This is a genomic window from Mycoplasmopsis sturni DSM 22021, assembly GCF_000701485.1.
GTDB lineage: Bacteria > Bacillota_I > Bacilli_A > Mycoplasmatales > Metamycoplasmataceae > Mycoplasmopsis > Mycoplasmopsis sturni.
In genome coordinates, this window is sequence record NZ_KL370785.1 from 1 (window position 1) to 57,671 (window position 57,671).

11 protein-coding genes (1 of these 11 running past the window's edge) are annotated in these 57,671 nt (G+C 27.2%); 6 read left to right on the forward strand and 5 right to left on the reverse strand.

Annotated elements, in window-relative coordinates:
- Positions 1-118 precede the first annotated feature (118 nt).
- From Q349_RS01840 to Q349_RS01850, 3 genes are read left to right on the forward strand one after another with little or no spacing between them, the layout of a single operon-like run.
- Positions 119-1,939, forward strand: coding sequence for a restriction endonuclease subunit S (locus Q349_RS01840; RefSeq protein ID WP_281171156.1), 1,821 nt, complete (start codon positions 119-121; stop codon positions 1,937-1,939).
- 15 nt (positions 1,940-1,954) lie between these two features.
- Positions 1,955-5,116: a type I restriction endonuclease subunit R gene (locus tag Q349_RS01845; protein ID WP_036464462.1), complete on the forward strand. Its 3,162-nt coding sequence runs from the start codon at positions 1,955-1,957 to the stop codon at positions 5,114-5,116.
- Complete coding sequence (locus Q349_RS01850) at positions 5,116-5,823, forward strand: M48 family metallopeptidase (RefSeq protein WP_036464465.1); 708 nt, start codon at positions 5,116-5,118, stop codon at positions 5,821-5,823. Before Q349_RS01845 ends, Q349_RS01850 begins: the two co-directional genes overlap by 1 nt.
- Here Q349_RS01850 and Q349_RS01855 read toward each other — a convergent pair.
- Complete coding sequence (locus Q349_RS01855; RefSeq protein ID WP_051616750.1) at positions 5,820-6,434, reverse strand: restriction endonuclease subunit S; 615 nt, start codon at positions 6,432-6,434, stop codon at positions 5,820-5,822. The genes Q349_RS01850 and Q349_RS01855 overlap by 4 nt on opposite strands.
- A gap of 130 nt (positions 6,435-6,564) precedes the next feature.
- On the opposite strand from Q349_RS01855, the gene Q349_RS01860 reads away from it, so the two are divergent.
- Both Q349_RS01860 and Q349_RS01865 read left to right on the forward strand, forming a co-directional pair.
- Positions 6,565-7,401, forward strand: a complete 837-nt coding sequence (locus Q349_RS01860) for a site-specific integrase (RefSeq protein WP_084270840.1) — start codon at positions 6,565-6,567, stop codon at positions 7,399-7,401.
- A gap of 665 nt (positions 7,402-8,066) precedes the next feature.
- Positions 8,067-10,217 (forward strand): hypothetical protein, encoded by a 2,151-nt coding sequence (locus Q349_RS01865; protein ID WP_036464471.1) that lies wholly within the window; start codon positions 8,067-8,069, stop codon positions 10,215-10,217.
- Positions 10,218-11,227: 1,010 nt separating this feature from the next.
- Here Q349_RS01865 and Q349_RS01870 read toward each other — a convergent pair.
- Both Q349_RS01870 and Q349_RS01875 read right to left on the reverse strand, forming a co-directional pair.
- A complete protein-coding gene (locus Q349_RS01870; protein WP_036464473.1) occupies positions 11,228-12,313 on the reverse strand; it encodes a hypothetical protein in 1,086 nt (361 codons plus the stop codon).
- Between the two features lie 572 nt (positions 12,314-12,885).
- The gene (locus tag Q349_RS01875; protein ID WP_036464475.1) at positions 12,886-35,841 is read right to left on the reverse strand and encodes a lipoprotein 17-related variable surface protein; all 22,956 of its coding nucleotides are present in this window, start codon (positions 35,839-35,841) and stop codon (positions 12,886-12,888) included.
- Between the two features lie 650 nt (positions 35,842-36,491).
- Here Q349_RS01875 and Q349_RS01880 point away from each other — a divergent pair.
- Positions 36,492-37,778 (forward strand): MnuA family membrane nuclease, encoded by a 1,287-nt coding sequence (locus tag Q349_RS01880; RefSeq protein ID WP_036464476.1) that lies wholly within the window; start codon positions 36,492-36,494, stop codon positions 37,776-37,778.
- A gap of 206 nt (positions 37,779-37,984) precedes the next feature.
- Here Q349_RS01880 and Q349_RS01885 read toward each other — a convergent pair whose 3' ends face one another.
- Positions 37,985-46,972, reverse strand: coding sequence for a hypothetical protein (locus tag Q349_RS01885; RefSeq protein WP_036464479.1), 8,988 nt, complete (start codon positions 46,970-46,972; stop codon positions 37,985-37,987).
- Between the two features lie 162 nt (positions 46,973-47,134).
- Positions 47,135-57,671: the 3' portion of a hypothetical protein gene (locus tag Q349_RS01890; RefSeq protein WP_036464482.1), read on the reverse strand. 2,342 nt of this gene lie beyond the right edge of the window; the window shows 10,537 of its 12,879 coding nt (coding positions 2,343-12,879); the start codon falls outside the window, past its right edge — the gene reads right to left on this strand; the stop codon is at positions 47,135-47,137.

Sequence of the window (57,671 nt, forward strand, 5' to 3'; positions counted from 1 at the left end):
GATTTTTATAAGTTTTTATTTCGCTTGTTTTGTTTATAGGTAGAACAAAACCTCGCGTAACTTTAAAAATATCACCTATTTTACACTGTTCCCAAACGTTATTAATCTTAGTCCAAATATATATTTTAGAGAAAAACGATATTCTTGGGAACAGTGTAAACTAGAACAACTTGGAGTTTTTACATCAAATGGTGTTGATAAATTAAGTAAAGAGAATGAAATTCCTGTAAATCTTCTTAACTATATGGATGTTTATAATAGATTAAAAATAACTACAAACAATTGTACGGAATTAATGCAAGTAACGGCTAGGCCAGAACAAATTAAAAACAATAATGTTTTAGCTGGGGATATATATTTTACACCTACATCTGAAACCGCCGAAGATATAGGACATGTCTTAGTAATAGAAGAAAACCTACCAAATACAGTATATTCATATCATTTAATAAGATATAGACCAAAATATAATGTATTTTATTTAACTTATCCTAATTATGGTTTTGATACAGTATATCTACGTAAACAAATGGCATTAAAAGCTAAAGGGGTGCAGCGTTTTGTAATTTCAAAACCTGACTTTGAAACGTTAGAAGTTTTATATCCTTCATATGCAGAACAAGAAAAAATTGCTAAACTTTTAGGTAACCTTGACTCCCTCATCACCCTTCATCAGCAAAATTCGTTTCAAGCTTTGAATTATTTAATTAAAGACGTTTACAAAAACAATTTCTTATTTTCAGTGTTAGTAACGAAGCTTTACAAACATAAAAAAATTGTTCTTGAAAAAGTCTTCCTGCATCATAATAAAATTGACTTTAAAATTACATTGAAAGAATTTATTGAATCTTGGGAACAGCGTAAATTATTAAATATTGCATCATATAGAAATGGGAAAGCTCATGAAGATAATATTTCTTTTAATGGAGAATATATAGTTGTTAATTCCAAATTTATTTCCACAGAAGGCGGTGTAATTAAAAAAACTAGTAAACAAAAAGAACCTCTATATAAAGGGGATATATGTTTTGTTTTAAGTGATGTTCCTAATGGAAGAGCCATTGCAAAAACTTATTTAATTGAAAAAACGGGACTATATAGCTTAAATCAACGAATTGCGGCCATTACCCCAATAACAAATATTGATAATAAGTTTTTAAGTTTACGAATGAATAGAAATCAATATTTTTTAGATTTTGATGACGGAGTAAAACAAACAAATTTATCAGTAAATGATGTATTAGGCTTTGAATCTTATTATCCCAAATTGGAAGAACAAATAAAAATTAGTCATTTAATTAGTGATTTTGACTCCCTCATCACCCTTCATCAGCGTAAGTATGAAAAATTAATTAATATGAAAAGGTCGCTTTTAGAAAAAATGTTTCCTGTTGATGGTGAAGTTACGCCCAAAATTAGATTTAAAGGATTCGTGGAAGCTTGGGAACAGTGTAAAATAGAAGATCTTTTTAATTATTATCCCTCACCTTTACACAAAAATAGCGTTCTTTCAGAAGGAAAATATAAGGTTTCGGACACAAACCAATTAATAGGTTATACTAATAAATATTTTGTTCCAGAAAAATATATTTCTATAGTTAAAGATGGTTCTGCTGGAAAGATTAAATTAATGGATGAAAACACTTTTGTAACAAGCACTTCCGCCATTTTAGCAAACAAAAATAAGCATAATAATATTATGTATTTATATAATATTTTAGAATGTACAAAGTTAGAAAATTTACTTGTTGGTAGCGTTATAAAACATTTATATTTTTCCGATTACAAAGATATAGAAGTTAAAATAGCCAAAACTAGTGAACAATTTAAAATTGGTAAATTATTTAATAACCTTGAGTCCCTCATCGCCCTTCATCAGCGTAAGTGCGAAAAGCTTAAAAATATCAAAAAATCTCTATTAGAAAAGATGTTTATATAAAAAAGGAGTTTATTTATGGACAAAAATATCTGAGAAACAGAAAAAGAAACTCAAAATAAGGTTATAAATTTTTTTAAAGATACTAAATGATTAGATTATGAATATATAGGTAATCTTTCTAAAAACAAAAATAATAAAAACATAATAGAAGATAAATTGATATATTTTTTAACCAAAAAAATGAAATATAGTCAAGAAATTGCTCAAAAAGCAGTCCGTAAATTAAATAAAACTCTAACTGGGTCTGAAGATTTATATAAAAAAAATGAAAATATTTATTCGTTGCTAAAATATGGTATAAAAGTTACAGAAAATACAAACAATACACCAAAAACTGTTTATTTAATTGACTTTGAAAATCCAATGAATAATGATTATTATATTGCCGAAGAAGTAACCATTGTTGAAACGAGTGAAAAAAGACCGGATTTAGTTATTTATTTAAATGGTATAGCAGTAGCAGTTATAGAACTTAAAAAAGGTTCAATTTCTGTTGCTGAAGGTATTAGACAAAATATAACAAATCAAGAAAAAATGTTTATTCCAGAATTCTTTGCTACTATTCAATTTTGTATAGCAGGAAACGAAAGTGAAGGATTAAAATACGGAACAATTCAAACTCCAGAAAAAGAATATCTAGTATGACAAAATGACAAATTTATCGGTAATGAAGACGAAATTAATGAAGTAGATTTAAAAATTAATAATGATATTTCCTCTGGAGAAATTGAAAGTAAACTATTAAAAGATATTTATTCCATTTTTTATAAAAAAAGATTTTTAAATTTAATTGAAAATTTTGTAATTTTTGATAGAGGTTCTAAAAAAATTTGTAGATACAACCAATATTTTGCTGTTATGCGAGCCCAAAAAAGACTTGCCAAAAAAGAAAACGGCATCATTTGACATACTCAAGGTTCTGGTAAATCTCTAACCATGGTATGACTTTCTAAATGGATTATCTCAAATTTAGGTAAATCTAGAGTTTTAATAATAACCGACAGAGAAGAGTTAGATGAGCAAATAGAAAAATTATATAATGGCGTAAAAGAAAAGATCGTTAGAACAAAGAGCGGAGAACATTTATTTAATATACTTAATTCATATGAAGACAGAATAATTTGCTCTTTAATTCATAAATTTCGTAGACATGATAAAGAAGAAACCGAAGATGATGTTGAAGAATATATTAAAGAATTAAAAAAATCATTGCCGGAAAATTTTGAACCAAAAGATGATATTTATGTCTTTGTTGACGAATGTCATAGAACACAATCAGGTAAATTACATAAAGCGATGAAAACAATTTTGCCTAAAGCAATTTTTATTGGTTTTACTGGTACCCCAATTCTTAAACAGGATAAAAAAAATACCATGGAAATATTTGGTAATTTTATTCATTCTTATATATATAAAGAAGCCGTAAGAGATGGTGTAGTTCTTGATTTAAAATATGAAGCAAGAGACATTCCTCAAGATTTATCTAGAAAAGAAAAAATTGATCAATGATTTGAATCTAAAACATCTGGACTTATCGATATTGGTAAAGCAAAATTGAAAAAGAAATGAGCTAATATGCAAGCAATATATAGCTCTAAATCAAGATTAGAAAAAATAGTAATGGATATAATATTCGATTTTGAGACTAAAAATAGATTAAAAAGCGGAAAAGGGAATGCTATACTTGTTGCGGATAGTATTTACTCGGCATGTAAGTATTATGAAATTTTTACAAATAATAATTTTACAAAATGTGCGATTATATCTTCGTATCTTCCAAACAAAAACAAATTAAGGACAGAATTTGTAGATGATGAAAGTGATACTGAAGAAATTAAAAAATATAAAACTTATATGAAAATGATTGGCATTAATCCTGATTCTAATTTTAAAGATGATCAAATCACTACAAAAATAGAAGCTTTTGAAAAAGAAGCAAAACAAAAATTTATAAAAGAGCCTTCAAATATGAAGTTGTTGATTGTTGTTGATAAGCTTTTAACAGGATTTGATGCTCCACCTTGCACCTATCTTTATATTGATAAAACAATGCATGATCATAGTTTATTTCAAGCTGTGTGTAGAGTTAATAGATTAGATGGTCAAAGCAAAGACTTTGGTTATATAGTAGATTACAAACAATTGTTCGGATCATTAAATAAAGCAATGCAAACATATAACTCCGAAAACCCTTTTGCTGGATATGACAAAGAGGATGTTGTAGATCTTTTAAAAAATAATAAGGAAGAATCTGAAAAATATTTCTATGAAACATTAGACTCAATCGAAAGTTTATGTGAAGGAGTTAAAGAACCTAAAAATCCAATTAATTATCAACACTATTTTTGTGGTCAAAATGTAAACGAAGTAATCGAAGATAAAGAAAAAGCTTTAATCAGAAAAAAATTATACTCATTAACAGATAAATTGATTAGAGCTTATTCTAATTTTAAACCATTTCAAAATGATTTAAAATATAGCGAAGAACAAAAAAATATTATTCACAAAAAAGTTTTATTCTACACAGAATTAAAATCAATTATTCTCCGGGCAAGTGGTGATTTTACTGATTTAAAAGTATATGAACCTGATATGAGACTTTTAATAGATCATTACATTGTTGCCTGAGATAGTACATTGTCTTTTGCATTAGAAGATTTTACTTTATTGGATTTTATAAAATCTACAAAATCTAGCTTTTTAGAAAACAAAAAAAGAACTAATTTCGAATCAGAACAACAGGCTGCAGAAACTATCGAAAACAATATCGCAAAAAAAATAGTCGAAAAAAACCCGAATAATCCAAAGTATTATCAAAAAATGTCATCTATTTTAGAAGAACTAATTGAAGATAGAAAAAAAGGAGTCATTTTATATAAAGAACTTCTTGAAAAATACGAGAAATTAGCAAATAGCATAGAAACACCTAAAGATAATCTTGAATACCCAGAATCTATTAAAAATAGCCCTGCAAAGATAGCGTTTTATAATAATTTTGGGGAAGATGAAAAATTAGCTAACGATCTTCATCATGCTGTTTTACAAAACAAGATGGATTCTTTTAGAGGCAATAAACCTAAGGAACAAATAATAAAACAGGCCCTTTTTGAAATATTAAAAGATAAAGAAAAAGTTGACGAAGCGTTTGAAATAGTTTTAAAACAGAATGAGTATTAATGAAAATTAATGGTTTAAAAATAAAAGTTATAAGAAAAAAGATAAAAAATGTTCATTTGTATGTAAAACCTCCTTTTGGAAATATAGTAGTAACTTGCCCAATAAATTATCCTGATGAAAGTATAAAATTATTTATTTTGACGAAGCTTCCTTGAATTAGAAGACAAGTAGAATCATTTAAAAATCAACCTAGACAATCTAAAAGAGAATTCGTTTCAGGTGAGACAGTATATCTATTAGGAAAAAAATATTTCTTACAAGTAGATTATGATAACAAAAAATATAGCATAAACATAATAGGACATAAAATTAACTTTATAGTAAGAAATGGAAGTACATCCAAACAAAGAGAAGTTATTTTTAACAATTGATACAGGAAAATATTAAAAGAACAACTAGATATTCTTATTCCGAAAATTGAAGAAAAAACAGGTTTAAAATGCAGTAAATATACAATTACTAATATGCAAACCAAATGAGGATCATGTAATATCAAAACACAAAGAATTAATTTAAATCTTCAATTAGCTAAAGTCCCGATTTTAGGTATTGAATATGTAGTTTTACACGAACTCGCACACACAATTGAAAAAACACACAACCATAAATTTAAATCAATTCTAGATAAATTTATGCCAACATGAAGAGAAATTAAGAAATTATTAAATTCTCAAAATATAAGTCATTACTATAAGACTAAAGTTTAATTGTCAATTAAGATTATCTCTATTAAATATACAAAAATAAAAAGAAACTTATCCTTAGTACATCTTTGTTCTAAGGATTTTTTTCACTTACGCTGATGAAGGGTGATGAGGGAGTCTAAATAATTGAATAAATATCCAATATTTCTTTTTTCAATATCATTTTTTGGAATAAATAAATCTAATTTTTTAATTTTTTCTGCATTTAAATTAGATTGAGTGCCGGTTGAAATAAGTGGAGCCCATTCATTATTAAATTCCATTTTTTTAAAATATTGGTAAAGATAGTCTCTAACGCTAATGTTTTTGATCACCATATTATAAAAAGCTTGTGATGTAGCTGTATTTTCCTTTAAAATCGCCACTTTACCTACAGAAGCATACATAGCAAGAGATATCGATTCTTTGGGTACGATTCATGCCGATGATGATAATAAAGCTTCTTCGGTTATGTGCTTTTCTGTTTCAAAAATATAACCATCAGAATTGGATATATCTGTAATGCTTAAAAAATTTATTTTGCCTTCATAGAATTTTTTATTTGATGTTGAAGGTGTTCCTCCGGATCCTCCTTTTTCTATTAAGTGATCAATTTTACACTGTTCCCAAGCCATAGAAATCTTCAGTAAATCCAGCAAATCTTATCGATGGTTTTGTTTGGTTTTTTGACATATTATTTCACCCCAGACTTATTATGAAAAATGAATTAGCATTTATAAAGAAGGAGCAATACGCAAAGTGACCATGGATAAATACAGATTAACACTTCAATGGATCAAAAAACTTGCCCCTAAACTTAAAATAGCTGATTTAGATAGAATAACTTATCAAAAACTTCTTAATGACTATGCTGAAACACACGAAAGACAAACAACTATGGACTTTCATCATCAAATGAAAGCAGCCATTTTAGATGCAGTAGATGAAGGATATATATCAAGAGATCCTAGCCGTAAAGTAATTATTAAAGGTAAGGCTCCAAGACCTAAAAAAATAAAATATCTTAATCAATATGAATTACACGCTTTAATATCGGACTTAAAACTGGATCAAGGTATTAATTTTGACTGACTCATTTTACTCATTGCTAAAACCGGTATGAGATTTTCAGAAGCAATAGCATTAACTCCAAATGATTTTGATTTTGTAAAGCAAACTCTTTCAATTAATAAAACTTGGAATTATAAAGGAAAAGGCGGATTTCAACCAACAAAAAATAAATCATCAATAAGAAAGATCCAAATTGACTGAATGATTGTTTCGCAAATTTCTGCACTTATAAAAGATCTCCCTAAAGATCAACCGCTTTTTATAAAACAAAACAAACCAATTTATAATGCTACTGTTAATGATATTCTCGAAAGACATTGCAAAAGAGCTAAAGTACCTATTCTTACAATTCATGGATTAAGACATACTCATGCATCAATATTACTATTTGCAGGTGTTTCTATTGCTAGTGTAGCTAAACGTTTAGGTCATTCTAATATGAATACCACAGAAAAAACTTATCTTCACATTATTCAAGAACTAGAAAATAAAGACGTTGATCTTGTGATGAGATCATTAGCAGGACTTTAAAATAAAATATCACTTACGCTGATTTATGCCACTAGGATATACCTAGTGGCATTTTGTATTCTAATTTCGTGTTGTACAAATATAAACAAAAAGAAACTTCAATGCAGCAAAATATTAAATGAATAACTACCTTAGTACTGGATGCAATAATAAACCTATAAATATTTTAAAAAACTAAAATCGTCCTTTTAACTAAAAGTTTCTATGATTTAGGTTTTAACTATATTAACTTACTAATGAATATAGTAAATTAAAAAACAACAAAAAAATAGAAAGATATCAAAAAAATAAACAATCTTTTTAATTTTTATTTATTACAAAAAACACACCAAAATATCATGTGTTTTTTGTTAATTTATTTTTTATATCTTCTTCCTTTGAAAAATAATCCAAAGAAATGCTTATAAATAAATTTGCATTTAATAAATATTTATTTTTACTTGACTATAAACAATTTTTGAATTTAGAAACCGTAATAAAAAATTATAAAATAAGCATATGAAAATTTTTCATATATAAAATTTTTGTTTTCTGCCTGTTTTCTGGATGTTTTGGTTAAATTGCTCTTATTTTTTTACATTTTTTTACATTAAAAATTAATATAAATTGATAAAAATATATAATTTTATGCATATTTAAATTTTAATTATAAAGGATTATTCAAAATGAAAAAGAAATTAATTATATTATCAATTGTATCAGCTGGAGTAGTTGCAATTGGAGGAATTGGAATAGGTGTTTATTTTGCTACAAAAAGAGCACCCAATAATAGTGATGCACCTAATAATAGTGATAACGAAAATAAAACAGCTACAACTACTGAAACAAATCCTACCAAAACAAATAAACAACCACAACAAAAACCAAAAGAAAACCCAACCGATTCATCAAACACTAATGAAAAAAATAACGATTTATCTAAATATGATGTAGAAGTAACAAGTTTAGACAATAAAATAGAAAAATACAAAGATAACTTAACCAAAAAAGCTGAACCAAAAATTAAATTACTAAAATCATTTAACCAAGCTTTAAAAAATATTTCAATAGGTAATATCGGGTATAGTTTTACAGTTTCCCAAAATTTTTCAAAAGTATACACTAAAGATAGCATTTGACAAAAACGCAAAGAAATTTTTGATTATTATCAAAAATTTCTTGATAAACAACTTGATAAAATTGATAATTCAATTAGACTATTAGAAGAAAAAATTCAAAACTGAGAAAATATTAAAAAAGAAAAAAGTAATGAAAATTTTGAAAAATTAATTAAAGTTAAAAAAGAAATAAACGATTTATTTGATAAATCTATAATAAATTCAAATATTGACAACAAAATAGATAATTTAATTACAAATATTTATAACTTAACCTTTATGCCTTCAAAAGAAATTACAGAAGCTTTTGAAAATTCTTTTCATGATAAAGAAAAAAGAGAAAAATTACTTAGTCTTTGAACTGATGAATTATCAAAAACTCAGTCGTGATTCGAATTAATTATGACTCCATTGAATATTCTTAACTTTGGAAAACCTAATAATGGCGAAAGTTCATGAATAAAAAATCTTATAAAAATGAGTAAAAGAAGCTATCCAGAAAATCAAAAAGATAAAAATACTCAAAAAGAAGTAATCATGAATAAAGCAGCTAGTGAAATTATGAATTCTTATTATGATTGATTAGGTGGACTAAAATCGATTAATCTTAATGATAAAAATGAAAGCGAAATGATTTTTCACAAAGATGAAGTCAAAAAAATCTTTTTAGAAAGATTAAACAATTTATACGAAAAATATCTTGAAGTAGTTGAAGAGCAAGATAAAATAATGACAGATTGAATCAATCACTTTGATAGCGAGTTAGACAAAACAATAGAACACTATAAAAACGATCTCTTACCAAAGGTAGACCAAAAAATTACATTACTAACATCATTTAACCAAGCCTTAAAAAATATTTCAATAGGTAATATCGGCGCAAATGCAACAGTAAAAAAAGATTTTTCTGTTATTTATACAAAAAATAGTATTTGACAAAAACGGAAAGAAATTTTTGATTACTATCAAAAATTTCTTGATAGCCAAATCCAAAAAATAAATCAAGACAAGAAGAATATTGAGGATAAAATTACAGAATTAAAAAAATCCGAAGAAAACTCAAAAGAAGAGAATCTAAAAAACAAAGAACAAGTTAATGAATTAATTAGTAAAAGTTTAATTGATGATTCTTTTGATGAAAAGATAGATAATTTAATTACAAATATTTATAACTTAACCTTTATGCCTTCTGAGGAGATTGAACAATCATGAAGCAATTCTTTAAAAGATGAATCAACAAGAAAAAAATTATTAACTCTCTGAGAAGAATCAAAAACCAATAAAGCTTGATCATCATTGGTAAATACCTCTACCGATGTTCTTAATTACTCAGATTCTAATAATAAAATAAGTGACTGAATTATAAAAATTATTCAAGTAGTTCTAAAAGAATATCCCGAAAAAGAATCAGAAAAAACAAAAGAAAAATTCCAATTTGCCTTTGAAATATCAAAAGCTATTATGGATGCATATTATAATTGACTTGACACACTAAAATCTTTTGATTTTGAAAATAATCTTCAAGATTATAATGCTTTATTTTCAAAAGATAAAGCGAAAGAATTGTTTTTAGAAAGAATAAAAAATCCATATCAAAAATACCTTGAAGTTGTTTCCGAAAAAAATAAATTAATGGACGAATGAATAGCCAATTTCGAAAAAGAACATCCTAAATCAACAGAAGAAACAAACCAACCAAAAGAAAATACCGAAAAGTAAGAATAAATCTATTCTAACTTTTTTTGCAAAATACTAATAAAAATATTCTATATTGAAATTAAATAAACAAAAAACATCATATGTCTGATAATAATATATGATGTTTTTTAATTTTTATAAATCTATCATTAATAATGTTTATTAATTGATATCTTAATCTTACAAACAATGCAAAAGAGAAGAACTTTTTCATTATTTAAAAATATAACTTGTCTTAATTTATGAAAAATTTTCAAAACGAAAAATAATTTCTAGATCGCGATATTTTTATATCATAAAAATAATTCATTTATTTAACAAAACACAAAATAAAATTTATAAATAATATAAAAATTTATTTTACTAATTCAATTTTATTGAACTATAAATTCACAAGAAACTAATGAAGAAATTAAATAATATTTAATTGAAACACCAACAATAGATTTAAAAATTCAATTCTTTAGTTAAACTAAAAAATATTTTTCATAATTCTAATCCTAATTTAGAAAAAATATTTAAATTTTATTTTTTATAGATTTATTCTATTAATGATACTTAATAGCTAAATATGACAATGTTAATTAAATATCTTTCGAAAAAACTTTCTACTTTAGAATATATCGCATAATTATTAATATTTTTTATTAATTCATTTTATAAAGATACAAACTGAAATATAAAAGTTTTTACTTATATATTGGATTTTAATTATTATAAAATACTAAATAGGTAGAAAATTATAATAATAGGAACATCTAAAAATCAATTTCTTTTTAGAAATATTATTATTGGTAAATTATTGGGATTCAAAATTTTTATTATTTTCTTATAAATTTGTTCAAACAATATTAAATAAATTATTCTGTTTTTTCAATTCTAATTTATACTAAAAGATAAAAAACGATGATAACAAGTTATCATCGTAATTTTAATATTCTTAAAAAACACCTTAATCAAAGGCATTGAAATTAGTATTGTAATTTATTTTATTTAATTTAATCTTTAATCCCAAAAGAATAAATTAAGAGTTATTTTTCTTGTTCAGCTTCTGATTCAGGCGACGTATTGTTTGCTGAAGTTTGAGATTGAGTTGAACTCGTTTCTTCCTGAGTTATTTTTTCTTCAGTTTTTTCATCACCCTCCCCACTAGTAGATTCTCTCGATTGTTCTTCGGTGTCGGGTTTTGTATTTTTTTCTTCTTTTCCTAGTTGTTCATTATCCTCTTTTTTATCAATTTTTCCTCGATCTTCATCAGAACTAGGTTCTTCATTAGGATTTGAAGGTGCAGACTCACTTGATCCTTCACTAGATTCAACAGAAGTATCTTCATGATCTTTTTTTCCAGATTCTTCTAATTGTTTAACTGTAGTTTCTGTTTCTTTATCAATATTCTCATCTTTGCCTTGATTAGCGGTTGTTGATTCTTCTACATTAGTTTCGGTTTCATTAGATTTTTGTGATTCTTCTTTTGGATCTTTACTTGGTTGAGCAACATCTTCTTTTTCTTTTAATTCCGGATGTTCTTTAATATAATTTTCTTCAACTACTAATGCATATTCTTTAATTAATCTATCGTTATTTATTTGAAAGTCTTGAATAGAAAGTTTGTAACTTCCGCTATTATAAAAGAAAATCGAATCTTTTTGATTTCTCAGTTGTTTAAGTTTTTCAGCCATTTCGTTTTGATCACCAATTTGTAGAGCTAAATTTAATTCTAAAACTTTTGCATAAAAGTCTTTTAGTACTTTAACTTGTTTTTTAAACTCTTCTTCAGTTACTTTTCCTTCAGATATGTATTTAACTGAATCTTTTTCTAATTTTTCAAAAAATTCATTATAAGCATCAGCACGATACAAAGGAGAATATAAAGGAAGTTTTGTGATTTCTTCTTTTAATTCATTAGATGCTTTTGTTACATCAATTTCTTTATTGGAATCACTTGTATTTAACGAAGTAGAAGTTTCAACTGAAGTTTCATCTTTTTCTTTTATTTCTTCCCTTTCATCAATTTCTTTGTTTAATTCTGGTTTCCGGGTAATTACACTAGCCGAAACTGCAACCGCAACAGGAACTATAGCAGCGCTCACGGCTAACAATTTATATTTTATTTTCATAATATCATTCCTTCTTATTTATTTAATCAAAAAGAAATTACGTTTTGATTAAATTTAATGTATTTTTATTTTTAGTGCTTTTTTAGTTTTATTTTTTATCTAATTAAAAACTAAAAAAATTCAATTCTTCTTTTAGGAAAACTTGTAATTTATAATTTTTACTTAGACTTAAATAATAAATTCACTTTCAGTACACATTTTAACAATTAATTTCTATTATATATCCTTATATTTAAATTATATTAGGAATATCATTATATTAAATATTTGAGCAAGCAGATAACCATTTTTTAAACCGTTAAAAAAGTATATTCTTTTCTAAAACGTAAAAATTACTCTAAAAAGTCTATTTTTTAATCTTTTTCTTCTTTTTTAAAAAGTTTAACTAATACTGGAAAATTTTCACTTTTAACATAAGATAATCTTGTTTTATTATCAAAACATAATATTTATTGATTTTTAATTTGGCTTAAAACTAAGCACAAATAGGACAATTTTAATAACAAAATTACATAAAATAAAGAAACAAAAAATGCTCATTTTCAATTTGAAAATGAGCATTAAAAAGTGTTTTACTTTTTACGTTTAGCAAGTGTGATAATAATTCCTAAAATAAGTGCTGAATTAGTTGCTAAAAAGACTCATCATAGGAATTTAAGATTTTCACTAGCAATTGACAACTCATCAAGATTTTGTTTCAAGACGCTTTTTAAAACATTTGAAACTCCACTTAAATCCAGTTGTTCTAATTGATCTTTAATACTTTTAAGTAGTTGTTTTTGGTCAACGCGACCAGCAGCAATCTTTTTAAAGTAATTGAGATCGTTTAGTTGATTAGCTAAATTATTGTATTTTTTGAATTTTCCACGATTATTAAGATCTTCAATTAAAGTATTAAAATCTTCTTGATTGAGATCTAAAAGATCTTCAACAAGTCCAATTTCATCTTGGCCTTGAGCTTGGTAAGCTTTTAATGAAGTATTAATTTGATTAATTAACTCATTAAGTTTAGGATATTGAGTTAAATTAATCAATTCAATAAGGTTTAATTCTTCTTCTAATTTAGCTTTTATTTCTAAATATTCTTTTTGTTGAATATCAGAATTACGATATTTTCTTAGTGCATCTAATAAGGCGTGCAACTGTTGAATAGCTTTTTTAGTTTTAACGAAATTATCAGTTTGGACATTTAGATCATTTAAGTGTTTAATAATTGACTCAATTTGACTAACTAATTTAGGATCATTATTATTAAAATATTGTTTTTCTTTTTCGATTAATTGATTAATTGAATCGGAAATATCTTTTACTTTTTCAAGTGCATTAATTTTTTCATCTAAGTTGTTTTGGTTGTGAATATGATCTTTAATTACTGGTTTTTCATTATCTATTAAGCCATCTAAATGATCAACAATATCATTAATGGTTTGGTTCTGTTTGAGTTTGATTTGATCAATAAGTTCTTGCACCTGTTCTTTATTTAAATTAGCATCTTGGTTCCCATTAATTGGGCGGTTATTTAAAGTATCAAGTGCATCTTGAATTGCTTTTTCAAAAGCATTTCGAGTTTCTTGGGAAGCATTGTGATATGCAAGCGTGTTTTTAAGTTTTTGTGCATCATCTTGAGTTTTAGATAATTCATCCATTTTGTAATCAAGTTCATTAGCTTCATCTTGAATTTGGCTTTGGCTTTTTTGGTCTTCAAGAGCATTACTAATAATTTGTTCTTTAAAGTAATGTTTTTGATCATCATTTAAATGAGTGAGTTGGTTTATTTTATCAACAAGTTCTTTTTTAGTTTGATTATCATTTTTAGCTTGGTTAAAAATCTCACTAACTTGTTTTTCATTAGCTGTTTTAGTTAATGCATCTTTAAATTTATCTTTTTCTTCTTTTGAAAGATATTCAAGCTGATCAATTTGATCTTTTAAATTATTAATCTTGTTATTTTGCTCAATAACTTTATTAATGGTATCTTTGATGATTCTATTTAATTCATCAACTTGAGCTTTATTTCACCCTGCAGCTAAAGCTTCATTTTGATCTTTTGGTTTTGGAGCATTGTTTTGATTTCAAATAAGTTCTAAATTATGATCATTGCTTGTAATATCTGAGATGTTTTTATGTAAATCTTTTGCTACATTTAATGCATGTTCATAAGCATTTTGTATTTCTTTTGAAATTTGGTTATATGCTTGTGATTCTTTTATTTCTTGTTCTTGAGCTATTAAGTCTTGATTTTCTTGCATTGACTTATCTAATTTTTTTGCTTGGTTAATTACTTGCTCAGGAGTAGTCAATTCTGGGCTTGCTTTATGTAAATCATCACTAATTAAGGTTTGAGAGGTTAAAGAATCCTTAATTGCTTGTTTAAGTAATTCTTTTTGATCTTCATTAAGATATTTGAAGTTTTGTTCAACACTATTAACAAGTGGTTTTTTAATTTGTTCAATTTGTTCGCTAATTTTTTGTTGCTCCACAACTTCATCAGCAGTTTTAGCTTGTTTGATATTATCTAGTAATTTTGCTTGTTCTTCTTTAGAAAGATATTTATTGTTATTAATTGATTCTTTTGCTTTATCTACTTTTTGAGCAAAATCATTGATTTTATTCTTTTGATTTTCGATAATTTGAATTAATTCTTCAACTTGTTTTTTATCTCATTGAGCAGCATGATTACTATTATCATCATTTGAATAATCAGGTTTTAAGGCCTCATTGTTATCTCAAACTTTAGCAATACTTTCGCTTAAATAACTCTTATTATTAGCTAGCTTGTTAGCTGAGTCAATAGCATCTTGATAAAATTGCTTATCTTCTAAGATTGCTTTATTAAAACTATCTGAGTTAATGAAATTATCTTCAGTTAAAGCTTTTAAATATTCCATAGATACATCTAATTCGTGAGCTTGGTTTTGAACTTGAGAACTGGTAAGTGCATCTGGATGCTTTGCTTTAACATTTTGAGTTAAATCATTTTCATCAAAGACACTACTTATAATTTCTTCTCTAATTCGATTTCTTTGATCCTCATTAAGATGTGGGAATTTGACTTGAGAATTTTCACTTACATGAGCAAGGACTTCATTTACAAGTTTTTCTTTTGCTTGATTTACTTGTTCAATTCGTGCTTTGATTGTGTTGATTTGCTCAACTGTTTGAGCTTGATTAAGTTGCTCTTCAAAGCTCTCTTTTTCATCTTGTGAAAGGAATTGAGCTTGATTTAATGAATCATTGGTTGCTTGTTTAGCTTTTGCAAATTCACTGAGCTTATCTTTTGCCTGGTCAATTAAGCGTTGCAATTCTTCAACTTGTTCTTTAGTTCATGCTGCTGAATTATTAACATTAGTTTGATCAAGATTTACCTGGTCATTTGAATTAATCGGTAAATTAGCATTATTAGTGTTTCAAGTATTTTTAATCTTATCAACTTGTGATTTATTATTAGCTAAATCTTTAGCTGCTAAAATTGCATCATCATAAGCTTTTTGCAAGCTTGATGATGAGTTACTATAATCGCTTTCAAGGTGCGCTTGCTCAGCTTGAGCTACTTTATTGGTTAATTTTTTCATTGCTTCATTAAGCATTTGGGCATCTTGATTAACTTTTGAAACTTTTTCTTGATCTGTTAACTGATCTTTAATAGCGCTAGTTTGAGTATCTAAAATAGCATTTTTAATTGCTTGTTTAACCTCTTTTACTTGATCTTTGTTTAAATTTGGATAAGTTTGGACGACATTATTAATTAAGTTGCCTTTTTCATTATTAATACTATTAGCTTGTTCTTTAAGATTATTAAATTCATCAATTGAAGTGGCATTTTGAGCTTTTTCTTTTAATGCATCTTGCTCTGCTTTTGCTAAGTATGCCATTTGATCAATGCTATTAATTAAATCTTGACGTTGGTGAGCTTCCTTAGCTAAGGTTTGAAGCGCATTTTTAATTAATTGATTTAACTGATCTACTTGAGCTTTATTTCATGAAGCATCACTTGGTGAGGTAACATTATTATCTCAACCAGGAAGATTTGAATTAGCTGGATTGGTATTTTGTTCTAATTCTTGAGCTGCTTGAATTAATTTATCATAAACTTCTTTTGAAGCTTGCGAAGCATCTCCGTATGTTTTTGGATTTGTTTTAATTAAATCTGAATTATCAGCATAATCTTTTAAAGTTTTCATTGAATCATTTAAATTATTAGCTTGCGTTTGTACTTGTTCAACTTTAGCTGGACTTTGGTCTTGAACTTTAGAATTTAAAGCTTCTTGAGCAATTAAAGTATTTTCTAAAATTGCATCTTTAACAGCTTGCTTGATAGTTTCTTTTTGAGAATCATTTAAATTTACATAATTTTGACCAACTTGATCAATAATAGATTTCTTATTAGCATCAATTGCATTAGCTTCATTATTAATATTATCTAACGAACTAATTGAAGTAGCTTCTTTAGCTTGTTTAGTTAAAACTTCTTTTTCTTGTTGAGAAAGATTTTCTTTAGCATTGATATCACCAATAACTTGTTGTAATTTATCATTATGGGCTTTGATTGCTTCTTTAGTATGTTCAATAATTTGAGCTAAATTATCAACTTGTTCTTTGGTTCAATTTGCACCAGTTGAATCTTCTGATTGAGTTGGTTTTGCTACATTTCCTCAGATTTCATCAGCAATTCCCTCTAGCGAAGAAGAAGGAGAAGTCACATTAGTAACTTTTTTAGCAGCTTCTGTAGCTTTTTGGAAAAGATTTTTCAACTCTTCTGGTGCATTGTTAAATTCTTCAGATTGATCATAAGCGTTTTGTTCATTTTGCGGATCTTTAAGATCTGTTTTATCTTTTAGCACTTTCATTGCAGCATCAAGATCTTGAGCTTGTTGTTCAATAGTATTAGTTAAAGGATTGCTTGAATTATTAATTTTTTGGTGATTTGATTGCTTAATTTGATCTTTATAGTATTGTTTTTGCACATCATTAAGATTATTTAACTGATCAATTCTGCTACTTGCTGATTGTTTGTCGTTATCAGTTTGCCCTGCTTTATTTGAAATTGAATAAATTTCATTTTTAGCTTGTTCATATCTAGTTTGATCATTTTGAGTACTTGTTTGATCATAATTACTTAAAACATCATCTAGTTGTTTTTTGAAATGATTTTTTTCATCTTCAGATAAATATTGTTTTTGATCAATACTTTCTTTTACATCATTAATTTTATTAATAAGATCCTGGCGATTAGTTAAATAACCACTATAATTTGCTTCATCATTTTTAAGGACTTCTCAGTTGGTTGGTCGCTCAAAATTCATTTGCCTTAATACATTAGCTGTTTCGCTGTTTTCTGAAGGTAAGTTAACACGATAAAGTTCGTCTTGGGTTTTAGCAGTATCATAATCATAAGGAACCTCGATAGTACCATTTTGATTATTTTTTTCAATAATATCCCGTTTAACTCTTCCACGAACCTTATTTGAAGCTTCAACTTGTTGATCAAAAATAAAGCTATCATTTTGCACATCAGTAGGTAAAAGACTTGTCTTTTGGTGTTCGCTTGGGTTAATTAATGCTTCTTTAACAATCATTTGTAATGCATCAAGTCTTTGACTTTCGGTTTGGAACCCCTCCACTATTGCATAATAAAACTTTGAAATTGGTTTTTGATGATTAGCATCTTCGTGGTCTATATTGTTATCTTGAATTTGATATCCAACTAAGGTTCTACCGGTTAATTCGTCAAAACCCAAAATAGATTGATAAATTATTTGATAATGAGAATCTAAGTTTTGAAGTAAGAAATTATAATTTTGTACATTTTGGGCATCATTGTCACTTGCTAATGTTTGTATTTGATTATTTAAAGCATAAGTAACAACAACAGGGGAAGTCACTCCATATTTATTTAACTCATCTAAAGCTTTTTGATATGAAGTTTTAAATCCGCCTTCATTGAGGATAACTAATTTATTGGTTGATTTAACATTAGCTTTTAAATTTTTATTTTCAGCATGAGGGTCAAAATTTAATTCTTCAATAGTTTTATCAGTTTTGAAAAGAACTTCAACTTTTAAAGTACCTAATTTATCATTTGCTTCAAAAAGAGCGCTATCTCAATCAAGTAAGAATTTTTCTTGTGAATCTAATTGCGCAACAAAATCTTCTTTTTTAATTTGTGAAGGTAATTTAGTATTTTTATTAATTTCAGGTTGTAGATACACTTGTGCAATTTGTTGATCCGTTTGTTGTGCTTGTGTAACAAGCGCACTAAGACGATCTTCTTCGGTAGCAAAACCATCAACTTGGGTTACTTTGGCAGATTCTGCTGAAGTTTGATGATTTTCAAGTCCTAAAATGTTTGATTTAAGTTTACCAATTATTACATTAACTGTTCCGTTAATATCATTTTGGTTTACAAAAGTAATTCCCTGAGCAATTGCGCTAATTGGTTCATCAAAAACAAAACTTTGTTTTTCTGGTTGATATCTTCCAATAACACCATCAATAGTAATGCTTACTTTACTTGGATCAAAATGAGTTGCAGTTGGTTGAGTCTCTTTATCTTGATATTGTACAAGCGCTTTAGCTAATAAAGCCTCAAGACGCGAAACTTCATCATTTGCTTTAACAAAACCACTTGAAGCAAAGTGATGTGTATCACCTGAAGTAATATCTTGTAATCCTTTCCGTGTAGATTGAATTACATATTGAGCACTTAAAGTTCCTTCGCCAGCTAGTGCTTGAAGCACGCGAATATTTGAACCAGTGTTGAGGTTATTTTCAACAGTTGCTTGATTGCTTGTATAAAGCGGATCTAAAAGATTAGTTAATTCATTTTTAGTTACTGTTGAAGATGAACGATTTTTATTTTCAAAATCAAGTGCTTTACCATTTTTTGTTAATTCAACTGAATTAATAACTTCATTTAAACGTTGGGCTTCGGTTTTAAAGCCAACTAGAGTATTTGTTTTATCTTCACTTTTTGCATTAATGCCGGCAATTGTAGAAGAAAGTTTAACTTTGCTTTGTAATTGTCCATTTCTATCGTTAGCATTTGTAATTGGATCAAAAGTAATGTCATCTTTTTTGATTTGAACATCTAAAGCATCAAATACATAAGCTTGTTTGTTAACATCTCAAGTTCCTTCAATAACTTTAGTTATACCATTTACATTTTCATTTAAAGTAATGGTTAATTCTTCTTTAAGTTGCTGTGGATTAACATTATCAAATTGAAGCATTCTAGAAGCAGCATTTTTTGCTTGAATATTTACAATTGAAATGTTGTTATTTAGACGGTTAATTTCTTGTTCATTAGTTACAAATCCATCAAAATTAAGTTTTTGTGTACTTTTTGATTTTTGTTCACTTAATTGAGCACGTGTTGATTGTATTTTGAATTCAACAGTAATTCGACCATTTTGATCATTTTTAGTAACAACAAAATCGCTTCCTAAGTTTGGTAAATGTGAATCGCTACCTTGTAAAATCTGATTAATAAGATTTTGAATTTCTAAATCAGTTACTTGAGAAGCACTTCTATGTTTGTTTTTAATATCTAAACTTGATAATTGAGCACTTTTTGTGCTTAATACTTCATCTAAACGAGTTATTTCGGTTTTAAATCCGCTAAGATTTTGACTATTATGAGTTGATTTAATTCCTTCAACGCCAACAACTGTTCCGGTATATCCTTCTTTGGTTGTGGCTAAGTCAAAATTAATTAAAAGCGAACCGTTAGCATCATTTGCGTTAGTAATTGAATCAAAACTTAAGTTCTCAACTTTTAATTGAGGATTACTTTGAGAATCATTTAACGCCCTAAAAATTCCATAAGCATCAGAAATATAATCTTGGTCATCTTTTGTTAAGGTAATAATGACTTTTGAAGGATCAAGAGTTTTGATTTGAGGATAAGCCAATTGAATGTTATTTGAATCAGTATAAGCAATTGATTTAACAACAAAGGCATTAACTCTTGCTTGTTCTTGAGCAGGAGTAGTAAATCCTATAATTTTATTTTTAGCTGTATTTTCATTAGCTAGTGTACTTGATGTGGTTGATTTAACTTTAGGATTAACTACTTTAGTTGAAGTAATTTGGTAATTAACTTTAAGTACTCCAGTTTCATTATTTGAATTTAAAATAACATCGTCAGCCTTAATGGTCATATTTTGACCTTTATGGTCGCTTAACTTAAGAAGTTCTTCATTTAAACGAGCAGCAATTTCTTCTTTAGAAATTGTACTTGGTAAACGATCTTTATTATTTAAAAGATTCTCGAGAACATTATTATTTTGCAGATCCAAAATGACTTCATTTAACCGTTGTGCTTCAGTTTTAAAGCCATTAATTTCTTTTGTTGCTTGCGCTTTAATATCCAACTTATCTTTAAAATCATCTCTAGTTGAGGTGATGGTAAAGTTAATATTTGTTTTTCCTTGAATTGGATCATTATTAATAAAGTTATCTAAAGTTAATTTTAGATGTTCTTTGGTAAAGGTTCCATCTTCTTGTTTTGCTCATCCATCATTGGTTAATGATTCTTCTAAGTGAGTTTTATGTAAAGTTTCATCTTGGTATGGAATAATTGAGCCCTTACCTTGATAATCTAAAATAGCCAAAAGTTGATTTTTAGCATCATCAAGCTCTTTTTGAACTTTTGTGGTTGTTATAAATCCATTTGAAGTTACTGGAGTAGTAAAATCAGCGGTTTTAACTTCTTCAAAAACATGTTCATGTTTTGATTTGAGCTTATATTTAAGATCTTGAATTTCGCCAGTTGCATCATCATAATTTAAAGATAAATCAACAACTTGAACTTGTGCATTTAAATTCTTATCAAAGAAATCTTGAAGACGTCTTTGTAATTCCTCTTTTGTAAATTGTGAAGCAATACGTTCTTTGTTGGTAGCTTTAATAATACTTTGATCATTATTTGTCCCATCAATAATAGGTAAAGCAACATCCTTTGAAGTTCCTTGAACAATTTCATCAAGTCTTTGTCTTTCGGTTTTAAATTCTGAAATTGTTTTTGTTTCTCCTGAAAGTTTAGTATCTTGGAACTCCTCAAAGAGACTTTCAATATCAAATAGAACCTTAACTTTTCCGCTAACAGGATCAGCTTCACTAAATCTTAAATTAGTAATTTTAGCTTTAACATCTTCGTTATTATTAACTCAATTATCACCTTGTTTTTCTCAACCGCTTGGTAAAACAATTTTATCAAGACTTAAATTCGAATCTTGATAAGGGATAAGACTTTGCTTATTATCATAATTAAATTCAAAATTGTTAATAATATTTGAAAGTCTTGTTCCTTCGTTACTTGGGGTTCTAAATCCTGTGATATCTTCCGGATTAGTCTGAAGAGTTGAATAAACTGTGTTTAATCCTTCTTTGGTTGATTGCAATTTATAAGTAATATGACTAATGGTTCCATTACCATTATCAACGCGTTGAACCATTTCGCCATGGTTTTCGTATGTTCCGGTATTTTGTAGTTCATATACTTTTGCATCTTTATGATTTTCAGCTAATCACTTATTGATTTTTTCTTCTAAATGGGCATTATTGGTTGAAGCACGACTTTGTCTTTCTTGTTCATTAAATAAGTTTTGCAAAATCGGAAGCGTAGAATTTTCCTTTTCAGAAGCATTATTGAAGATATTAATAAGTTCATCTAAACGTTGAGCTTCGGTTTTAAATCCCTCTACTAAAGATTCATTATGAGAATTTGAAATTGATTCAAATCCTGTTTTTTGTGAAGTTAAGATAAAAGTAATTTTAGTTGTTCCATGAATTGGGTCATTATCAAATTGAGTTGAATCCTCATTTTGACGTTTAAAAGCAATATCACTTAATTTAGTAGAAGCTTTTGAATAACTTTGATCTATTGAATTATAAGTTCATCCATTTTCTTCAAGGGCTTTTTTAAAGTTGCTTACATCTAATGTTGTATTAGTATAAGGAACAATAGCAGAAGCTCCTTCATATGCTCATTTAATTGTTTTAGCTAACTCTTCAAGGCGTTGGCGCTCTTGTTGATTAGTTCTAAATCCGCCAATATTTTGAGTATTTGAAGTATCTGATTTTTGGTCTTCATAACCTGCTTTGGTTGATTTTAAGTTAAAAGTAATCTCTTTAATTGTTCCATCATCAGGATCATTAAATGAATAGCTTAAATCGGCAACTTGGGCCTCATTAGCTTGATTATTTATACTTTTATGTTCTCTTAATCACTGATTAATTTTTTCTTGAATTTGGCTTGCGGCATTTTCAGATTTAAGATCTTTCTCATTTTGGCTAAATAAGCTTTCAAGTGAAGGGATTGCATTTTTAATTTCATTGAGACGATCTTTTTCGTTTTTAAATCCATTAATAGTTGGAGAAGTAATTGTTTGTGAAATATTTTGATTTACAAAAGGCACTTCAACTGAAACATTTTCAAAGCCTTCTTTGGTTGAATTTAAAGTGTAATTAACATTAACATTTCCGTTTTTGGCATCTAAATTAGCAAATGCAAGGTTGTTAATTTTAGAATTTTCAGCACGGTTAACAAAGTTAGTATTTAAATTTGAATCATTTTTAATTCAACTAGAATCTGTTGAAGTTAAATGTGAAAGATCAAGATCGCTTGTTTGATATGGAATAATATTTGCTTTATTTTGATAATCAAAAATTGATCTTTGTGATAGATTTTGGGATAATTCTGTTAGTCTTGCCCGCTCTTTAGCTTCAGTATTAAATCTAGTAATTTCTTTATTAGAAATTGCCTCAGAAGATTGAACTGCATTTAATTTTGTATTTGATTGATATTGATCAACTTTAGATTGTAAATGAGCACTCTGAATAACTAATTTACCGTTTGTATCATCCACTTCAACTTGAAGATTACTAATAATTGCATTTTTGTTGTTCTCTTGCAATCATTTATTAAGTTTAGCTTCTAAGGATGACTGATTTGAAGATGCTTTTTTGTCTTTTTCGGTAGCATCAAAAAGATTTAAATCATCTAAATTGTTCAGTTCTCTAATAATTTCATTAAGTCTTTGTTCTTCGGTTTTAAACCCTGAAATAGTATTTTTAATGAAATTATCTGAGGTAGGTTCTATTGTAGCATTAACTGCTGTATATGAATCTTTTAATGAGGAAATTGTGTATTTAAGTTGTACTTGTCCAGTAATTGGATCAGCATTTTTAAATTCTATTCCGCTAATTTCCGCTTTTTGGTCTTGATTTCTAAATTTAATAACCCCATTGTCTTCAACTTTAGTTCACCCTAAACCTAACTCAAGATCTGTTGGATTTAATAATGAAGTTTCATAAGGAACTATTGTATTTTTATTGTTGTAATTAAAGTCAACTTGAAGACTTTCTAAACGCTGTCTTTCTTGCTCTGGAGTAAAGAAGCCACTAATTTGGTTATCCGCTTTAGTTGAATGTGAAGTAGCCACTTGTTCATTAGTATCTGATTTAATCTTTGGATCGGTCACTTTAGTTGATTCCACTTGATAAATTACATTAAGAGTTCCAGCATCTTTGTTGGCATTTAGTGTAATATCTTCAGCTTGAACTACTACATCACTGATTCCTTTTTCTTTAAGTGTTTGGTTAAGTTTTTCAGCAATTTGTTGAGCCGTCACTTTATTTGGAACATCATCTTTTAAAGAATCATTATCTAATAACTTCTTAATGGTATCATCATTATTAAGTTGTTTAATAATGTCATTTAAATGCGATTTTTCGTTTTTGAAGTTATCAATTACTTTGTGATCTTCGACTTTAATACTTTCATTATCAGAAAAATCAGGACGAGTTGATCTAATGGTATATGAAATCTGAGCAGAACCATTTTGAGCATCTTGGTTGCTAAAATCATTAATTGTTAACTGAGCGTTGCCACTAGTAAAAGTTCCATTACCATTATTGGTTCAACCATGTTCAGTTAGACTTTTAGCTAATTTGTCTTTTTCTAAAGTGAGATCTAAATATGGAACAATTTGATCTTTATTTTCGTAATCAAGATATTGTTTGATTTGCTCATTAACCTCATTAAGTTCTTGTTTGACTTGATCTGGTGTTTTAAAGCCAGTAATTGTAGTAGGTGTTGTAGTTTCGCTTGAAGCAACATCTTGGTAGTTTGTTTTAGTTGATTTAAGTTTATAGCTAATATTAGTAATTTCGCCACTTTGGTTATTAAATTCAGCTACAATTTCACCACCAACTTCGGCACCTTTATTATGATCCCTTAATCAAGCATTAATTTTTTCTTTGAGCTGATTTTTAGCAAATTCAGCATTGCGTTCTTTAAGATCTCTAGTTAAATCGTTTAAATTAGGTAAGTCACTATTACTTGTATTTTTAATAAGATCATTTAGTCGATCTTTTTCGGTTCTAAATCCAGCAATATTTGTACTATGATTTGTTTGAATATCTTTAAAATGTTCTCTTGTTGAATTAACTTTAAAGCTAATTGTTACATGTCCATCTTTAGCATTAGTACTGCTAAAGCTAATATCACTTAAAATAGCGGCTTTTTCAACATTACTTCAAGTTGTGCCATCTTCTGATTTTACTCAACCTTGTTTGGTTAACTCGCTTTCTAAGTTAGATTTTTCTAAATTAGTTGTCTCATATGGAATGACATTATTTTTATTTTCATAATCTCAAGTAATTTGGTTGGCAATATCATTGATTCTTGATTGCTCACTAGTTGAAGTATTAAATCCGGTAAGGTCCGAATTATTTTTAACCTCAGTAGAAGTAACTAGGTTTTGTCCGTTTTGCACTTTAGTTGATTTTAATTTATAAGTAATTCCGGTAATTTGACCATTTTCATCATTTGAAGTTGCTTGTAAATCAGTAACTTGAGCATCTTTATGATTTGTTGATAATCAAGCATTGATTTTTTCAATTAATTTTGCTTTATTTGCACTTGCGGTATCTTTTTTATCTTCACCATCAAATAAAGTATTTAAATTCGGAAGCCCATCATTATTTGTAATTAAATCATTAAGTCGTTCTTGTTCGGTTTTAAAGCCGACAATTGTTGCTTCTTTTGCGTTAGTTTTAATTGATTCAAATCCAATTTTAGTTGAAGTAATTTCAAAGTTTAGTTTGGTTATTCCATTTATTGGATCGGTACTTACAAACGAAGTCACTATAAGTTTTGCTTTTTGATTTTCGTTTCGGTAAGTGCCATCTGTTTGTTTTATTCAACCTTGCTCAACTAACTTCGATTCAAGAGCATTTTCTTGCAATTGTTCTTTATTGTAGTAAACATGATCGTGTTTACCTTGATAATCTCATTGAATTTGGTTTGCAAGTGAATCTAAACGACTTTGTTCTTTGGAAGGAGAATTAAACCCGGTAATTTCAAGCCCAGATTTTATTTGACTTGACTTAACATTTGTTCAATTATTAACTTTTGATTGAAGCTTAAAGCTAATGTTATTTAAACTTCCATTGGCATCATCAGCGGTATCAGTTAAACTCTGGCGATCAATTTCAGCATTTTCATGATTTTCGTCTAATCAATGGTTTAATTTTTCAATTAATTGATCTTTGTTAGCCGAAGCTTTTTGATCTAGTTCCGCTTCATCAAATAACTTTTTACCGTTTTTAAATGTTAAGGTATTTAAATTATTAAATGAATTTAATAACTCATTAAGACGATTTATTTCGGTATTAAATCCACCAATTTTAGTTTGCTCACTTGGTTGAATTTCAACTAAAGCTGATTCATATCCATTTTTAGTTGAAGTTAGTGTGTATTGCAATTGAATATTTCCGCTTTGAGCATCCACCGTAGAAATTGCAACATCAGTGATTTTGGCTTGGTTGCTATCACTAACTCAATAAGGTTTTTGCGTTGTTGGATCAATTTGTTTTGTAAATCCTGCAATGGTTAAATTATTTAAGTCTAAATTAGACTGGTTTTTTTCATACGGAATAATTTGTTCTTTGCCACCAAAATCAAATTGAAGATTATTGGATAAGTCATTTAAACGGTTTCTTTCGTTTTCTAAGGTTCAGAAGTGAGAAATCGTTTTATCACTATCGCTATTTTGTCTTGAAGACTTAATAACAGTAGCTCCTGAAGCGTTGACTTTCGTTGAAGAAAGCTTATATTTAACATCTAAAGTTCCGCTTTGATCATGTGCAGAAAGCACAATATCGTTAACTAAAACTTGCATTGAATCATTTTTTAGAAGATCATTTAGTTTCTTAGCAACTTCTTCTTTTTGCACTTCAGAAGGAGCTTTTAATTTTTCTTGAGCGCTAAATAAGTTTTCAATTGTTTTGCTTTGGCCTAATTCATTTAACTTGCGATCTAAACGTTTTTGTTCAGTATCAAATCCTGTGATCGTTTTGTTCAATTGTTCTGATACATTTTTAAAATGATCTCTTGTTGAATTTAATGTGTAAGTAACTTGAATTGATCCGTCAATTGGATTTTTATTTTCAATTGTTTTTAAGGTTAGTCTTGCATGTTCTTTGTCATAAATATTTGCTTGATCTTGAACTTTTGTTCAACCTTGAGTAACCAAAACATTTTCAAGAGTTAGTTGGCTTTCTAAATAAGGAATAATTGAGTCTTTGTCTTTGTAATCTAAATTAACAACTTGAGCTCTTAATTCATCATGCACTTGAGCTTCAGTTTTAAAGCCGCTTATTTGGTCATTATTAGTTGTATTGTCACTAATTACATCTTCAAGTGAAACATCTGATTGACTAATAGTTGATTGTAATTTATATCTAATTTGAGTAATTTGCCCATTTGCATTATCAACTTGGTAACTAAGATCTTTTGCTTTAGCGTGATTGCTTTGAAGTTTTTCATTAAGCTTGTTTTCAAGCATTAAAGCAGCACTTTGAGCGCTAATGTCTGCTTTATTTGCAAATAAAGAATCTAAATTAGGAAGACTTTGTGAATTTGTGATTAATGCATTTAACCTTTGTTTTTCTGTTTTGAAGCTATTAACTGCATCTTCTTGATTAGCCTTTTTAATTGAAGTAAATCCAGCACGAGTGCTTTGAAGATCAAAAAGAACTTTAACACTTCCATCTTTTGCGTTTGCTTGCTCTAGACGAATATTACTAATTTTAGCTTCTTTTTGGTTTGAAATTCAAGTTGTTCCATTATCAGTGGTACTTCAACCCTGATCTTTTAATGAATCAGCGACTTTGAGATGTGCATTGCTTTTATCTAGTGAAGATGCTTGATAAGGAATTGTAGTTGCTTTATTTTGATAGTCTCACTTAATTAAATTAGCAAGATTATTGATTCTTTGTTGCTCTAATGAATTATTATTAAAGCCTGATATAGTAGCGTTATTGGTTCTTGTAGTTGAAGTAATAGGATTGCTTTGATTTGGAATTTTTGTTGAAACTAATTTATAAGATACATTTTCAAGAGTTCCATTTGTATCATTAACAGTAAAGCTTAGATCATGAACTTGTGCTTCAAAGCCTTTTTGTTGTAGTTTTGCATTAATTTTAGCAACTAATTTTTGATTATCTATTGTTGAAGCAAGCGCTTTCTTTTCCTCTTCATTAAATAAATCATTTAATTGCGGTAAATCACTTACATTAGCAATAATTCTATCCAAACGTTTAACTTCCGTATCAAAGCCATTAATTCTTTGACTTTGAGTGTTATTAAGCTTGGTATTTGTAAAGTTGTCTTTTGTTGATTGTAAATCATAAGTAACTTGGACAGTACCACTAACCGGATCTGTTGAGTTGAAGTGAATGTTTGTTATTTTAGCTTTTTTAGCACTATTTTCTCAACTTTGTCCATCACTAGATTTAATTCAACCTTGTGGTAAAGTTAATTGATTTTTATCTAAATTACTTACTTGATACGGAATTTGGTTTTCTTTATTTGTATAACCAAATTGAATCGCTGGAACTAATTGACTTAATCTTTGCTTTTCTTTTGTTTGAGTATTAAACCCACTAAGACTTTGAGAACGAGTATTTTGAGCCGTAATATTAGTTAAATTAGGATCACTAATTGTTGATTTAATTGTAAATTTGATATTACTAATTGTCCCATTTTGGTTATTAACATCAGCTTGGTTTAAACTTGCAAATTGAGCATTATGTCCATTTAATAAGTTATTAATTTTACCTTGAAGCTTTTCTTTTCCGCTTTGAGCATCCTGATCAAGATCTTCACTGGTAAATTGATTTTGTAAATTATTTAATGAATCAACTAAATGTTGCAATCTTTGCTGTTCAGTTTGGAACCCAGTAACTTCATTACGTCCGACTTTAGAAGCAGCATTGGAAGTAATATTGGTATAGCCATTTTTAGTGGAATTAATTGTGTAATCAAGAGTTATTTTACCGGTACGCGGATCTCAATTGATAATTCTTAAATTACTAATTTTGGCTTGGTTGCTTTGTGAAGTATAATTTCCATCCTTTCCTTTAACTCAATCAGAAGCAAGAGTCAGCCCCGAAAATGGCGCCGCAGCATTATTATAAGGAACAATATTTTGCTTATTTGTGTAATTAAACTGAATATTTAGTTCATTTAATCTTTGAGCTTCAGTTTTAAACCCTGATATGTTCTTATCACTAGTATTATCAAGTGAAGAACGAACTGAAGGGACTAATTTTGATGTTAAACGATAAGTAACTTCTAATGAACCATTATTTAAATTAGGAACAAGCGAAACATCACTAACTATTGCTTGGTCATTGCTTTGGAGTTGATTTTGAAGTAAGTTTTTAATGTCTTGCTCAGAAACCTCTGAAGGTAACTTAGTATTTTTATTTGCAATTGCTAGGTTTTGAACAATATGTCTGCTTGATAAGTTAGTAATTAACTCATTAAGTCTTTGTTCTTCAGTTTTAAAGTTATTAATGCTTTTTCTATGATTTTGGCTTTGATTTTCAAAACCAGGTTGCGTCGAAGAAATTGTATAAAGTACATCCGTTGAACCTGAGGTCGGATTTTTAGAATCAAAACCTGTAATTTGGAGCTTAAAATTATCCTTTGAGTAGGTATTGTCTCTTGAGTTAAAAATTCATTGATTATCAGTTAAAGATTTTTTTAATTGAGAAACATCAAGTTGAGCATTTTGGTAAGGAATAATATTGCTTTTTCCTTGGTAGTCTAAAATAGCATAAATTCCTGTAGAAGCATTAGTTAAGTCTTGTTGAATTTGATCATTAGTTTTAAAGCCACTGATTGTACCTTTATTTGTTCTTAAATTTGAATATACACCTTTAACTTTGGTAGATTCTAGCTTATATGAAATGTCTAAAATTTGACCTTGGTTATTGTTTGGTGTTTTTTGTAAATCATAAACAGAAGCATTAAGGTTGCCTTTTTGTGTTATTTTTTGATTTACAAGATTTTGCAATTGATTAGCAGCTTCGCTAGCTAATTTATTTTTAGAATCTTGTGAATAAAGTTCATTTAATTTAGGTAAAGAAGATGTTTCGTTTCTAATTAAATCATCTAGTCTTTGTTGCTCGGTTTTAAACCCTGCAATCGTATTATTTAATTGATCTGTTGAAAGATTTTCAAAACCAGAATTAAGTGAACTTATAGTATAAACAACTTCAGCTGTACCTGTAGTTGGATTGAAATTTTGCGTATTAAAACTAACAAAAGTAACTTTTGCTTTAAGATTTTGACTTGTTCAAGTTCCGTCATTATTTGATACTCAATTATTACCAAGTGTAAGGTGGTTTCTATCAAGTTGACTATCATTATAAGGAACATATAAAGATTTGTTTATATAATCAAAAACAATACTATTTTTTACTTCATTTTCTAATCTGGTTTTTTCTTGTTCTTCGGTGATAAAAGTTTGAAGATTTTCAGAAACAGAAGGATTTGAAATTACATTATTAAGTCCTGTTTTTGTTGATTTTAACGTATATGTAACGTTGCTAATTATTCCGTCTCTATTATTAACATTACTATTTAAAATATTAATAGTTGCAACTTCAGCAAAATAAGGAGATTTATTAAAGTGAGCATTAAGAATACTTTGAATTTGATTCTTAGCTTGACTTGCGCCCATTTGTGAATAAGTGTTATTTGAACGCAAAATCGAATCAACTGTTGTAGATACTACGAGTTCATTTAAACGATCTTTTTCCGTTTTGAAACCTTCAACGAAAACACGAGAATGATTTTGTTCATTTCAAAGAGGATAAGTATAATAAGCCTCTCTTAAATACTTATGTGGAACGCTTGTGCTTGGACTATCATAATTTAATTGTTGATCACTAGTTGATTGAACACGATAAGTTAGTTTTATTTTCCCAGAATGCGAACTTCCATTTCCGTTTGGATTTACTTCTGTAATTGATATGGTATTAACATTTCATTTTTGATCTGAATTAACAAAAGTGATAGTGCCACTATTATTTTGTTTTGTTGCATTATTTAAAATTAATTTATCAATTCTTAAGTCTGTTGCATTATATGGAATTGTATTAGCTTTACCTTCATAATCAAAATTAGTTTGAATAGTCAATAAGCGCTGCGCTTCTTTATCTCATGTTCAAAATCCAGTAATTTCTACTGGGCTAGTAAATGATTCACTTTTGGTAGTTTTAATGCTTTCTAAACCAGGAATGTTAGAATTAATGTCAAACTTAATGCCAGCCATTTTTCCGTTGGCAAAATCATTTTTATCAGTACTTTTTTCAAGCGATGAAGCATCATAATTTGCATGAGATTGACTTAATACTGCAGTTAGCCTATTAACAAACATTAAATCATTTGGCACACTAGCAGCTTGAGTACCTACTTCTTTAAAACCTTCAAAAGCTGTTAGTTTATCTTTTTGTTCATTAGTATAAAGAGTAGTATTAAAGTTAGCTTTAAGATTGTTTAAAACCTCAATAAGACGCTGTTTTTCGGTTTTAAAATTACTAATACTTTGATTTTTTGTATCACTTTTAATATTATTTCTAGTAAATCTTGAATCAGTTGATGAAATTTTAAAATTAACTCTAATTGTTCCATTTGCAGCATTTTGATTATCAATTGTAATATCGCTTTTCAAAATTTTGACTTTTAACGAATTATTTTCTAAAGCTGTTTTGTCACGATTTCATGTTCAACCTTCAAGTAAAAGGTGTTCAATAGCCAAACGGTGTGCTTGCGGAATTGCAGTTTGTCCATTTTGATCAGGGTAATTTGATTTGTTATAAGGAATAATTCCTGATTTATTTTGATAATCAAATTTTAATCCAGAGACTAATTGATTTGCAATTTCATCTAAACGTTGTTTTTCGCTATTAGCTGTATAAAAACCGGTAATGCTACTTTCAGTTTTTTGATCAGATCTAACAGTTGTTAATCCATTTCTAAGCGATTTGAATTTAAATCTATAGTTAGAAATAGTCCCGTTAGTATCATTTATTGTCCCTTTATTAAGAGAAGCAGAATCAACTTGAACTTCATTTTGAATACTTGATGCTCATTCTAAATTTGTTTTATTTGTTTGAGATAATCATTCATTAATTAACGCTTCAATATCATTTTTTCCAACTGAAGCTAATTTAGTTCTTGGATTATTGGTGCCATTTTTTTGATCTAATAAGGTGTTAATCGAAGGCATTACGCTAAGAATTTTATCCAAACGTTCTTTTTCTGTTTTAAAGGTATTGCTTAGCTGTTTAGTTTCAGGAGATTTATCAGTATTGTGTTCTCCGCTATGTGCAGCTAAATTTTGTGTTGAAGCTAATGTATAAGTAACATTTAATCTTCCATTAATATCATTAGCATTAGTAATTTGTGCAAAATTAATGTTTTTAATTTCTAGTTTAAGATCATTAGAAGTATATTTTCCTGTTCTAGTATCGTATCTAATGGTAAATTGTCGATTTGGATCATTTGCAGGATCAGTTACAACAAAAGTTAATTTATTAGGATCCATTCCTCCACTAGCTTTAGATGAAAGTAAAAAGTCTTGGTTTTCATATGATACCGAAACAACTTGCATTTGCGCAATTCTTTCACGTTCTCTACGTTGCGATCAAAAACCACTAATAATTGCTTCTCTAACTTGAAGAGGATGTTGCTGTTGGTACTTATTTTTTTGTTCTTGAGTCATTGAGGCTTGATCTTGAATATAACGTGGTGATTCAACTTTATACTTAACTTTTAAAGTCCCTTCTTCATCATTTTGGTCATAAATGCCAATAAAACTTAAAAATCAACCATTCGGAATAACATTAGACTCCATCAATGGCGGTGTTCCGCTTTGTTGTCACACTTGTCTTCGATTAGTTGAACCAGTAGCTTGAGCCATTTCTACTGTTGTTGTGTTTGGATTGTGCAATGAGTGGCTTGTATATAATTGAATGTTTCCTCTATGCCCAAGATTATTACCATTGACAACTGAAGGTAAATTTTCTAAATATTTATAAGTGAATCAATTTTGAACATCAAGACCATTTAAATAGTCATATGCATCATCCATATTTTTAATTCATTGTTGATATTCACTTAAAGTAAAGGTTTTGTCTAACTTATAATCAGAATAACCTGAAGCGTCATTAAATCTAGAACCATCATTTGATCCATTTGTAAAATTAGCCTGATTTTGCCCACTTGGTCCGTTATAAACTTCAGCAAGCACCCGATCGAGGTTGCTTTTTAATTGATCATCAGCATAAGCGTAGACAATTGTATTAAGTTTTTCTGTGATCTGTTTTCTTTTTTGGATAATATCTTTGGCAAAACCTTTTTCTCTTCCGTTTGTACTACTTAAAACTCCAGTACCACTTAATTGAGTCGCTTCATGAACCAAGCTTGAAGCAAGCTTATTTGGATTATTGGCACTTCCATGAGCAATAATAAAATCGTAATATTTAGCTATCTCTGCTTTGTATTGTTCTTTGAGTCTCTTAGATAAATATGGTAAGTTATCAATTGTTGCTTGGTCAACTGTTTTCTGTTGAGCTGCTCTTTGTTTTTCTTTGATAATCGTTGTTCTTTTAAGTTCTTCAAGCTTAGTTAAAGCTTGCTGTCAATTATTTTTAATTTCTGTAGTAAATTCTTTTGAGTTTTTTGATCTTTGGTTATAGTTTCCTATAGCATCATGATTTGTGGTTGCATTATAAAAAGCCTCAACAATTTTTGTGTATCCTTGGTTATCAAAATTAATATTTTCGTTTAAATTTGCAGTATTAATATAATTGCTTTGTCTAGTAGATTCACTATTAAAAGTTAAATTAGGATATAAAGTAAGATTATTCATGTGTCCGTTATTTGCATAATACTCATAAAATAACTCATTAATTTTTTTAATAAATTTATCATAGCCTAATTTAAATTCATTATCATTTAAAATTTCATTTGAAAATTCCCTAACAGGCTTATTGCTAGTTGTAACTTTACTATAGTTAATAAAATTAATGTTCCGCACATTTAAAAATAATTCATTATTAGAAGGTGTTCCGCTAGCACCTTGTACATCGGCGTATTTTAATAATTTATCATTGTAATACTTACTTAAATTTTGTTTGGTTTTATCATAAGCTGGCTTTAACTTCGTTGAATCAAAACCAATATACTCTTCTAGTTTATTTTTATAAGTATTAAAATGACCTTCAATGCTTGCTTTTAAGTCATCAATTTCTCTAATAGTTAAAGTATTAGCAAGATCTTTATCAACTAATTTATTGTAATTTTGAATATCTTCATTAAAGGTGCTAACTATACCATCATTAAGCTCTTGGAACATTTTATTGGCTTTATATAATCCCATTAAAAAATCATTTGTCACTATGTTAATATAGTTATCTTGTCTAAATGGAACTAAAAAATTTCTTAAGATAAATCAATAAAGAATGGCTGCTCTGGCTTTTGCTTTATCGTTAATATTTGGATCAAATTTACGAATATTTTCAAATTCTTTGCTTGAATAAACTTCATATAATCCATAAATTAATTTAGAAAGTGCATTTTTTTGTTGCAAAACAATGTCACGATCTTCTTTTGATAAATCATTTAACGGTGCTCAATTAGACTGAATATCATTTAAAAAACGATTAGAATAATCTCTAAAGGCATCTAAATATAAATCAGATAAAACATAAGGTATTTTTTCATAGTTAATTTTGAAGTATAAAATTTTATTAATGCTGTCTAATTTGTATGAATTACTATCAATTTTAATTTTTCATCTATTTACATTTTCAGCATCAGGGAAAGATGCTTCTAATTTTAAATCGTTAATATATCTAAGAAAATCTGTGCTTTGATTAAATTCGTACATTACTAAACGATTAGGATTTTGGTTATTCGTCCTAGAATCTAAAGCTACATTAGATCTTCCTGAATTTCAATTAATTCTTTTTTCATTAGGGGCTACAATTGCATAATTAACATCAGGTAAAGCAATTTGCTTATTATCAGTTGAATTATTAGTAATAGACTCATCAATAATAATTTTATATTTAGTATTATTGGTTCTTGCTTTTGTGAACATGGACACACGACTGGGATCATTTTCTCATCCGTTACCAAAAGCTCCACCAACAAATGTTTGCCCTTCATCTAAAAAGAAAGGTTCATTAATAAAGGTCTTTAGACGATTACCTTCTGCTGGGTGCGAAGGATCTGTAGCACGCTGCGGACTGGTGAAATTTTTCTTGGTTTTAAAAGTAAATTTAATAATTTTGTTTCGTTCGTGAGTGTTTAAATAGCGAAAACTAAAAACAGAACCAATGTAAGGCCAAAAATCACCTTGACCAAATCTTGGTTCATGATTTTCTTGTGTGTTTCACAATCCCCCAATATTGATTGCTTTAGATACATCTTCACTTCTACCACCTCTATTTAAAATAGTATTTCTTTGTCTTTCAATATATTCATCTAATTGTGTTTGTGTACTAATTGGATATGAGGAATCATTACCAACAGATGGCGAGTACATAAAGTAAGGTTCATCTAAATATTCGATCTTATTAGGATCTTTATTAATGTTATTTAAAGTAACAGAATTAAGTCCATACCCCATTTCATTTGGTCTAATAAGAATTGGTTGATCATTTATTTTTCTAACAGATGGGTTATTTTCTGGGCCTGCAAAATAATCAAGTTTAATACCTTCATTGGTATCATCAATAATTTCAAGATCATTTGATAAAAAAACAGTTAAATATGGATCGCTTTCATAAGTACCCGGAATTGTTTCTTGAGCGTTAAAAGTGACCTCTCAGGTTTGAATTTGATCTTCAAGATCTCCGTCAACTAGCCGAACTTTAACACTCTTATCGACATTGTCATTATCGGTTTGAGTTGAACCTTCGCTTGAATATTTTATATATTCTGAACGTTGTGATTGAGTGATATATTCTCCATTATTTAAGTAAGGTATATATTGTTTAACAATATTTTTTTCGTGCACTACAGCACTAAAGGTATGATCTCTAATAAAATCTGCAATTCAATTCCTATCTTCATGAGACATTGTTGAAGTAGCAAAAGTAACTAAAGATCCTACTGTTAGTGTAGAGATTCCTAATGCTAATTTTGTCTTCCTATTCATAAATTTTCTCCTGTTTTTAGATTAAATTGTTTATTTTACTTATGTAAAAATATCTTTTCTAAAAAATAATTTATTTGATTATAAAATTCATTATAAAAAAAATTTAAGTAAATACAAATGTTAAGAAGGATAAACCAAAATAACTAATATTAAGTAAAAACCTTATTAAAAATAAAACTTGAGAGCGATCCCAAAAAAAAAAAAAAAAAAACAAGTTTCAGCGAAAAATCAAATAATACTCACAAATTAGCATCTTTGTGGTTTTTAATTTTGTTGTTTTTTGAAATTTTTTTCCTTAAAAAGACAGTTCTAAAAATATATGTAAATTGACTAATTAAATGATTTTTTTATTAATTTCAAAATCACAAAAAATTCAATATTCTTAACTTAAGTTTTTGATTAAAAAACCAAAATAAAATAAAAAAACTTTTACAAAGCGACAACAATGATAAGAGCATCATTTTTTAAAAACAAAGATAAAAAATAAACAAAAAAATATTTAGTTAAATATCTAATTAAAAATGCAACGAAAGCTTTTTTTAAAAGCATTTAAATTGTTTATAAATTACTAATTATGTCTTGAGTTCTTTAATTAAACATTAGATCATATTATTTAATTTGCTAAAATAATTAAAATTAAGGAGTCTTTTATGAAGTCTAAAAAATCACCAAAAAGCAAGAAATGAAAAATATCACTATTAGGTAGCTCCATAATTGTTCTAGGTGCTGCAGCGGGGGTTGGGTATTCCTTATACCAAAGAAAAGCCAAAAATAGCCAAACTAATGTTAGTAATGATAAAACAGTTTATGAACAAATAAAGTCTTATGAACTTAAAACAAATCATTATCGAATATTACATTGAAATGTACTTAATTTTGGCGGGTCAAAACATGTCTTTAATTCTTTTAAAGTAGTTGGAATTGCACAAATATTAGTTTCTTCAAACGCAACCGTAATGGGATTAACCGAAATTAACAATGGAGATACTAAAAAAGTAAAACTCATTGTTGATGCTATGAATAAAATTAAACCAAATACCTTTGATTATATTGTTCAAGACCCAAAAGAAGCAACTTCCAGCATTTATCCTAAAAGTAAAGAAAGTATTGCAATAATTTACGATAAAAATAAAGTCAAACCTTCTAAATTTAAAAACGGAAACATAGGAGAATCATACAAACATAATTACAAACTTCAAGAAAGCAATAGTGTATATAAATTATCTAGCGAGAATGATGAATATGTAAGACCTCTATTTGGAATTGAGTTTCAAATTATTAACAGTAAGTCTAAAACAAAATTTTTCACCACGTTTTTTGGTCATTTAGATTCTCCATCAGCTTCAAATAATGAATACAACATCAGCAAAGGAGAATTAAAATCTCCTCAAAAAACTTATAAAATTAATAACGTCGGTTCTAAAGAATTGCAAGAAGTTATAAACTTACCTGAAGCTTTTATGTTTTTTAAAGGGATATCAAATTCAAATAATATCATTTTCGGTGGAGATACTAATATTAATGCTTCAGCAGCTTCTTCATTTGATTACATTGCTGAAATTGGGAACTTAAATAACTATTATCCAGCTTCTGAGGCAAAGAAAGAAAAGTTTTTAACTTCACTTACTACAGTAGATTCTTTTAAAAGAAATCCTAAAAAATACCCATATGTAAATGGATATGATAAATGAATCTTTAGCGAAGATAATTTGGATTTTTTAGATCAAAAAGAAGACCCTGATGGATACTTTAAAATTGATATTGCTAAAGCATTTAATAATCAATTATTAAATCGTGAAGAAATGAAAAAGCGTTATATTCGTGATTATCAAAAATCAACAAATCCTGATGATAAAAACCCTACAGATTTTAGAATGATAAGAATTGGTTTAAGCGACCATGCGCCTATTATGATTGATTTTCAAGCTAAGAAATAACCAAAACACCAGAAGGTTTTCTGGTGTTTTTTGATTTCATAATAAAACATATTTATTAATTTAATCAAATAAATTTATTTACCTGCAACTTCTTGTAAAATTAAATTAATTTAATTTAAAAGTTTGCTTTGAAAATAAAAAACGCGAGCTTTTTAGCTCACGTCTTTCAAAAGGTAAAAAATCAATTAAACCATTAAGTGTACTAATTATTTTTTATACTTTTTAAATAACACAACAGAAATTAAAATAATTATTCCTAAACCTATTGGTAGAGTAATTAATCATAAAAGATGCAATTTATTATTTGAAGAATTTTTTGTGACTAAATTTTTACCCAATATGCTTTTAACAACATTTGGTAAATTATCAAATTCTTCTTTGGTAAATTTCCTTTGGATCTCTTGGATTAGTTGATTATTTTCATTATTTTTATTCTCTTTATTAAAATATCCAAGTTCTTTTAAAATATTACCTAATTTATTATAGATTTTAAAACTCGGATTATTTTGATGAAGTTTCTGAATATTTTTGTCAAATTCTTCTTGATTTAATTTTAATAATCCATCAATTAATCGCATTTCATCTATACTTCGATTTTTAAAGTCTTTAATTTTATAATTAATTTGATGAATCAATTGATCTAATTGTGGATAATTATTAGACTCTAATAATTCAATTGAATTAATCACTTTTTGTATTTTCTTTTTAGTTTCCTCATGAACTGAATCGTCTATATTTGAAGAATAATACTCATTTAATAATTTATCTAATAAGTGATATTTCTCAATCGAATCTTTAATATAGTTAAAATCATGATTATCAACGTCTAACTTATCGATGCTTTCAAATAATTTTGTTCAAGTTCTTTTTAAATTATTATCATTTTGATTTAAATATATTTGTGCTTGCTCAATAAAATCTGCAATTAAATAGTTAGTAGCTTCTTCTTTATTGATTTCATCTTGAGTTTTTTTACTATATTGAATTTTCCTATTTTCTTGAGCAAGCTTATCTTTTACTTCTTTAATTTGAACTCAAGTCGCATTTGGATTTTGACTAATTATTTTAGCTACTTCTATCAAGTTTTTTAAAGTATTATTTTTATCTTTTTCAGGAAGATTATTTGCTTTTTCAAGTTCTTTATTAAGCCGTTCTTTATTTCTTGCATCTAAAAACTCTTCACTTGCTTGTATAATTTTAGTTAAATCATTTAAATTAACTGCTTGTTTAGCTTTTAGAATTACTTCTGTTAATTTATCACTTGGATTTTTGATTTTATCAATTGCTTCTTCAATTGATCGTTGAAGTTCATAAGCTTTTTTAGCATTTTTTAAGTTTTTAGTTGCTTGTTGAAACTCTTCTTTTAAAACATTTGATTTATTAAAGATATCTTGTGATTGTCTATAAATATTTTGAATATTTACATTAGCAAAATTTTGTAATTCCTGAAAATTCTCTAATTTTGATCCCAATTCTTTTTTGGCTTCATCAAAATCTTGTGTTTTATTATTTTCAGCTACTAATTTATCTGCAATATTTTTAATTTCTGAAAAAGTAGCATTTGGATTTTGACTAATTCTTGTGGCCTCTTCTATTAAGGTTTTTAAAACATTATTTTTATTTTTTTCAACAAGATTATTTGCTTTTTCGAGTTCTTTATTGAGTTCTTCTTTTTTAAGAGAATCATTTAAATTTATAATTAGTTGGGTAAATACTAATGAATTATTTGATTCCAATGCTTTTTTAGCATTATCAACAACTTCTCTTAACTTAATGCTAGGATCATTCTTTTTATCAACTTGACTAATTATATAGTCTAAGTGGTCAAGATTTTCTAAATCTTCAAGGTTCTTAATTGCTTGCTTAACTTCTTCCTTTGAAATGTTTGGGTTATTAACAATATTTTGAGCTTTCTTATATGTATCTTGAATTATTTTATTATCTGAAACAAATAAATCATTATTGTTGTTAAGTTGATTTTTAAGTTCTTGTTTAAATTTAATTAATTCATTAGTTTTGCTTTTTTGTTGTATGATTTGTTCTTTTGCTAGATTGACTTCTTCTATAGTAGCATTTATTTTTTGAACAATCTGATTAGCATTTTCTATTGCTTCTTTTAATGAAGTACTTTTATTTCATTCAAAAATTTCATTAACATATTCAAGTTCTTTATTAAGTGCTTCTTTTTTAATGGCATCATCCAATGAAACAATAAACCACTCTACTTGAACTATATTATTTGATATTGAAGCTTCTTTGGCTTTAGTTATTTCTTGGGTAAGTTTTGTACTCAAATTATTTATTTTTTCTGCTTTTTGGATTAATTTTTCAAGTAAATTAACTTTCTGAGCATATTTTAATTTTCGGATTGTCTCATGAACTTCTTCTTGTGAAGAAATTAAATTATTAGAAACTCTATGGGCTTCTTCTATTGCGTCTTTTAGAATGTCACCTTTTTCTTCTTCGCTAAAATTATTTACCTTATCAAGTTCTTTATTTAACTCTTCCTTAGCTTGTGCATTATTCAAATTAGCAATAGCTTGCTCTAATTGAGAAAGATCTTTAGAATTTAGAAGATCTTTAGTTTGATTAATTATCATAATAAATTTGGTGCTAGGATTATAGGTATTTTTGGCTTGATTAATTTCTTTTTCAAGTTGATTTATTTTTTTAGCATTTTCTAAGTTTTTAATAGCTTGTTGAACTTCTTGTTTAGAAACATTAGAATTATTAAATACCTCTTGCGCAATTTTATAGGCATCCTGAATTTTTTTATTATTCAATGTTGAGAAATTGCTATTTTTAATTAATTCATTATGAAGTTCTTCTTTAATTTTATAAAGTTCATTATTTTTGTTTCTTTCAAGATAAAGTTTGTTCTTAGTGTTTTTAACTTGTTCTAAAGTTACATCTGGGTTTTTAATAACTTCTTTAGCCTCTTTAATAGCATTTTTTAATTTATCACTTTGATTTGCTTGATTTATTCCATTACTTTTATCTAGTTCTTTATTAAGTGATTCTTTCCTTTTTAAATCAACTAAATTATTAATTATTTTTTCAACTTGGTTGGTATCATTAAAGTTAATTGAACTTTTGACATCTTGAATGACCTTACTAAGTGTAGAGCTCATATTTTGAATACTTTCTACCTCTGAAATTATTTTTATAAGCTGATCAATTTTTCTGGCACCTTCTATTTTTTGAATCCCAGCTTGAATTTCCTCTTTTGTGGAATTTGCATTATCAAGTATTGTTTTTGAGTTATTATAAAGATTTTGGATATTTTCGTTTTTCGAATTTTTTAAATCATCATTATTTTGTAATTTAAATTCTAACTCTTTTTTGGATTCACTAAGATCTTGGGCTTGATTAATTTCTTGTAAAAGTTTATCTTTAGCTAGTTTAATCTCTTCTGTGGTAGCATTTGGTTTTAAAGAAATTTTATCGGCACTTTTAATGGCTTTTTCTAATGTTTCAAATTTATTTTTATTAGCAATTTGCTTTGCTTTATCAAGTTCTTTATTAAGGTCTTCTTTTTTAAAGATATCTTCTAATTTTTGTATTGATTTTTGTATTTCAAATATATTATTTGACTCGATAGCTTCTTGGGACTTTTTAATTGCTTCTATTAATTTATTACTTTTTTCTCTTGTCCTCGCTGCCTCTTTAATATATTTTTCTAATTGATCAAATTTTATAGCTTCATTAATTAGGTCTTTAAAATCATTAAAATCCGCTTGAGATTTAAACTGTAAATTAGTTAATGCATTAGTTGCATTTTGAATAGCATTTGAAAGCTTTGAATTAGGAGAACTAATTTCAAGAGCTTCATTTAAAATATTTTGAAGTTCATCTTTATTTATTTCTCTTTGTATTTCTGCTAATTTATCATTTAATTCTTGAGCACTATGTTTTTGATTAATATATTCAAGAGTATTATTTTTAAATTCTTTTAACTGAATGGATGAACTAAAGTCAATTAAGTTTAATTTTTCTTTAATTTGCGCTTTTAAATCAGCATTTTTTAATTTACTAATTGCTTCTTGTAATTTTTGAATTTGGTTCCTTATTACAGTGATATTACCATTAATTCCATTTTGAAAATTCAATTCAGGATTATAGGCTTTGGCATTAGCTAGTTCTGATTCAAAAATAGTTTTATCACTATTTGCAAGATCATTTCAACGGATATTAAAGATATTTTTGGTTTCTTTGGCTAAATTAATTACTTCTTTTAAGTTCGCCATTTCTTCACTAAGTTGATTTTTTTCTTCAATAACACTAATTATGTCATTAAAATTATCAAAATTAATATTACTTAAATCTCTTGATATACCATTTTTTTGTGATTTATTTAAATTTGGTTTAGCTTTTAATTTTTTATCAACTTCAGTTTTCAATTTTGCGAACAATAAATTGTATTGTTTTTGATATTCATTATCATTTTTAATTATTTGAATAGGGTTTTCTGAAATTATTTTTCATTCATTTTCTGAAAATAAATCTTTTATTTTTCTATCAATTTTTAATACTTCTTCTTTTAATTTATTATTAAGCCCATTCAAATCATTGAAAGCACTATTTAATTTATCATAATCATTTTTTAATGAATTAACATCAATATTTTTAGAAAATGCAGGTGAATTGAGAGAATAAAAAGCTTCTGTCAAATTATGTTTAAGATTATCATCAGCTTTTGAAAAAATCTCTTTTTGATCTATTTGATTAAATTTTGTTTCTCTCAAAACATTTTTTACAAGTTTTTTAATTGATTTAACTAAATTAACTAACTTATTTATATTATTATTTTTAAATTCATTTAATTTGTTAAATGACGGCATTGCATCAGCACTAGTTTTTGAGTTAATATTTTTAATAGAATTTATTAGTGATGTTTTTTGTTCTTCAGAAAGATCTTGATATTTTAAAGAATTTTTAAGATCATTTAAAATTGCAGTATAATAATTGTTGATACTTTTGAACTCACTAACTGCTGATATCGCATTATTTAAATTAGTCAATTTTAAGTTTAGGTCTCTGTTGAATTTTTCTTTTAGAAATTCTTTATCACTAGGTGATAAATTATCATTATCATTAACTTGTTTTTCAAATTTATTTTTAAGCAATTCATCAAAAACTTGCCTATAGTACTGATCAATTTTAGTATTTTCAAAATTATTTTCGTTTAAAAAATTATCATTATTTGAAATATTAGAAATATAATCACTAATATCTTTTTGTGTTAAAAGATTAAAAAGATTTTGATTTTTAACATTACTAATATCTTCAATTAATTTATCTCTTAATAAATTACCATTGAGTGAATTATAAGCACTTATCAACTCATTATTAAGATTTGCTACATCATTAGAATCATAATATTTTTCAAAATAATCTGTTGAATTAGAATTTCTATTATAAATTGATTGAGGTATTTTGTTTAGGTTGTCAGGTTTTTGGACCGCTATCTCAAGTACTTTTGAAACTTTTATAACTACATTATCAAAACTTTCTTTTAAATTAGTAGACGCTTGCGTATATTTTGCCTTATTAAAAACAAATTTTAAATCTGATGTATTTTTGGCATATTTTTCAAAATTAGATTTAAGTTGAGAGTTTTGATTTTTGATTTCATCTAACTTATTAGTTAGTTGAGCTATTTTAGTAAATGAATTTTGACTATCTTCAAAATCTTTTTTAAAGAATTCCGCTAGTTCTCATATAAGTTGATCTTTTTGCGCTTGATTGATTTCTTTTTTAGAATTAGCTCCTAGAATTTTTTGATAAAGATCTTTGAATTCATTGTTCAATATTCTTTTAAACTTATTTTTTAAGCTCTCAATATTAGTTTTGATGTTTTTGTTTTGCAAATTCTCTTCGTAATATTTTAATAACTCAGTTTTTAAATTATAAGTTCCGTCTTTATTTTTTGAAGAATTATATTTGTTATTTGAATTATCGATATTATTTCCTATGCTATTAATTACATCTAAAACTTCAGCACCAAAAATAACTTTAGCAATTTCTGTTTGTCTTTGATCAAAATTTTCTAATTGTCTATATTCATCTTGTCTTTGTAAATTATTAATTTTTGCTTTTTTGGCATTTTTTTCGTGATTGCTTAAGTTAGCTAAATTATCAATAGTTTTTTTAGCATCTTCAAAATCTTGATTAAATAGCTTATAACTTTGCTCAAGATCATTATTATTTAATAAGTGAGAATTTAAATTATTCAATAATTTATTAATTTCATTGAGAATTAATTTATCATATTGAACGCTATTAGAATCATAATTTTGTTGAAATTCATCTAAAAGATTGCTAATTTGATCGTGTTTTTGTTTAAATTCTGTATATTTTTGGTTATTATCTTTTCTTAAAGATTCATATTTAGGTTCTTTTACGACAGCATCATATTTATCATAGATATGTTTTAATTGAATGCTAGCATTTTTAACATTTTCAATAGATTGAATTAAGACATCAACATCATTTCTATTATCTAATTTTATTATTTTATTAATAATGGCTTCTTTTGTTATTGTTGAAATTCCGTTTAAATTATTAATCCGGGAAATTCTTGATTCAATAAATTCAAGGGCATTTTCTTCGTTATTAATTAAAGCATTATTTTCTTTGTAGGATTGGTTTTCTAAGCTATTTAAAGTATTTTTAATATGATCGATTTTTGTTTTTGTTGAAGATACAAAACTAGATGTCTCTACACCTTTATCATTAAAATTTAAGTTAGAATTTTCGTTTAAATCATTAGTCTTTAATCCGTTAACACTATTTTTAAAAGTATTTTTAGAATGTTCACTAGAAAAAGCATAATTAACTGCTCGAATCATATTAATTTGATCTTGTGTTTTATTCACAGATTTTCTTGCTTCTTCTAAGGTTTCTTTAGTAAATTTTGATTTATCAAATTTCCCTTCAACAATTTTTTTAGCATCTTCTATTTCTAATTTAATTGTTTTAATATCATGAATAGTTTGCCTAATATCTCTAACTTTTTTATCTCAAAACTCAACTCTTTGTGGACTTTGTAAGGTCCCAGAATAGAAGTGTTCTTTGTTCCAATCATTACCAACGGCGTCTCTAATTGCATTTTTTTGTTGCTCATTTAGCATATCATTAATGCCATAATTTAAATTTTGATAAGTATCACCTGATTGATTAGAACTTGGGTTAACATTAAATGGGAGTTCTTTGATTGTTTCTAATTTTTTACTTCCGGCTTTGCTTCATTTTAAATCAGAGATTGTGCTAAATGTAAATTGAGTATTAAATAATTCAGATATATTTTCAATATAAGTTCCTGATGCTTTATTTATTGTTGATTCATTTTTATCTCTAACTTTATAATCTTTATAATTTTTTAAAATATCATAATCAAAAAAATCTTTTAATTTTCAATTATTAGGTTCAATAATTTCAACTTTATAATTCTTTCAGTCATTTAAATCACTAGTTTTTGATAAATGTAAACTAGTTTCATTTTCGTTAACTCAGGAACTAAAGTTAGTTACGGCTGTATACTTAATTTTTAGTTTTTTATTTGAGATAGATTCATTTGTAAAATCATAAACTTTTGCTTTATCAATTGCTTCTGCAGGAATTTCTGCAATAGTTTTATCTCCAAATTTAATTCTATATCCTAAGCCCTTTGGCAAATACCTAAAATTAGCAAAAGCATCCTTTTCTGAATAAACATTCTCTGTTACATCAAACGAAAAAACTCTATTACTATCTCTTGTGTAAAATAATGCATCAGTACCCACCGTTGACTTATAAATATTTTGATCATCATAACCATAACCATGCTCTAATGCCGCTGCTGCAAAAACTCCCGAATCATTATTATCAACTAGAGGAAGTCAATTATCTAAAAAAACACTATTATTTTCGGTTTCAAAATCAACAACAATAGTTGGTACATATTCAGCATCTCAAAAATTCTTAGTTGAGCCTCTTTTTCAAAAACTTATTTCTCCTTGAAAAAATGCTCCAGCATTATCTAGACTTTGATTTAATAAAGTTTGTCTATAAAAATCTAATTCTGTATTTTTGAAAGTCCTTATAGCAGAAAGAGAACGACCTCCTCCTGAACCATATCCATCTTGATTTCATTTATCACCTAAAAAAATATTTTTTATAGTTTCTTTAAAATATGTTTTATTTTCTAAGTTAGCTCCATAATATCTTCAATTAACTAGTTTGAAATAATTTGAGTTATTATTATCATCATCCCCGTAAACATTATAATTTGTATTAGTAAAATTTTCTAAATTACCTTGCAGAGACATTTGATCTATATTATTACTATTTAATTTCAGAACTTCATTGTAAACTTTAAAAGTATTATTTTTATTTAAATTTTTATAAGTATTAATATTTCCATCATTAGGTCTTGATATCGAATTATCAGATATAATCGGAAGTTCTTTTTTGTCTTCCAAAAAATTATAAATTCTTCCATTAATAAATTCACCATCTGGTTGTTTCACTAATGTAGAATCCGAATAATTTTGGCTTAATTCTTTTTTCCGGTAAATAATTGAAATTTTTAATGAATTAGGTTTAATCTTTAAATCACTTGATAAAAAGAATCCAAATTTAAGGTTAGGTCTACCAATAGCATAAATATCTGCATTAGAATTACCACCTCCTTTTCTTGTTGATAAATCTTTGGGAAGATAATAGTTATTAAAAGTAATTTTTCATCTTCTTGTTTTATCTTGCTCGCTATCATTGTCTCGATAAATCTTGTTTAATCTTTCGATATTTGCAGAATGATTAGTAACAGGAGAATTCCCGTCTAAATTCACTTCTTGAACATTAACTCAATTTTTTACTTTACTGTCCAAATCAAGTTCAAAATCTGAGTTTGTCTGAGTAATACCTCGATAACTAGAAAAAGTTTTTCCATTAAATCAAATTCTTTGTTCTTTAACAACATCCTTAAAAGTTTTAAAATCATTTATAGGTAGATTATTAGAATTTTCTTGTTTTTTATTTTTTCAAATATTTAAGTATTCATTTTCTTTATATCTAGAAAATCATCACTTATCTCTTGGATTATCTTCTTTAACTTCCTCGCTTGGTGTTCCCGAAATAGCTACAAAAGCCATTCCTGTTGTAGTTAGTGTAGAAGAACTTAAAAGTAACAAAATTTTTTTATTCTTTTTCATAAAATCCTCGTTATATTTTTAAAAATATTATATTGTTTCATTAACACTTCAATTCTACACAAAAAGAAATAAAGTATCTTATTTTGTAACAAAATTTAGAAAAAAATAAATTATTTTAAATAAATAATAAAAATACACCTTATTTGGTGTATTTTTTATCTTTTATTTTTTATTTTTCCTTTTAGCAAGCGCAATAATAATCGCTAAAACTAAAGATGAATTAGTAGCTAAAAAGATTCATCATAAAAATCCCATATTTTCATATGCAATTCTAAGTTCGTTAAAGTTTTTCATTAAAGCACTTTCTAAAACATTTGAAATATTATCAAATTTAAGTTTTGAGAGTTCACTCCAAATACTTTGCAATAATTGATTATCATCAGCACGTCCTGCTAAAATTTTTCCAAAGTATTGAATTTCATTTAATGTTTTTGCAAAATCATTGTACTTATTAAAATCGCCACGCTTATTAAGATCATCAATAAATTTATTAAAGTGTTCTTTTTGGGCTGCTCTTAAAGCTTCAACTAAAGCCATTTCATCTTCACCTTGAGCTTGGTATTTTTTAAGCGAAGAATTAATTTGGTTAATTAAGTCATTAAGTTTTGGATATTGAGAAGGATTTAAAAACTTAATGTCTTTGATTTTTTTCTCTAATTTTTCTTTAATTTCTTGGTAATTAGGATCTTCAATTGAAGAATTTCGATATTGTTCAAGAGCACTAACTAGATCATGATATTGTCCAATAGCATCTTTGGTTTGAATAAAGTCCTTGGTTTTAACTTCTAAATCATCAAGATGTTTAGCTAAATCGTTAATATCATCAATTAATTTTGGATTATTGCTATTAAAGTATTGGTTCGCTTTATCAATAAGTTCGTTAACTGAATCTGAAATATCTTTGGCTTTAGCAAGTTCAGTTAAAATATCTTTTTCACTAACTTGATTATGAATATCTTCTTTAATTTGTGGTTTTTCAGATTCAATAAGTCCATCTAAATTATCAATAATATCATCAATTACACGGTCGTGTTCTGACTTGATTTTATCAATTAAGTCTTGAATTTGATCTTTATTAAGGTTTGCATCCGTATTATCATTGATTGCTTTACCATTGATTGTATCAAGCCCATCTTGAATTGCTTTTTCAAAAGCATTTTGAGCTTCTTTTGAAGCATTTTCTTCAAAGGCTGATTCTTTGGTAAGTTGTGAAGTAGTATCGATAATTTCTTTTAACTCATTCATTTTATCATTAAGATCTTTTGCTTGATCTTGCAAGTCAGTAATTGATGATTGATTTTCAGAAAGTTCATCATCATGAAGTGGAGTTTTTGTAATTTGATCTTTAAAGTGTTCTTTTTGATCTTTATTAAGATCTTGGTTTTCTAAAATTGAATTCACAACATCTTTTTTAGCTTGATTATCTTTTTGAGCTTGCTCTCAAATTTTATCGGCATCTTCTGGATTTTCGGTATTTTCTAGTTGATTTTTAAACTTATCTTTTTCTTCTTTTGATAAATATTCTAGCTCATCAATTTTATCTTGAAGTCCGCTTATTTGACCTTTAAATTGTTCCATTTGTTCAAGTAAATCATTAATAATTGTATTAATTTGATCTACTTGTGCTTTGGTTCAATTTGCTTTATGATCATTTGCTTGTGCATTTGAATTTTCAGGTTTAGTTACGCTAGAATCTCAAAGATCTTCAATATTATTGTTAGTTGAAGCAATGTCACTTCTATTTTTTTGAAGAGCTTTAGAAGCATTAATTGCTTGATCATAAAGATCTTTGAATTTTTTCGGTGCATTTTTGTATTTAGCTTCACTATGAATTTGTTGCTGATCTGCAACAAGTTGTTGGTTGCTTTCCATTGATTGATCAAGATCATGAGCCCGATCAGTTACTTGTTGTGGTGTTTCTAATTCAGGTTTTGAATCTTTAATACCTTGATAAATTGGGGTGTTTGGAATAATTGAATTAATAATTTCTTGAGTAATAGCATCTTTTTGATCTTGATTTAAATGAGGATAATTTTGATCAAGATTGTTAATTAAATCTTTTTTAGTTTCTTTAATACGATTAGCAATTTCAACTTGCTTTTGAATCTCTTCAATTGAAGTAGCATTTTTAACATTTTCATAAAGCTGATCTTGCTCTTCTTTTGAAAGATATGGATTATTTTTGAAACTTGATTCAGATTTTAATTTTTCAAGTGTTTGATCTATTAAATTATTTAACTGATCAATTTGTTCTTTATTTCAATTATTATCCGATGGTTTTTGCACTCCTGAATTTCATCCAGGAATATTAATTGAATCTTGATCATATTGATTTTCTTTTATTTTATTTGCAATATCAATTAACTCATCATAAATAGATTTGGTTCCCTCAGTAGCATCACCATATTTTGAAAGATCATTTTTAATTGATTGATCTTCATTTAAATGTTCATACAGCTCTTTCATTGAATTATTAAGATCTGTAGCACGTTGTTCAACTTCTAAGTAGTTTTCAACTTGTTGACCTTCTTGAATTTTGCTTTGAGCCTCTTGAGTAATTGAATCTGGCGAATCATCTTCAAGGATTGATTTGACAATATCAGTTCTAACTTGATCTTTTTGTGAATTATTTAAATATTCATAAGTATGATCCATAGCTGGATTTGCACTTACTTCATTGTATAAGTCTTCTTTTTTCTTATTGATTTCTTCTGCTTTATTAAGCACATTATTATAATCATTAATTTCATTATTTGAAGTTTTATCTGGATTATCAGCGCGAGCTTTTAAAGCTTCTTTTTCTTCATCAGAAAGATATGACATCTCATCGATTTGTTGTTTAACATAATCTAATTTATTAAGATTTTTCAAAATTTCATTTTTTACATCATTAAGCAACTGGGTTAACCCTTTAACTTGATCCGCACTTCAATCAGCATGTGTATCATCTTCAGAAGCTTGAGGAAGAGAAACATTATCTTGAGAATTTGGACTATTTGTCGCTTTATTTCAAGCATAATGTTCAATTCCATTAACTGAAGATTTATTTGCTTCAAGATCCTTAGCGTTATTAATTAAATTTTCGTAAAGTTCTCTAACTGAATTTGGAATTTTATTGTAATTTCTATTTCTTTTTAAAATAGAATCAGCATCGACAATTCTATGTAATTGATCCATTGCATTATTTAAAATGATGGCCTTGTCTACAATTGACTGAGTTGATGCATTGGTTGAATTTGGAACTTCTTTTTGGTTAGAATGAAGAATTTCTTTTTGACGTTCTTGTTTTTGTTTGTCATTTAAGTAATTTAAATTATCAATACTTTCAAAAGCTTCTTTCTTTTGAGTATTAACGTTATTTAAATCTAACTGAATAGCATCAATTGCTTGATCTGCTTGGTGGTAGAATTGATCATTTTGCTCAATTGTGTTTTCTTGATTTGCAGTGTTGTCTTTAAATTGTTGAATTTGTTCTTCTAATTGCTTGATGTAGTTTGCTTTTTCATCTTGTGATCAATAATTATTATTTGTTCGAGCTGCTTCAAGAGTATCATTTGGCAAGTTTAATATATTTTTTATTTCATTAACTTTTTCTGTTAGCACTTCTAAATATGTTTTGTAATTGTCAAATACCACTTTTGTAGTATCAATTATAACAAGATCACTTTGTTTTTTAGCATTAATTTGTTCATCACTTAGGTTTTCGAAACCTAATTGAGAAAGCATGCTACTTTTATCTTGAGTATTAGATAATTCAGCATCTTTAATGCCATATAACATGCTATTTTCTTTATTTGTTTGGTAAGTATGCGTAACTGTAATAGTTCCATGTGTATTATCTCTAATATACTCTTTCATTTGTGGTTGAACATAATTTGGTGTTTTATTTAATGTTTCTTGAGTATCTTGGAAACCAATATCGCTATTAGGTATATTTGTTGTATCTGTAGGAAGATATGGTCTTCTTTGCTCTGAAGTTTTAACATTATGAATGCTATCTTTAACAAGATTTTTAAGACTTTCAAGTCTTTGGTGCTCTGTTTGGAAATCACTCACTGTTGCATAGAATTTTTGCGATACTGGTAATAAATTATCACCATTAGCGTGATCTTCGTCTTTATCAATTAAATAATAAGCAACAATTGTTCGACCATTAATTTCATCATGAGCAACAACTTTTGGTAAGTATTGTTGGTATTGTGAATATAAATGACCTTCAATACTTTCAGGAGTAATAACTACTCAATTAGCTGAAATTTCTGAATGAGCATCTTTAATTGAATCTTTAATATTTAAAGTATATTGATTTGGATCTTGGGTTTGCTCTTGGTTAGCTGTTATTGTTGCTTTTACCGAATCATCTTTAAAGACAACACTTGCAGCATCTTTAAATCCGTGAGTTTTAAATTGTTCAATAACATGTGTGTAATTAGTTTTAAATCCACTAATTTGATTATTATTGGTAATTTGTGGGTTTTTTGCTTTTAATTGGTTGTTATTATCTGAATCTTGGGTTAACCCATTTACCGTTGAAGAAAGTTTAAACTGTACATCAATAGTTCCGTCTTTAGAATTTTTTGTCAGAGTAATATTTTCTGCTTTAATGCTTGCATCAGGATGTCCATTATTTAATTTAGCTAATTCTTGATTTAAAGCCTCTACAATCATTTGCTCTGTAATATCTTTAACTAATTTATCTGATTTATTATCAATTAAGTCATTAATTGTATCACCACGGATTAATTGTTTTAACAACTCATTTAAACGTTGTTTTTCAGTTACAAATCCAGTTAATTTTTTATTGTCATTTTTTACAAAATCATCTTGGTCTTTAAAATCTGGCCATTCAGAAGTAATTTTGAAGCCAACATTTGTTGAAGATGAATTATCAGCTGGATTTGTACTTGGTTCTCCAATAGGATTTGAATTACTAAAAGGTTTATTTGAGCCACTTGGATTAACAAATTCAAGTCTTGTATGATCTTTAACAAATGTAATTTTTCCAGAAGAATCTTCTTCTTTTGTTCAACCATTAGATGTTAAACTTTGATATAAGTTTGCTTCATCTAGCGTTGAATTATCAGTATAAGGAGTAGAACCTTTATTACTATAATCAAGAATATTTTTTACATTCTCTAAAGCATCACTAAGTTCTTTATTAACTTGACTTGCAGTTACAAAACCAGTTGCATTTTGCGAAGTACTGTAATTTGTAGAAGTAATTTTTGGTTGCGTTTGTGTTGGAACTAAATTTGTTTTTGTTGATTCTAATTTATATTTAATGTTTTGAATTGTTCCATTTTCATTATCATATTGCGCTTCAAGATTAACTACCTTAACATCAGCTCCATTTTGGTTATCAAATCATTGTTGAATTTTTTGAAGCAATCTTGTAGGTGCATTTTGATTATCTTGATCTTCTTTTGAATTAATTCAATCAACCGTGTGTTTTTTATCTTCTGAATTTAAAACGGTATTTGTACTATTTGCCTCATAATCAATTTTTGGCACATTAATACCATTACTTCTTGGGTCCTTAGTTAAAATTCAATCTAAACGATTTGCTTCTGTAGCAAAATCGCTAATCATTGTATTAGGAACTGGATTAGTTTGAGTTGTATTAGCGAAATCTCCTTGATGAGTTTTAATATCATAACTAATTTTAACTGTACCATCTTGAGCATTTACGTCGCTAAATCTGATATTTGTTAAAACTCCGTTTTGACCTTCATTATATCACTCACCTGGATTTGGACCTTGTTTTCAACCATCAGGTAGCTTAAGTTCTGAAATATTAAATTCATCAGCAGAATAACGAACTTTTTGCATTTTAAGATTTGTTTGATAATCAATTGTTAATGATCGAGCAAGCTGAGTTAATCTTTGTTGTTCTTCTTTAATTGTTTTAAAACCATTAATGTTTTGCTCGGTTCTATCTTTAGAATGTACATCAATTAAGTTTTCTTTAGTAGATTTAAGATTAAAGGTAATTGTTGGAATTTCCCCAGTATCTTGGTTAAATTTACCTACATTTAAATTATCAATTTCTGCGTAAGAATTTTCGTGAGTTTTACCGTGATCCTTTAACCAATCATTGACAATTTTCTTAATTTCATTTTGAAATTCTTGTGTTACATTATTTTGTTCATCAAAAATTTTCTTTGATCTATCAATCTTACCATTGAAAAGAGTTTGTAAGAAAGGTAATTGATCAAGAACACCATTAAGTCTTTGTTGCTCTGTTTTAAATCCATCAATAGTAGCTTCTTGTGATTTTTTAATATCTGAAAAACCTAATTTTGTTGTAGAAACCTCAAAACTAAGTTTTGTATTTCCGGTTTTTGGATCTGTACTTACAAAATCTAGGATTTTTAAAGTCGCTTTCTCACTTGCTTTTTGGTAAGTTCCATCAGATTGCTTAATTCATCCTTGTTCATTAAGTTTTTGATCAAGTGAGTTTTTTTGCAATTCGCTTGTACTATAGTAAACATGGTCTTGTTTTCCTTGGTAATCTCAAGAAATTCCATTAGCAAGTTCATAAATACGGTTTTGTTCCTTGGTTGCTGTATTAAATCCGTTAATTTGTAAGTTTTGTTTTTCTTTTGAAGAAACAACATTTGTTGCTCCTTCAATTTTTGATTTAAGTTTAAATCCTATATTATCTAAACTTCCATTTTCATCATTTGCAACAGATGTAAAACTATCAGTGTCAATTTCAGCATTATGTCCATGATCACTTAATCATTTATTTAATTTTTCAATTAAATGATCTTTATTAGCTGATGCTTTTTGATCAAGCTCTTCATCGCTAAATAATTTCGATCTGTTAGCAAGGGTTAAATTATTTAAATTAGAAATATTATCAAGAATTTTGTTTAAACGATTAACTTCGGTATCAAAACCTGAAATTGTAGTATGCTCAGAAGCAGGGATTTCTTTAGAAGCATTTGAATAATTTTCTTTAGTAGAAGAAATAGTGTATTTTAACTTAATTGCTCCAGTTTGAGGATCAACTGAATCAACAGTCATATCCGTAATTTTAGCGTTATTTTGAGTGCTTACTCAATAAGGTTTTTGTGAAGCTTCATCAATGTGCTTTTCAAAACCTGCAATAGTTAAATTATTAACATTAAGATTTTCTTGATCTTTTTTATAAGGGATAATTTGACCTTTTCCTAAAAAATCAAAACTAAGTTGATTTGCTAATTCTTCTAATCTATGAGTTTCATTTTCTGTTGTTCAGAAATTAGAAATAGTTTGTTCACTTGCTGCATTTTGTTTTGAAGATTTAACAGGGATATTATTTGCTTGGTTTACTTTTGTTGATGAAAGTTTATATTTAACATTTAACGTTCCATTTGAATTGTTTGGCGTTAATTCAACATCCTCAGGAAGAACTTTCATTGATTCAGAAGAAACTTTCTCAGTTAGTTTTTGAGCAATTTGCTCTTTTGTAATTTCTGAAGGAGCTTTTGATTTTTCTTCTTGTGTAAGTAAATTAGCAATTGTTTGACTACTATCTAAAGAATCCATTTTCTTGTCTAAACGATTTTGTTCAGTATCAAAACCAGTGATTTTTTTAGTAAATTGCTCTGATATATTTGTGAAATTTTCTCTTGTTGAAGTTAATGTATAAGCAACATCAATTGATCCATCAATTGGGTTTTTGTTTTGAATTGAAGTTAAAGTTAATTTTGCATGATCTTTTTGATATGTATTAGTTTGATTTGGAACCTTAGTTCATCCTTCAGTTACTAAAATATTTTCAAGAGATAACTCGCTGTCTGAGTAAGGAATGATTGATGCTTTACCGTTGTAATCTAAATTAACAACTTGTGCTTTTAATTCATTACGAACTTGAGTTTCTGTTTTAAACCCTGTAATTTGCCCAGCGCTTGTGGCATTCTCACTAGTTTCGTTTTGAAGAGAAACATCTGAATCAGTAATTGTTGATTGTAATTTATAAGTAATTTGATTAATTTGTCCACTTGCATTATCAACTTGGTAATGGATATCTTTTACTTTTGCCTTATTTCCACTAAATTTTTCATTAAGTTTTTGTTCCAATGTTAAAGATGCACTTTGAGCACTAATATCTGACTTGTTATCAAATAAAGATTCTAAATTAGCGATATTTTGTGCATTTGAAATTAAGCCATTTAATCTCTCTTGTTCAGTTTTAAAACCACTAATTACATTTTCGCTTGATTTGCTAATAGAGCTAAATCCATCACGAGTACTTTGAACACTAAAAAGAACTTTAACTGTTCCTGTTACTGCGCTTGCCTCTGAAAAACTAATATTAGTAATTTTAGCCTCTTGAGAACTAGATACTCAAGTTATACCATTATCGTTAGTTGTTCATCCTTGTCTAGAAAGTGAATTATGAAGTATTAGATGAGAATTGTTAGTTTCTAAATTTGACTTACGATAAGGAATAACCGAAGCTTTATCATTATATTCTCACTGGATCGCACTTGAAATACTATTTATTCTAGCTTGTTCAAGATCTCTGGTATTAAATCCAGTTACTGTTTTCGCTGCTGTTTTATTATTAGAAACAACTTTTGGAGTTGTTACTTTTGTTGATTCTAATTTATAAGATACATTTTCAATAGTACCATTTGCCTCATTAATATTCAAACTTAAATCATTAACTTGAGCATCAAGATTTTTTTCTCTTAATTTTGCATTAATTCTATTTTTTAGTTCTTGTTCAGAAATTGTTGAAGAAAGTTTCTTTTTCTCTTCTTCTGTAAAAAGATCATCTAAATTAGGAAGTTGATTTTCATCGGCTACAATTCGATCTAAACGCTTTGTTTCTGTATCAAATCCTTCAATATTTTTGCCTTGTGGACTATTTGCTTTTACTTCAGTAAAGTTATCCTTTGTTGAATGCACTTCATATGTTATAGGAACAATTCCAGTTACTGGATCTGGTTTTCCAAAATTAATATTTGTAATTTTGGCTTGTTGATTTGCATTAGTTCAATTTTGCCCATTATCAGATTTAACTCAACCCTCAGGTAAGGTCAGTTCATTTTTACTTAAATCAGATTCTTGATAAGGAATTTTGTTTGATTTATTAGCGTAATCAAAATTTAGGCTTGTAGCTAAATTACTAATGCGTTGCTCTTCCTGTCTTTGAAGTTCTTCACCATTTAAATCATTGTATGCTTTAACTAATTTAGCATTAAGTGCTTCAATATCATTTGCATCATAATATTTTTCGGAATAGTTTGTTGAACTAGAGTTTTGCTGATAAACATTTTGTGGGATTTTGTTTGTATCATTTGGTGTTTCTATTGCTACTTCCGAAACTTTAGAAGCTTCTACAACCGCATTATCAAAGGCGGTTTTTAATTCACTAGAAGCTTTTTGATATTTAATCTTATTAAAGACAAAATTATCATGTGTAGGGGTATTTGCATATTGTCCAAAACTTCTTTTAAGCTCATCATTTTTAGTTTTAATACTGTTTAATTTATTATTAAAATCAGATTCTTTACTAAATGAATTTCGATTAGCAACAAGATCATCTTTAAATGCTTGTAATAATTCTCATATAAGTTGATCTTTTTGAGCTTGGTTAATTTCTTTTGCAGAATGTGCATCAAGAATATTTTGATAAATATTTTTAAATGTAGGTTCTAAAATCGATTTAAAACGATTTTTTAGAGATTCAATATCATTTTTTGTTGTCTTTTTATTAGCCTCAGCATCATAGTAACTAATTAATTCAGTCTTTACAGAATAAGTACCATCTTGAGATTTTGTTGAAGAATTATATTTCTTATTTGTCTCACTAATTTTATTACCAAGATTATTAATTGCATCTAAAACTTCAGCACGCGAAACAACTTTAGCAATTTCTCTTTGTCTTTCGTCAAAATTTTCTAATTGTTTGTATTTATCTTGATTTTGTAAATTACTAATTTTTGCTTTTTCAGCATTTTTGTCTTGAGTACTTAAATGAGATAAAGAATCAATGGTACTTTTGGCATCTTCATAATCTTGATTAAGTGCTTTGTATTTGCTAGTAAGATTGCTATTTTCTGCTAAATGATTATTTAAACTAGTAACTAACTCATTAACTTTTGCAGTTGTTAATTCACTATCGTTAACTGTATTTGAGTTGTATTTTGTATTAAATTGATCTATTAATGTTTTAACTTGATCATACTCTGTTTTAAACTCATTATATTTTTGATTGCTATTTTTTCTTAAAGGTTCATATTTTTGTTGAGTTGTTACAGGAGTGTATTTTGTATAAAGCTCTTGTAATTGATTTTTAAGATTTTTTGCATTTTCAATAGCTTTCATTAAATCATCAGCTTCTTGTCTACTATTTGATCTTAAAAGTTTATTAATAAGGGCTTCTTTAGTTTTAGCAGAAATTCCATCTAATCCATTAATTTTTTGAATTCTTGTTTGAACAAACTCAATTGGTGTTTGATTTTGATCAATTCAAGCACCACTTTCTTTATACGAATTCTTATTTAAACTATTTAAAGCTTCTTTGGCCGTATCTATTTGTTGTTTACTATTTGTAACAAAATTAGTAGTTTCTACACCTTTATTAAATTCTAAATTCGAATTTTCATTTAACTCATTTGTTCTAAGTCCGTTAATACTATTTTTAAAGTTATTTTTAGAAGTTTCACTAGAAAAAGCATAATTAATAGCATCAAGCATATTA